Source organism: Ruegeria lacuscaerulensis, assembly GCF_013031245.1.
GTDB classification, from domain to species: Bacteria; Pseudomonadota; Alphaproteobacteria; order Rhodobacterales; family Rhodobacteraceae; genus Ruegeria; species Ruegeria lacuscaerulensis_C.
In genome coordinates this window covers 1-56,077 of the sequence record NZ_WPZL01000006.1, presented here as the reverse complement: position 1 = coordinate 56,077, position 56,077 = coordinate 1, and the positions used below count along the sequence as shown (strand labels likewise).

The following is a 56,077-nucleotide window of genomic DNA, read 5'->3' as shown; positions in this document are numbered from 1 at the left end:
CACAGCGCGAAGGTTTGCTCTAAGACCTTACTCGTCCAGCTTTGGATGACACTATTTGACGACCCCCGAGGCCACGCCCGGGGGTTTGTCGTTTTAAGGACCGGTCGCATTCCGCCGACATGCAGGCGCCACTGCGCGGCAAGCCGCCATTTCCGTCTTAGCAACATTTTGCCCGGCATTTTGCAGCGCAGCGAATCTCGCACTGGTAGCGCGGCACTGCCAGAATTCGCCTGAAGTTCAGACGCACCTATCAACCGGATCAACGCCCCCTGTAACTGGCCTCGTCTACTCAGACGACCAACCAAACGGAGGCATTATGTCCACTGCAAGTACATTCGAGCAAGAAATGCTGGCGCTTATCAATGCAGAGCGCACATCCCGGGGGCTGAACCCGCTGCAACTTGAAACCCGCCTGAACGACTCGTCCGAAGATCACAGCACATGGATGCTGAACACGGATACGTTCAGCCACACCGGGTCTGGCGGATCCAGTGCGACACAGCGGATGGAAGGTGCCGGCTTCGATTTCTCCGGCAACTGGCGATCCGGCGAGAACATCGCCTGGCAGTCTGAACGCGGCGCGGATGGCATCAGCGATGACGTCGCACAATTGCATCAGAGCCTGATGAACAGCCCCGGCCACCGCGCGAACATTCTGAACCCGGATTACGAATATATCGGGATCGGGATTGAAGAAGGGGATTACAATGGCTGGGACGCTGTGATGGTCACTCAGAACTTTGCCTCAACGGATGCAGCGGTTGTATTGGACAATGGCAATGTACCGACGCCGCCCACGGTAGTGGTGACAGAACCCGAAATGCCTGTGGCCGAAGCCCCGGACACGGATGTGCCGGGGGCGCCGGTCATTGACGCGGAGACACCCGTAACAGACGTCACCGAGACCGAAGATCCAGGTACGGAAACGCCTGAAACAGACGTCACCGAAACCGAAGAGCCGGGTGCGGAAACGCCTGAAACAGACGTCACCGAAACCGACGAGCCGGGTACGGATACGCCTGAAACAGATGTCACCGAAACCGATGAGCCGGGTACGGATACGCCTGAAACAGATGTCACCGAAACCGATGAGCCGGGTACGGATGCGCCTGAAACAGATGTCACCGAAACTGAAGAGCCGGGTGCGGAAACACCTGAAACAGATGTCACCGAAACTGAAGAGCCGGGTGCGGAAACACCTGAAACAGATGTCACCGAAACCGATGACACAGAGACGCCCGAAACTGAGGTGACGGAGACTGACGAAACAGAAACGCCGGAAACCGGTACCGCTGATGCGGACGCAAATACCGGCGACTGTTTCGACGTTGCCGCGTTCCTTGCGGCGATTGAAGAGTTCGTGAATGATCTTCGGCTCCTTGCCGACGATTTCAAGCTGAACGACACTGCAGAGACAGGAAATGAACCGGTTGAAGATGATTTCATGCTGACCGGTGACGTTTGTGACGACACCCCGGTCTCAGACGAAGCGGCTTTGGACACGGGCCTTGACCCGCTCGAAACCGACTTCAGCCTGATACCCGTCGATGGCGGATGCATGATGGACTTTGTTTAAGCTCATATGCGGCAGGTGGGGCACCGTTCAGGTGCCCCACAACAGTCCTTCTGAGCAGCCTTGCGCAGTTTTTCGCACAAATCAGGTGAATCCGGTGGTGACAATTCGCCTAACCGGCCGGGAAGTCCAGATTGCGACTATAACCCGCCAAACTCTCGCCATTAATGTCACCTCAAAATAACGCATTCAATTGGAGGCAGAATCATGTCCACGGCCAGTAATCTTGAACGAGAGATGCTTGCTTTGATCAATGCAGAACGCACGAGCCGGGGATTGAACCCCCTGAAACTTGAAAAACGCTTGAATGACTCGGCCGAAGATCACAGCGACTGGATGCTGCAGAGTAACAATTTCAGTCACACCGGTTCGGGTGGTTCCAGCGCGACGCAGCGAATGAAAGCTGCGGGGTTCGACTTCTCAGGCAACTGGCGATCGGGTGAAAACATCGCCTGGCAATCCGAGCGCGGAGCTGCTGGTGCGAGTGATGATGTCGCGCAATTGCACCAGAGCCTGATGAACAGTCCCGGCCACCGGGCCAACATCCTGAACCCGGACTTCGAATACATCGGAATCGGAATCGAAACCGGGAACTTCAACGGCTGGAATGCCGTTATGGTAACGCAGAACTTTGCAAAGACCTCGGCGCCGGTTCAACTGGACACAGGTGGTACCGGCAATCCCGGTCCGTCTCCCACACCGCCAACTCCGTCAACACCGGTTGAGGTAATCGTGGCGGCCGGTACAACCGGCGATAACGGTGACAACTGGTTCACGCTCAGATCTGATCAGGCAGGAGTTCTGGATGGGCGCGGAGGCGATGACCGACTGGTCGGCCAAAGCGGAAATGACACCTTATTCGGTCGCGCCGACGATGACGAGTTGTACGGAAAAAACGGTCACGACGTACTGAAGGGTGGCTACGGTAATGATGCGCTGTACGCTGGATATGGCAATGACATCCTGAAGGGTGGACGCGACAAAGACACCATGTTCGGCGGGGAAGGACAAGATATCCTGAAAGGCGGCGACCATGCAGACAGCCTGTTTGGCGGAGCTGGAGGGGACAAGTTGGCCGGTGGCACCGGAAACGACAACCTGACCGGAGGTTCCGGTGCAGACAGCTTTGTCTTTACCAGCGGAACTGACCGCGTGAAAGATTTTGAGGACATCGATCAGATCGTTCTGCGAAACGTAAGTACGATCAATGACTTTAATGATCTGGCCAACAATCACATGACACAATCCGGCAGCAATGTCGTGATTAACGACGGGCTAGGAAATTCTCTGATTCTCGAAAACACCCTGTTGGCAGATCTGGACAGCGGTCATTTCCTGTTCTGAGGCCAAGGCTTTACAAAACAAACGCCCCCGAATTCGGGGGCGTTTTTCATCTGTTCAGTAGATTTTCGGAACGTGCAACTCATCCGGAAGCACGCGGCGCTCATATTCCGGATTATACCTGCGATCCGGAAGTTCGACCTTTTCCTGTGGCACATCGGTATAGGGAATCTTGGTCAGCAGATGCTCGATGCAATTCAGGCGTTCGCGTTTTTTGTCGTTGCCTTCGACAATGTACCAGGGCGCTTCGGGGATGTTGGTACGAAAAAGCATATCCTCCTTGGCCTTGGTGTAGGCTTCCCAGCGGATGCGCGACTCCAGATCCATCGGGGACAGTTTCCACTGTTTCATCGGGTCGTGAATACGCATCAGGAATCGCAGCTGCTGTTCCTCATCGGTGATCGAAAACCAGTATTTCAGCAAGATGATCCCGGACCGCACCAGCATGCGTTCGAATTCGGGAACGTCCTGAAAGAACTGGCCCACCTGATCTTCCGAGGCAAATCCCATCACCCTTTCAACCCCGGCGCGGTTGTACCACGACCGGTCGAACAGAACGATTTCACCAGCCGCAGGCAGATGTGGGACGTAGCGCTGGAAATACCACTGGCTCTGCTCCCGTCGGCTGGGCGCAGGCAGGGCGACCACACGGGCAACACGCGGATTCAGACGCTGAGTGATCCTTTTGATCACCCCTCCTTTGCCGGCACTGTCGCGGCCTTCGAAAAGGATGCAGACCTTAGCCCCGGTGTGCTGCACCCAATCCTGAACCTTGATCAGCTCGGCCTGCAGGCGCAGCAGATTGCGGAAATAGACCTTGCGGTCCAGCATGTCGGGATGCTGATCCCTGTAGATCTTGCGGACTTCCATCGAGAGCATGGGCTCGCTGAACTCGATCTCGAAATCTTCGTCCAGCGTGTCTTCCAACTCGGCTTCCAGCCAGTCTTTGGGGGCGTCGTCGTTTTCGTAAGCCAAGGTCTTTTCCTTATCGTCTACCGGGTTCGGACCGTACAAGGCGCGTGTAACCGCCTGATGTCACCGGAATAATTGATGACATCTCACTCCACGGCGCATGTGCTTGCGGCGGCAAGGTCAAGGCGATGCAGTGAATAGTTCGGTCTTGCTTCATATTTGGACCTGTCAGCCAGGGGATACAAGCCTCAGAATTGCCGCATTGCCAACAGGTTGGCGCTAACCCGCTACTTGTTTCCTTGCCAACGGGCACATTCTGGAGACATCTATAGCCATGTCCAATCCATGAGATGACTATGGCGCATTTCCTTTCCCTTCTGCCAGTCATCTGGCCCTGGTTCATTTTGATCGCCGCTCAGATCTGTGCGGTCTCTGACAGACAGGTTCTGAGTCTGACCTTTCTCATGGTGTTTGGTGCTACAACGCTGACGCTTGGTCTGGTTACGCCGCTGGCTGTTGGGATCGCGGGTTTGGGTCTTCTCGGTGCCGCTTCGCTGCATCGGCTGTCCGGGTCTGCATTTGTCGCTGGGCACGTCGCACTCATCCTGTGGTGCGTGGCGCTGGCTTCGCACCTGGTTCCGGGGTTTCACAATCTATTGATTCTGGACCGGGTGCAGTCCGGACCAGACAGTTCCGCTTTTACTATGTATCTGAACCTGGACAAACCGATGGTATTGTTCGCGGTTCTTTTGGTGTGGCCCGGTATGCTTCATAGTGTTGTCCCAACCAGGAAAGCGCCACTGGCAATCGGGCTCGTGACACTGCCAGTGTTGTTCTTGCTGGGAGTCGTGACAGGCGCCATTCGCCCGGAAATCAATATGCCTGCTTGGTGGCTGATCTTCGCGTTGTCGAACCTGTTCCTGACCTGCCTGACCGAAGAAGCCTTTTTTCGCGGGTATTTACAGTCGGCCATTGTGTCCAAACTCGGAGTTCTCCTTGGAGTAACTGCAGCCAGTGTATTGTTCGGACTAGCCCATTTTGCAGGCGGCCCGGCGCTGGTCGTGTTCGCCTCCATCCTCGGGGCGGCATGTGGTCTGGGATATTACGCAACCGGGCGGCTGTGGGTGTCGGTTCTGATGCATTTCGGGTTTAACGCCCTGCATCTGGCCTTGTTCACCTACCCCGGCCCTGCCTGAAAGCTACACTGGCAAAGCCGTCGTCTTGAACACCGTACGCAACGCAAACGAGCTTTGCATCTGCGCCACGCCCGGCAACCGAGACAGGTATTGGCGGTGGATGCGGGCGAAATCCTCAGTGTTTTCGGCCACGACCTTCAGGATGTAATCGGCTGTTCCCGCCATCAGGTGGCATTCCAGCACATCCGGAATACGCGCCACTGCCTTCTCAAAAGCATCCAGAACCTCTTCGGCCTGCCCCTGTAAGGTAATCTCGACAAACACGGTCGTTGGCACGTTCATCTTGCGTGCATCCAACAGTGCCACATAGTTTCGGATGTACCCTTCAGCCTCAAGCCGCTGCACGCGTCGGTGACAGGCCGAGGGCGACAGATTCACCTGTTCGGACAGTTCCGCGTTGGACATCCTTCCGTTGCGCTGCAGGGCGGCCAAAATCTTTCTATCCGTCGTATCGAGGCTCATGTGCGCAAATCCATTGCAAGTTTTTCCAACTATATCGAAGATTGTCCCGAAAAAAAGTCCAATCGCGGGCAGAGTTTCACAGAAATTGCGCCTTGGAATGCCCATAATTTAGGCAGTTTATGAATGGAGAGCCCAAATGAAAATCGGATGCCCCAAGGAAATCAAACCTCAGGAATTCCGCGTCGGCATGACACCGAACGCCGCGCAGGAGGCCGTCGCACGCGGTCACGAGGTCATCATCGAAACCAATGCCGGAATTGGAGCCGGATTCGAGAATGACGATTACGTCGCTGCTGGTGCCCGCATCGTGGACACAGCAGAAGAAGTATTTGCCACCGCGGACATGATCGTAAAGGTCAAGGAACCCCAGGCCATCGAGCGCAAGATGCTGCGCGAAGGTCAGTTGCTGTTTACCTATCTGCACCTGGCACCCGATCCAGACCAGACCCACGATCTGCTGGAATCGGGCTGCACGGCCATCGCCTATGAAACTGTTACGGACGCAAGCGGCGGGCTGCCGCTGCTGGCACCCATGTCCGAGGTTGCGGGTCGTCTGGCACCCCAGGTCGGATCGTGGACACTGCAAAAGGCCAATGGTGGCCGCGGCGTTCTGATGGGCGGCGTACCCGGCGTCGGCCCCGCGAAGGTTGTGGTCATCGGTGGTGGTGTTGTGGGGACACATGCCGCGAAGATCGCCGCTGGAATGGGCGCGGACGTGACCGTTCTGGACCGGTCGCTGCCCCGCCTGCGCTATCTGGATGATGTGTTCGGTGGCACTTTCAAGAACCAGTATTCAACCGCTGGTGCGACTGCCGAGTTGATCCAGACCGCAGACATGGTGATCGGCGCGGTACTGATCCCCGGCGCGGCGGCCCCCAAACTGGTAACGCGCGCGCAACTGTCCACCATGAAGCCGGGTGCGGTTCTGGTCGACGTGGCCATCGACCAGGGCGGGTGCTTTGAAACGTCCAAGGCAACGACCCATGCCGAGCCGATTTACGAGGTGGACGGCATCATGCACTACTGCGTCGCCAACATGCCGGGCGCTGTCGCACGCACCTCGACTATCGCTTTGGGGAACGCGACAATGCCGTTCATGCTGGCGCTGGCAGACAAAGGCTGGAGACAGGCGTGTTCGGACGATCCACACCTGATGGCCGGACTGAACGTACATGCCGGGCAGTTGACCTACTACGCGGTTGGCAAAGCCCTGGGGATCGACGTGGTTTCGCCTAACGTTGTGATCAAGTCCTGACGGCTCCCGCCCCTGAAAACGCCCTCTGACGAGGGCGCTTTCCAGCGTTGGGCCCAGCGCCCGCACCTTTGGCGCGACGCGGTAGCGCTTCGTCCCAACGTTCCCACAAATGCAACAGCGCCGCGCAAACAGCGCGGCGCCGGGCCCAACCGGAGGAGGGCATTTCAATGCCCGATCGACGGGCGGGAGAATTCAGCTCTGCTTTTGAATCTCCACCGAATGAGGATATGGAATCGAAACGCCTTTCGCGTCGAACGCCTCTTTCACTGCTTTGGTGATTTCAAACTTCAGATCCCAGTAGTCCGCAGCATTACACCATAGGCGTGCGGTCAGATCGACCGAGCTGTCGCCCAGATTTGTCACGCGAACCCAGGGCTCCGGGTCGCTGTGAATACGCTCATCCGCATTGGCGACGTCCAGAATGATCTGCATCGCCTCATCTGCGCTGTCACCGTAATCAATGCCGAACACCAGATCGACACGCCTTGTGTCGTGGGCCGAGTAATTCGTAATAATGGATCCCCAGGACTGCCCGTTCGGCACAATGATCTGCACGTTGTCCGGCGTTACCAACTCAGTGGTGAAAAGGTTCAGGTCCTTCACCGTTCCCGCGGTTCCACCGATATCCACATACTGGCCCAGCTTGTAGGGGCGGAAGACGACCAGCATCACACCGGCCGCCAGATCGCTGAGCGTACCCTGCAGCGCCAGACCGATGGCCAGAGAGGCAGCACCCAGAATGGCGACAATGCTCGTTGCCTGAATCCCGAATATGCCCAACACGGCAACCAGCACCATTGCCAGGATTACCCATTTGACCAGACTGGCGACAAAATTCCCAAGCGTCTGGTCAATATGCGGCGTTGCATTGATCCTGCGACGGACCATACCGCCGATTGCCCCGGCCACGATCCACCCCAGAACCAATACGATCAGCGCCTTGACCGCGCTCATGATCAGCGGGGCGAAGGCACCCACCTGCGTTACAACCTCGTCCACGCACATCTCCTTTCGATTCACGACAAACCCGCGCCAATGGCGCGGGATTCGCGAGATTGTGAGTGAAAACCGACCTGCGGTCTAGGTGCGAGATTCGCGGGTTTTCCCCGTTGTTCCCAGATACACAGCCCCTGACAAGGAATGCACATCATCAGGACTGGCGGAGCGGCATGACAGTACTTACCTTTGACCGGCAGCCCAATAAGGAGCGTCTCATGCTGGACACCGCATCCCACCCGATTACGGCCCGCTGGCCGGCGAAACACCCGGAAAAGATCCAACTCTATTCCTATCCGACTCAAAACGGTGTCAAAGCCTCGATCATGCTGGAAGAATCCGGCCTGCCGTACGAGCCCCATCTGGTCACTTTGTCGGATTCGGATGTCAAAAGTCCCGAATTTCTGTCGCTGAACCCAAACAACAAGATTCCGGCGATCATCGACCCCGACGGCCCGGACGGGGAACCGCTGAGCCTGTTCGAAAGCGGTGCGATCCTGCTGTATCTGGCGGAAAAAAGCGGCAGGTTTCTGGGCCAGACCAAGGCCGACAAGCACCGGATCACCCAATGGGTGATGTTCCAGATGGGTGGTGTTGGCCCGATGTTCGGACAGTTGGGCTTTTTCCACAAATTCGCGGGCAGCGAGATCGAAGACCCCCGCCCCCGCGAACGTTACATCAACGAAGCCAAACGGCTGCTGAACGTGCTGAACCAGCAGCTTGAAGGTCAGGACTGGATCGCCGGAGACTACTCGATCGCCGATATCGCCATTGTCCCCTGGCTGCGCGGGTTAGACTATTACGACGTCAAAGAAATTGTAGGCTGGGATGGGTTTGCGAACCTCCAGCCCTATGTCGACCGGTTCCTTGACCGGCCTGCCGTTCAGCGTGGGCTGCTTATCCCGTCCAAGGAGTAAAACACTCGGGGTGAGGCCCAATTTGCCTCACCCCAGTGATTTATCCAGGCAATTTCCCGGTCAGAACGTAGCGCAGCACCTCAGCCACCTGAGAGGGGTGCTCGGCCACTGCCAGCGCGGCGGCATCGACCTCTTTCAGAGCATGCTGATGATCGGGCCCATGCAACACGATCAGCGACTTGCCCAGTGCTGCCGCGTATCCGGCATCAAAAGCCGCGTTCCATTGTTTGTATTTCTCGCCGAACCGGACGACGACCACATCCGCATCCGCGATACCCTTGCGCGTGCGGATCGCGTTGACCATCGCGCCCTTGTGGTCGTGCCAGTACTTATTCGGCTCTTCGCCCAGGATGGCCACACCACAATCGTCGCTGGCGTCATGATCGGTGACGGGGCTGTTGAACGTGATGTCCAACCCTTGCGCGCCGTCAATGATTTGCTCGCGCCAGTCGGTGTGAATTTCTCCGGACAGGTAAACGTTCAGGCCCATGGCTAACTCCGCATTGGTTTCAGTGCCTACTTAAGGTGTAATTGAGGTCAGCCCAATGCGGAATACGCGGAAAACAGCTTCGCGTTTTTTAAACCTTGCGCGCGACCAGGAATCGCCGTGCATTGCGCGTGGGGAAGCTGTCACGCTCAACAATTTCGAACCCGGCCCGTTCAACCGCAGCATCCAGTTCGTCCTCGGACATAAACCGTACGAATGGTGCTTTGCCAAACAACTGCATGATCGGCAGCGCCAGCCGAATGGCCCGAAAGCGCAAAGTCGCGCCCCTTGAAGGGGGGCAGAACGTCTTGGAAATGAAAAACCCACCCGGTTTCAGCACCGAATGCACCTGCGCCAGAGTCTCCTCCAAGTCCTCTACCAGATGCAGCAGATTGAACGCCAGCGCGACGTCATAGGACCAGTTTGGGGGCTGGCTTGCATCTGCTTCGACAAAAGCGACGTTTTCGATCTTTTGCTCTAACGCAAGTTTACGGCCTACAGCCAGCATGCCGGGGGAAACATCGCTGGCCGTAATCGTGTCCGCATATCCTGATAGCCACAAAGCGGTCATGCCGGTGCCGCAACCCAGTTCCAGCACATCATCGGATGTCTTCAGGTAAGAGGCCGTCCGCTCGAGCGTATGTTCGTACGAGGCCATGTCCTTGATGGGGGATCGGGCATATTTCTCTGCCACTCCGTCCCAGAATTTCGCAGCGGTGGTCATAGGGGGTCTCCTTTGCGGGCAAATTAACCCATACGCAGATCGAATATTAATTGTCGAAATTTGTAGAGCTCTTATACATATTTGTATGAATGATCTAAACGATTTCGACTGGAACCATATCCGAGCCTTTCTGGCGACGGCAGAGACCGGATCGTTTTCGGCTGCCGCCCGGCAGTTGGGGCAGACGCAACCAACCCTCAGCCGCCAGATCGCCGCGCTAGAAGGTGATCTGGGCGTAATGCTGTTCGAACGTGTCGGTCGGACGCTGGAAATCACGCAAGCCGGAATGGAACTGCTGGACCACACCCGCACGATGGGCGAGGCCGCCAACCGCATCGCGTTTGCCGCGAGCGGGCAAGTGCAATCGATTGAGGGGACGGTCCGCATTACCGCCAGCGACGTGATGTCAGCCTATATCCTGCCCGACCTGTTGCGCGAGGTCCGGGTGCAGGCCCCGCGTCTGAGGATCGATGTGATCGCCTCAAACGACATTCGGGACCTGATGCGGCGCGAGGCGGATATCGCGATCCGCCATGTCCGCCCGGATCAACCTGAACTGATCGCCAGACTGGTGCAAGAAGCGTCGGGGCATTTTTATGCCACCACTGGTTATCTCAACCGGGCCGGACGCCCCAAATCCAAGAACGACCTGTCGCAGCATGAGTTCATCAGCTTTGGCAACACCAACCAGATGATCGCCTATCTGAAGCCGCTTGGCATTCACCTAACCAGCGAGAACTTCCGGCTGGGCTCCCAGAACGGGATCGTGGCCTGGGAATATGCCAAACAGGGCTTTGGCATCGCGCCAATGTCTCAGGTGGTCGGCGATGCGACATCCGGCATGGAACGCGTGCTGCCCGGAATGGAGGCCATCACATTCCCGATCTGGCTGACCACTCATCGCGAATTACACACCAGCCGCCGCATCCGGTTGGTCTTTGATCTGCTGGCTGAGTACCTGTCCAAATGAAAAACGCGCCCGATGGCGCGTTTCCTAAACCATTGACGAAAACCTTAACCGCGCAGAACGCCGCCGGTCGCTTTCGAGACCTTGGCGATGATCTTCTCGGCCACCGCTTCGATATCTTTTTCCTTCAAAGTCGCATCCGTCGGTTGCAGGCGCACGGTGATGGCCAAGGACTTCTTGCCCTCACCCAGACTTCCACCGATGAATTCGTCAAATACGCGGACATCCTCGATCAGCGCCTTGTCGGCACCGGCCGCGGCATTCACCAGCGTCAGCGCCTCGACACCCTCGTCGACGACAAAGGCAAAGTCGCGCTCGACCGCCTGCAGGTCGCGCAGCTCCAACGCGGCGCGGGTCGCGCCAGATTTCCGGGGCAGCGGCACCTCGTCCGGCCAGATCGTAAAGGCCATTGCCGGGCCTTTAATGTCCATAGCCTGCAGCACGCGCGGGTGCAGTTCGCCAAACACGCCCAGCACCTTTTTCGGCCCCAGGCAGATCTTGCCGTGACGACCCGGATGCCACCAGGCATCGCCATCGCGCAGAATCTGTACCTTGGCAGGGGCACCGATGGCCGCCAGAACGGCCTCGGCATCCGCCTTGGCATCAAACACATCGACCGGGCGCGAGGCACCATGCACGTCCTTGGGACCATTGCGTCCGACCAGCAGGCCAGTGATCTGGGTTTTCTGATCGCCAGGTTCCCCGTCGTGGAACACCGGGCCAACTTCGAACAGGGCGACATCCGCATAACCACGCGCCTGATTGCGGGCGGCGGCCTGCAAAAGGCCGGGCAGCAGATCGGGGCGCATATGGCTCATCTCGGACGAGATCGGATTTTCCAGCTGAGTCGCTTCGTCCCCACCGCCGAACAGCGCCGCCGAGGTCTGATCGATGAACGTGTAGCTGACGCATTCGTTGTAACCCAGCGCCGCGCAGGTGCGCCGCGCCATCGACTGACGGCGTTGGGTCGGCGTCATCACCGGCTTGGGAATGCCATCGGTGACACGCGGCAGAGGCTTGCCCTTCAATTTGGTCAGGGATGCAATCCGCGCCACCTCTTCCACCAGATCGGCCTCGCCCATGACATCGGGGCGCCAGCTGGGGACATGGGCCATTTCGCCTTCCAGACGGAAACCCAGTCGGGTCAGGGTCTGGCGTTGTTCGCTTTCGGGAATATTCATGCCGACCAGAGATTGCACACGCTCGGCGTCCAGCTTGTAGGCCCGCGCATGGTTCGGCGCTTTGCCCGCCTCGACCACTTTGGAAACCTCGCCACCACAGATATCCAGAACCATCTGGGTCGCCTGCTCCAGACCTTCCAGCGTGTATTCCGGATCGACGCCACGTTCGAACCGATAGCGCGCATCGGAATTGATCTTCAGTGCACGGCCGGTCAGAGCGATCTGCACGTGATCCCAGAACGCGCTTTCAAGGAACACGTTCACGGTTTCCTCGGTACAGCCGGTTTCCGCACCACCCATGATACCTGCGATGGACTCGGGACCCTTGTCGTCCGAGATTACCATCATGCCGGGCTGCAGGGTGTATTCTTTCTCGTCCAGCGCCACCAGCGTTTCGCCACCTTTGGCGCGATGCACCCGCAGATCGCCCTGCACCTTGTCGGCATCGAACACGTGCAGCGGGCGGTTTTGGTCGAAGGTCATGTAGTTGGTGATATCCACCAGCGCCGAGATCGGACGCAGGCCGATGGCCTTTAGCTGATCCTGCAGCCACTGTGGGCTGGGGCCATTCCTGACGCCTTTGATCAAACGCCCGGTGAAATGCGGCGCGCCGTCCAGCGTATCCTCATCGATCGTCACCTTGATCGGGCTGTCGAAATCACCCGGCACCGGCACGTAGTCGCGTTCCTTCAGCGTGCCGACCCCACGTGCCGCCAGATCGCGAGCAATCCCGGCCACGCCCAGTGCATCGGGACGGTTCGGGGTGATCGCGATCTCGATCACCGGGTCGACCTTGGACGGGTCATTCTCCGCCAGCCAGTCGACGAACTTGTCGCCGACCTCGCCCGAGGGCAGCTCGATAATGCCGTCATGTTCTTCCGACAGCTCCAGCTCACGTTCCGAGGCCATCATACCAAAGCTTTCAACACCGCGGATCTTGCCGACGCTGATCGTCAGGTCCAGACCGGGGATATACATGCCCGGTTTGCAGACCACGACGGTGATGCCTTCGCGTGCGTTGGGGGCACCACAGATGATCTGCAGCTCACCCTCATCAGTGTCCACCTTGCAGACGCGCAGCTTGTCGGCGTCGGGGTGTTTCTCGGCGTGTTTGACATAGCCCAGCGTAAAATCCGCCAGCCGGTCCGCCGGGTTCACGATCTCTTCGACCTCAAGGCCCAGATCAGTCAGCGCGTCGGCAATCTCGTCCACCGAAGCGTCAGAGTCGAGGTGGTCTTTCAGCCAGGAAAGAGTGAATTTCATCGGTCGGTTTCCGCCAGTAAATCTCGGGTCAGACCGCGTTTACCGGATAATGCGCAGAGGGGAAAGAGGGCGCGTAGGGCGGCCACCTCTACTCCTGGCTCACTGTGTTGGAAACGCTGTCCGATCCGGCAAACACCGCCAGAATCCGCGCGATCCCGTCACCGGTATTCTCGCCTGCATGGGGTGAGCGAAAGGCCTCGACCAGCGCGTCACCTTCCTTGTAGACCCGACTGCCCGCATCGCCGTAATCGACGGTAATCTCACCTTCGAGGATATAGGCCGCCAGCGGTGCATCATGGCGGTGCAGGCCGGTTTTCTGACCCGGCTGCATGGTGACGACGGCCATGGTGATCTGCGGGGTGCCGTCCGGATATTCCAGCGCCTCACCAATGACCGAGGTTCCGGTCTGCAACAGCACATCGACCGGCGGATAGGTGTCGCGGGCCAAAGCGGGCGCGGCCGCAAGGATCAGGGCGAAGGGCAAAAGCAGCTTCATGGGTACAGAGACTCCGGTGTCAGATCGTTGCGCCTAACAGGAGGGGGGCCGCACGGAGATGTCAAACGGTTCAGGGATAACTTGGGGCGCGGCCTAGCAGTTCATCCAACTGCCGCCCGATCCAGCCATGGGGGATAAAATGCCCGCCCGGATGCGTGTCCAGCACCACCTGCCCCTGTGCGCAATCGGTCCATTCCACCCGAGTGAGTGTCAGGAATGGCTCAACGCTCCAATCGCCGCGCGGGTGGCACCATTGCAGCGGTATTTCTCGCGCCACAAGTCCACCGGATAAGTCGTATCCCCACCCGGACCAAATGGGAAATCCATCACCGTGTCATCCGTACCATGCACATGGCGCACCTCGCGTGGGGCCTGCGGGCAGTCCTCGGTCTGGCGGATAGACCCGGCGATGGCCAGCAGCGCCGCCGTGTCATTACCCGACTGGCAGACATAGCGCCACGCCATCGCACCGCCAAAGGAATAGCCCGAGACATAGATACGGTCCGGGTCGATTGGATAGCGTCTGGTCACGTCCTCTAACACCCGGTCGGCGAAGGGAACGTCGCCAGTGTCCGACGACCAGAAATCCCAGCTCTTGCCCAACCCGTTAGGGGCCACCAGCAGCACACCCCGCAGTTTCGTTGCCCCTGCTATACGTTTGTGGTTCACCACAACAGTCCCCTGCCGCGCCCAGCCGTGGAAATGCAGCAGCACAGGCAGAGGCGTTTCGCCGTCCCAGCCATCCGGCTCCAGCACGTGGTATGAGCGGTCGCCGAGGTCACAGGCGGTATCGCCGTGGCAGGTATCCATGGCGGCGGCTTGGGTTGCAATCAGCAGAAAGAGGCAGAGCAGTCGGTAAATCATCTGCCGAACCCTAGCGAGCCTGCGCCCGCTGTCACGTCACAACCCCGTGGGAGATTGTGACAAGCCGCGCTGTCGCCAGATCGCGGGGTGGCGGTCTTCGGGCTGTAGTGGGCAATTCATGCTGACCAAGTCCGTGTATCGTTCAAACGGAGCGCCTGCGGAGACAAATCGCCAGCCCGTGCCGGCGGTCTGGCGATAGCGCGGCGGCCTATCGGCCGTTGCTCCGCGCTAATAGTAGTGAGCTTTATCGACGAATATACCTAAACTGCCTAGGCAAAGCGTCTTCTCGCATCTTTTGGAGAACTTCATCGAAAAGTTGCTGAGCATGCGGATCAAAATAGTCTTCTACTATTCCATCCAAGTTCTGCCCTTCTTTATCGCGAAGTAACGCAACCAACTCGCGATGCTTCGCTAAAATCTCTGGGGTAGCAACTACAACAAGCTTAGAACCAATCACATTTAGCGCGTCGCGTCGCTCATAGTGATGGGACGAATTAATGTCGATTTTCTTAAACATATGCCGCGCCATAGCATCAGCATACTCAAGATACAGCCCGCGTCTCTCGGCTAAGATTTGGTGAGCCCGATCGAATTCTTTCTGTCGAAAGTACACAAAAAGGCCTAGCAGAGCCGCCACCACAGCCCCGAAAGAACTTAGCCAATTCACCGAGACAAACCACCATGCAGGTTCGGCATGTCCAGCGCCGCGAACCCGTAGTGGCGCAGCCAGCGCAGGTCGGAATCAAAGAACGCCCGCAGATCGGGGATGCCGTATTTCAGCATCGCCAGACGGTCGATGCCGATACCGAAGGCAAAGCCCTGATAGACCTCGGGGTCGATGCCACCGGCAGCGATCACCTTGGGGTGGACCATGCCGGAACCCAGAATCTCCATCCAGTCGTCGCCCTCGCCGATCTTCAGCTGACCGTTATCCCAGGAACAGCGGATATCGACCTCGGCCGAGGGCTCGGTGAAGGGGAAGTGCGAGGCGCGGAAGCGCAGTTCGACGTCGTCGACCTCAAAGAACGCTTTCACGAACTCTTCCAGAACCCATTTCAGGTTCGCCATCGAGATGTCCTTGTCGAGGGCCAGCCCTTCGACCTGATGGAACATCGGCGTGTGGGTCTGGTCATAATCGGCGCGATAGACGCCGCCCGGGCAGATCACGCGGATCGGTGCGCCCTGTTTCTCCATCGAACGGATCTGCACCGGAGACGTGTGCGTTCGCAACACATGCGGCGGGCGATTGTCGCCCTCGGCGCGGTGCATATAGAACGTGTCCATCTCGGCCCGCGCGGGGTGGTGGCCGGGGATGTTCAGCGCGTCGAAATTGTGCCAGTCGGTCTCGATCCGCGGCCCTTCGGCCACCGAGAATCCCAGTTCGGCAAAGATCGCAGTCAGCTCCTCGGTCGCTTGGCTGACCGGGTGGATCGAGCCCTGACGGCGGGCGCGTGTCGGCAGGGTGACGTCCAGCCATTCGGTGCGCAGACGCTCATCCAGCGCGGCATCTGCCAGCGCTGCCTTTTTGGCGGACAGGGCCGAGTTGATTTCGTCCTTCAGGGCGTTCAGCGCGGGGCCTGCCATCTGACGCTCCTCGGGCGTCATCTTGCCCAGCTCGCGCATTTTCAGCGCCACTTCGCCCTTTTTGCCAACGGCGGCGACACGGATCGCTTCAAGCGCGTTTTCGTCGCCCGCATCGGCGATCTGCCCAAGATATTTTGCCTTTAGATCGTCCATGACGGTCCCCTGAATTCTGTCGCAGACCTGCTATCACAGCAGTCCGCGAAAGCAAGAGGGGGCAGGTTCGCAATCAGGCAGAGCGCAACAATGCCACGGTTTTGTCCTGACGGACGGGCCGGGCGGCAGCGCCATACGCCTGCGGGCAGTGACGCAGGTCCGGAAACAGCGCGAACAGTTCTGCGGCCGTTTCGGTCGCGAACCCGGCAAGCGCCTCCTGTCCCGGAAAGAAGCTTTCGGAAACCAGACCAGAGGTTGTGACCAGCTGATGCCGGTCGAATAGCAGGTGGACATAGGTAACGATATCGCAGGGCATTTCGGTCACGGTTGTTCCGTTTACCAGCGATTTGGCGGGAACCAGAATCTCGTCCTCGCCAAACATCAATTCTGCCTGCCAGCCGGAAATCAGAAGTCGGTGCTGCGGGGATACCAGAATATCTACCTCGGCCCCCAGTGCACCCGCGCTGATCCGGATCGGGGCAAAGCGGTCACGCCCTGCAACAGTGGTACCGCCGACCCAGCGTATCGGGATCGGCCCGTCGTCAACGGTATTCACAAGATCACCGGGACGAAGGGTTTCCACGCAGCGCGGTCCATCAGGTGTGTCCACCAGCGTTCCAGCTGTAAAACAAGCCGCCCCGCTGTCCCCCGGATTCACGGTTGCATGGACAAGCGTATCAGGATCGGGCTGGTTGAATTGCAGCGTCGTCGTGGTTTGGTTCGGTCCGACAATAACTGGCAGGTTGACCGAAGTTTGACCTGCAGCCAGACCGTTCTGCGCCACGATATTCTGCGTACCACCGCCGATGTCGTAGAAATCTATGACCTCACCAGTACCGGTATTCGTCAACGCGTAGGCTTCGTAGTTATTGGCCCCTCCGCCATCCGGGTCAGTGAGCAGGATCGGGAAATCACCTGCCGAGATAACAAAGACCTGCTCATTGTTGTCCGGGTCGATCGAGACCTGAACGTTCGGGTGGTCCAGTGGAATCTCAATCCCCACCTGACCATTCGCCTGATAGAAGGACACCGTGAAATCAGCTGGGTCTTCGGTGGAACCCAGCGATACCTCCAGAAACTCGTTCACTCCCGAGTTCGCCGCATAGGCGTTGGAATAGTGCAATTCGCTAATACGGGCCATCGGTCATTCCCAAAAAAGTGCCTGCTACTATCCCTTAGCCCGATTGGGATTCAATCCAAGATGCAGGCTAAGGCAAACGATGCGTTAAGCCCGGTCAAGTCTCAGTAGCTGTAGTCCGGGAAAATCCGGGTCAGGTCACCGTTCCAGTCGCCGTTGTAGTGTTCCAGCAACTCGTCCGCCGGAACATTGCCGCTTTCGATGCTGTCCTTGAGCGCATTGAGAAAGTGGGTCTCATCCGGCACCAGCCCCCCGGCACCGGGGAAGGCGCGGGATTTCAGACCAGCCTCGGAGATCGCAACCACCTCACGCGCCAGATCATGCATGTTGAGGTCGCCGACCCGAGCCTGAAGCCCGTCTTTGGCCGCCTCAACCCGCAGCGCCTCACGCGTCTCAGTATCCCAGCCCTTGACCAGATCCCAGGCCGCATCCAGCGCGCCCTGATCGTAAGTCAGACCAACCCAGAACGCGGGCAAGGCGCACAGACGCCGCCACGGGCCGCCATCGGCACCGCGCATTTCCATGAATTTCTTGATCCGCGCCTCGGGGAAGGCGGTGGTCAGATGGTCTGCCCAATCGGACAACGTCGGCGTCTCACCTGGCAGCGCGGGCAGTTTGCCCTGCAGGAAGTCGCGGAAGGACATGCCCAGCGCATCAATGTATTTTCCGTCGCGGTAAACGAAATACATCGGCACATCCAAAGCGTATTGCACGTAACGTTCAAAGCCAAAGCCCTCTTCGAACACGAAGGGCAGCATGCCGGTGCGCGCATCGTCCAGATGCCGCCAGATATAGCTGCGCCAGCTTTTCTGACCGTTGACCTTGCCTTCGAAGAACGGCGAATTGGCGAACAACGCCGTCGCCACCGGCTGCAACGCCAGCGCCACGCGCAGTTTCTGCACCATGTCGGCCTCGGACCCGAAGTCGATATTGACCTGAACCGTGCAGGTCCGGCGCATCATGGCGCGCCCCATGGTGCCGACTTTTTCCATATAGTCGTTCATCAGCCGATAGCGGCCCTTGGGCATCAGCGGCATTTCTTCATGGGTCCAGATCGGGGCCGCGCCAAGACCGATGAAACCCACGCCGATCTCGTCGGCAATATCCTTAACCTCGCGCAGGTGAATGTTCACCTCATCGCAGGTTTCATGGATGGTCTCCAGCGGGGCGCCTGACAGTTCCAGCGCACCGCCCGGTTCCAGACTGACATTGGCGCCATCCTTTTCCAGCCCGATCAGGTGCCCCGCTTCGCGCACCTCGGCCCAGCCGTGCCGATCACGCAATCCTTCAAGGACAGCAACGATGGACCTTGTGCCCTCGAACGGCAGCGGTTTTAGTGTGTCTTTGCAATAACCGAACTTTTCATGCTCGGTCCCGATGCGCCAATCCTGCTTGGGCTTGCAGCCCGATTCCAGATATTCGGCCAATTGCTCATGGCGTTCGATCGGTCCGCCGCCGGACTGAGGGATGGACATGAATCGCGCTCCGATCCTGGTGTGTCTGTATGGAAGGTCAGTCGTGGTCGGAAACTGCGTCGGTGTCAATGCAGCCGAGCATGCGGAGGCCGCATCGGCTGACGTTCCCAGATCACCACGGGATGCGCTGCGCCGCCGTTCAGTTCCGCAAGCATCTGTTCGGTTTTCAGCCCCGGAAGGGCCGAGAACACGTCGAACAGCGCTTCGGCCCCCTCGGCATTCACCGGAATGTGAAGCGTCGGCTGGCCCGGTTGATCCAGCACCCAATGCGCCGGGTTCGAGGTTGGATCCAGTGCCAGCCGCTCGATTTCGCGCGTGGCGACAATGCCGCCATCCAGCGGCCCGAGATAGGTGATTTGACCTTCGTCGATTGTCACAACGCCGGGGCCACCAACACCTGTACGAAACCGGGCACGCTGTATGCCGATAACGGCCAGCGCCACCGATACGGCGACAAGAACCCAGCCCAGCCAGCCCAGCAATCCGCCGGGGCCGCCAATCCAGCTAAGGCCTACAAGCAGGACGACACCGGCCACCAGTACTTCACGCCAGCGCCACAGGGTCAGTTTCGCTTCGGGTCGGATGAAACTCATGCCGCTTCCTCGGGGTTTGTGAACAGAATCAGTGAGTAAAGGCCGGCTGGCCTGAATCCGATGGCAATATAGGTTCGCGCCGCAGCCTCTGACGCCGCAAACAGGACCGCACGGGACGCACCGTTTTTTCGCGCCTCACGCAAGTGCAATGCCAATGCCATCCGGGCATATCCGCGACCTCTCAGTTGAGGCGGGGTATAAACGCCGCCGACCTGAACGACCTCGGACAGGCGAGCATTGAAACCGGTCATACCGGCGGGCTGGCCGTCGATCAGCAATGCCCGGTGGGAATCGCGCTCCGCATAAGCCGCGATGTCCTTTGTCGCCTGCTTCTGCGCCCGTGTGCGGTCAAAATCCATCGCCTCGATCAGGTAGGTCTGACGCCATCCTTCGGCAATGGTTCGGTCGAATTCACCCAAGGGTATCAACTCTGCGCCTGTAGTGTCCGGCATTACCAACTGGCTCAGGTCCAGCGAAAACCCCGGCTCATCACTGTTCAGGGTCGCTGGCCGTTCCTCCCATCCTGCCAACCGCATGATACGGCGAGCCTGACTGGCCTCGGCAGCCAGACCAAAAAGTGCGCGGCCCCGGATCAGACGAATCGCATCCTCGATTTCCTCATCGGAGCACCCGGGGCATTGCGGCAGGACCATACCTTCATTCGTGATGGCAAAGACAGCACGGGGACCATCCCCCAACAGCCAGATATTCACCGCACGCGGATCCGCGCCACGCAAACCAAAGTCGCGCAGGTTCGCCAGCGGGAACATTGATGTCTGAATGTGACGCGACAGAAAGTCGTCGATCTTTGGCACATCCGCTTCCTGCGCCAATCGCCACGTCACGACCAGTCTCCCAGCGCCTGTTGCCACATGGTCAGCGCGGCAACGGCCGCCGTGTCCGCGCGCAGGATGCGCGGGCCAAGGCTGACGACATGGGCGTAAGACAACCCAATTAGCCGCGCCCGTTCGCGTTCGGAAAACCCGCCTTCGGGACCGATGAGAATTGCCCAAGGCTGGTCTTTTTCATTGGCGGCCAGGCGCAGGGCCGATCCGACCTCGGCCTCGTTGCAAAACATCAACTGGCGACCCTCGGGCCAAGCGTCCAGAACGCGATCAAGGCGCTGCAGATCCCGGACCTCAGGCACAAATGTACCGCCGCATTGTTCGGCGGCCTCGATCGCGTGGGCCTGCAACCGGTCCTGACGGATGCGCTCGGAATTGGTGAATTCGGTCTGCACCGGCATGATCCGGGCCGCGCCCATTTCTGCCGCCTTTTCAACGATGAAATCGGTGCGCGCCTTTTTGATCGGCGCGAACAGGAACCACAGATCGGGCGGCAGTTGCAGCGGTCTGGTCTGTTCGACACAGACCAGCGTGCCGCTCTTCTTGCCCGCCTCGGCCACCTCGGCCAGCCATTCGCCGTCTTGCCCGTTGAACAGGGCAACCCGCCCGCCAACGGCCAGACGCATGACGCCGAACAGGTAATGCGCCTGCTCGCGCGTCAAAGGAACCGATTGCCCCTGACCCAGAGGGTGCTCTACATACAGTCTGATCTTCGCACTCATGAGACCTTACATATGCAAGGCAATGCCCCAACACCAGATGGTCAAGTCGCTGATGCTGTAACCGGTAATTGGGTCGACACCCATGCCCCGGCTTTTGCGCGCCCCTATTTGCGCCTGAGCCGTGCAGACCGGCCCATCGGCACGTGGTTGCTGCTTATTCCCTGCTGGTGGGGTCTGGCGCTGGCGATCCTCAGCGATGGCAGCCCGCGGTGGGAGGATCTGTGGATTGCCCTCGGCTGCGCGTTCGGAGCGTTTCTGATGCGCGGCGCAGGCTGTACGTGGAACGACATCACGGATCGGAAATTCGACGGTCAGGTCGAACGCACCCGGTCGCGCCCGATTCCGTCCGGTCAGGTAAGCGTTCGTCAGGCCGCTGTCTGGATGGGCCTGCAATGCCTTCTGGCACTGGGGATTCTGCTGACGTTCAATCAAGCCGCCGTCGCCATGGGCGTGCTGTCTTTGCTACCCGTCGCGATCTATCCCTATGCCAAGCGGTTCACCTGGTGGCCGCAGGTGTTTCTGGGGCTGGCGTTCAACTGGGGCATCCTGCTGGCCTGGGCGGCGCATACCGGAACGGTGGGCGCTCCGGCGGTCATTCTGTATCTCGCTGGCATCGCATGGACGCTGTTCTACGACACGATCTACGCCCATCAGGACGCCGAAGATGACGAGTTGATCGGGATCAAATCCACCGCCCGGCTGTTCGGCACCGATACCGCACGCTGGCTGAAATATTTCCTTGTTGCCACCGTGGCTCTTATGGGGCTTGCTATCATTGACGCCGCGACAACGCAGGCCTCGGTCATCGCACTGGTCGTCGCATTGGGCGGACCCTGGGCAATGGGCTGGCACATGGCGTGGCAGTTGCGTGGGCTGGACATCGACGACAACGCGAAACTGCTGCAACTGTTTCGCGCGAACCGGGATACAGGCCTTATTCCGCTGATCTTCCTTTGCGTCGCCCTGCTGCTCTGATTGCACCTCGGCGCGGGGCTCTGTAAGAGTTCGCACAATCGCTTGAGGAGTCGATAGTCCGCACATGCGTCTGCCCTATTTCTTCGCCGTTGCCCTGATTTTCCTCGTTTCGGCGAGCCTTTGCCTGCTGGCGGCCAGTTACGCGGTGACAAAGGTCGAAGAATCGTCCGAATTCGCGGTGCGGCGTGCACTGGACCTCAAAGGGCATGACTGGGCCGAGGTGCAATCCGACGGGCTGCGTGTGGTCCTGACGGGAACCGCCACTGACGAAGCCACCCGTTTCAACGCGCTGACGGCGGCAGGAACCGAAGTCGATACATCGCGCGTGATTGACGAAATGGAAGTTGCTCCGACGAGCCAGCTCAGCGCACCCCGGTTTTCTGCCGAAATTCTCCGCAACGACAGCGGGATTTCCATAATCGGCCTGATCCCGGCAAGTGAAGACCGCGAGGCGTTGATGGACCGGCTGAATGATCTGGATAGCGGCGGCCCTGTGTCCGATCTGATGGAGACTGCCGATTACCCCAAACCCAAGGGATGGGACGACGCGATCAGCTATGCGGTTGAAACTCTGAACCGCCTGCAGCGCGCCAAAATCTCGGCCAGCCCCGGGCTGGTCAAGATCACCGCGATTGCCGACAGCCAGCAGGAAAAGGAACAGCTGGAACAGAGCCTGACCCGCGCCGCGCCGCCCAGCCTGCGGATCGGCCTTTCGATCTCGGCCCCGCGCCCGGTCATCACACCTTTTACCCTGCGCTATCTGATCGACGAAGAGGGCGGGAATTTCGATGCCTGTTCCGCGCAAGACGAAGAAGCCAGGGAAACCATCGTGGCGGCGGCGCAGGACGCCAGCCTGACGGAACCCTATTCCTGTACAATCGGTCTGGGGGTTCCATCACCCCGCTGGCCCGAAGCTGCCGCGCTGAGTATACGTGCTTTGGCTGAAATCGGTCAGGGGTCTGTCACGATTTCGGACGCCGACATCACTTTGGCAGCGGCCGCGGGAACAGAGGCCGGGGTCTTCGACCGCGTGATCGGCGAACTTGAAAACGCCCTGCCAGAGGTCTTTGCCTTGCATGCCATCCTGCCGGAACCTGAAACCGAAACGCAGACCGGCCCGCCCGAGTTTTCCGTGACACGCAGCCCCGAAGGCCTGGTGCAGATGCGCGGACGTCTGGGCGACGAAACCCTACGCGACATGGTCGACAGCTATGCCCGCGCAGCTTTCGGGTCCGAGCAGGTCCACACCGCTGCCAGAATCGCCCCGGACCTGCCCGCCGACTGGCCTGTTCGCGTCCTGACAGGGCTTGAGGCTTTGTCACAACTGCACAACGGGGCGCTGACGGTCACGCCCGACGATTTGGTGCTCAGCGGTGTCACCCATGACCCCAAGACCCGCGCATACATTGCCGGTCTTCTGTCGGAGAAACTGGGCGACGCGCAGGAGTATACCCTGTCGATCACCTTTCAGGAGCCGCCCGAACCGGAAGACAAATTGCCTGACCCCGAGGTTTGCGAGGAACGTATCGCCGAGGTTCAGGCCAGCTCAAAGATTGCCTTCGAACCGGGGTCAGCCACAGTCGCTGCCGACTCGCGAGATACTGTAAACCAGATTGCCGATATCCTGCGGGAATGCGGGCCGATCCGGCTCGAGATTCAGGGCCATACCGACAGCCAGGGCCGCGAGGAAATGAACCAGCAGCTCAGCCAGTCGCGGGCGCAATCCATCCTGAACGAACTGCGCGGACGACGCGTTCCGACCGCCAGCTATACCGCCGTCGGCTATGGTGAGACACAGCCGATCGCCGACAATGACACCGAAGAAGGCCGCGAGGAAAACCGACGCATCGAATTCCGGCTGATCCGGCCGGAACCCGTCGCCAATTCCGAAACCGGGCTGGAGGCGATGGAAGCGGAAACAGAGACGTCAGAAGACGCACCAACAGATGCCGACGCCTCAAACGCGGACGCAGGGGACCAGTAAGTTGAACCGAATCGAATTCATCATCGCCACCGCCATCATCCTGTTCGCGGCCTTCTGCATGGGCTGGTTCGCCAACTGGCTGGCCCATCGCCTGTCGCGCGTGCGCCAAAGCGACGTGGCCGATCTGGACCGCATGAGCCAGGAGCTGCACGAAGCCGAAGAAACCCGCGATCAGGCGATTACATATCTGCAACAGCGCGAGGCCGAGCTGACCAATCAGCTGACTCAGGCCGAGGCCGAACTGGCCGCCGCAATGGACGGCTTGCGTGCTGCCCGGCAAGAGGCCGAAGAATTGCGCGGACGCATCAACAACGCCGACTAAGCGCGCGCCGCGTTACCACCGGGTCAGCGCGTCTTCGTCCTCATCCCTGGCAGCGACCCATTCTTCACCCGATGAGGTGATTTCTTTCTTCCAGAACGGCGCGCGGGATTTCAGGTAGTCCATCAGGTATTCCGCCGCTTCGAACGCATCCTTGCGATGCCGCGCAGCCGTTGCCACCATCATGATCCGGTCCCCCGGCGCCAGTCGTCCGTGGCGGTGGATAACCAGCACATCGCCCAGAGACCAGCGCTCCTGCGCCTCCTGTGCGATCTTGGTCAGGGCGCGTTCTGTCATGCCCGGATAATGCTCGATCTCCATCACATCCAGATTGCCCGAGGCCAGATCACGTACTACGCCGGTAAAGGTCACGATGGCCCCGTTGATCGCGTTGCCTGCGGCGAAGGCGTTGGCTTCGGCGCCCAGATCGAACTCTTTTTCCTGAACAGCGATGCGCATTGGTTTAACCACCGGTCATGGGCGGAAAAAAGGCAACTTCGCGTACACCGGTCAGCGAGGCATCGAAATCCGACAGTTCCTGATCCAGCGCGACGCGCAGCGCCGACAGATCGGCAAAGGCCGCGGCATAGCGATCCTCGCGCGCGCTGAGTTCGGCAACCAGGTCGGATACGGTGGCGGCATCGGTCTCGACCCGTTCCTTCGGCAGGCCGATCCGCTCGCGCACCCAGGCAAAATACAGAACGTCCATCCCTTAGCTCTCCTTCAGATGGGGCATGGCTTTACGTAGGTAGTCGTAGCCGGTGATCAATGTCAGGGTGGCAGCAATCCACAACAGCCACAGACCGATCCGGCCGGACCAGAACATCCCTTCGAGGTGCCAGCGCAGCCCACCGATATCCTCGATTTGGCCTGTCAGGACCTGATCAAGTGTCTCGGCATCCATCCCGAAGGAACCCATCACAAAATGATGCTCGAAAATCCCCTGCGAAAACAGAATGGCGATCGCCACCATCTGCGCGGTGGTTTTCCATTTGGCCAGCTTCGTCACTTTCAGCGTCCCGGCCACATCGCCCAGATATTCGCGCAGCCCCGAAACAAAGACCTCGCGGAACAGGATAACCGTGGCAGGCAAGACCAGCCATGGCGTCCAGTGTTCGGCTGAATAGCCCACAAGGATCATCAGCGCGATCACCACCATCGCCTTGTCTGCAATAGGGTCCAACATGGCCCCGATCTTGGTTTCCTGTTTCCACGCGCGCGCCAGATAACCATCGAACCAATCGGTGATCGCGGCCGTCAGGAACAGGATCAGGGCAAACCAATCCGCATAGGGGCGGGTGAAATACAGAAACATCACGGCAAGACCAGGTGCAGCCAACAGGCGCAGGACGGTCAGAATATTGGGCAGGTTCCACTTCATGAGGCGACACTACATCGCCGGTTCGGGACAGAAAAGACAGCGGGGCAAAAAACTGACCCGATCACAGGCAGTTGCAACGCCGATGGTCAAAGGGTCGCAACTGGAAGCTCTCAGCCAGATACATCTTGGCGCGCGACCGCTTTGCGGTCAGATTGGCGGGCGGCCCCGCCCGAGAGTGACTGCGCAAGATGACATCACATATTCAAACCGACCCAAGGTCAAACCTGATCGGCAGCGCCTGGATGATCGCCGCCATGGCCTTGTTCGCGCTTGAGGATGCCCTGCTGAAAAGCGCGGCTGCAACCCTGCCGATCTGGCAGGTTCTGGTGTTGTTTGGCGCAGGCGGGGCGGCGATCTTTGCGGCAGTGGCCCTATTGCGTGAGACACAGTTGTTTCAACCAGACGTGCTGTCGCGCCCAATGCAGGTCCGGGTGGTGTTCGAAATCCTCGGGCGGCTGTTCTATGTGCTGGCCATCGCACTGACGCCCTTGTCTTCGGCCACGGTGATCCTGCAGGCCACACCACTTGTCGTGGTTGCTGGCGCGGCCCTGTTCTTTGGCGAGACCGTCGGCTGGCGGCGGTGGAGTGCCATTCTGGTCGGCCTGATCGGCGTCGTGGTCATCATTCAACCGACCGGAGACAGTTTCTCGGTCCTGTCCATCCTGGCCGTGCTGGGAATGCTGGGCTTTGCCGGTCGAGATCTGGCCAGCCGCGCGGCTCCTGCGACGCTAGGCACCGAAGTGCTGGGCTTCTATGGCTTTCTCTGCATCGTGGTCGCTGGGCTGGCTTACCGGTTTTGGGAAGGGGTGCCCCTTGCGCCACTGACTTCGCTTACCAGCCTGCACATGGCCGGAGCTATCCTCATGGGCACCATCGCCTATGCCTCATTGATGAAAGCAATGCGGACGGGCGAGGTTTCTGCCGTCACTCCGTTCCGGTATTCGCGCCTGCTGTTCGGTATCGGGCTGGGTGTGGTTCTGTTTGGCGAGAGGCTTGACCAGACAATGTGGATCGGCAGCGCGTTGATCGTCGCCTCGGGTCTTTATATCCTGTGGCGCGGGCGGCGGGCCTAGCCCTTGTCGTGGAAGAAGTCATAAACCTTCTGCGCCAGCCCGGCGGAAATTCCATCGACCGCTTTCAGATCAGCCAGATTGGCCCGGCTGACCGCCTTGGCGCTGCCGAAATGCGTCAGCAAAGCGCGTTTGCGCGCGGCCCCAACTCCGGGGATTTCGTCCAGTGGCGTTGCGCCAACCGCCTTGGCCCGTTTCGCGCGGTGGGTGCCGATGGCAAAGCGGTGCGCCTCGTCCCGTAGACGCTGGATAAAATACAGAACCGGATCGTTGCGTTTCAGGGCAAAGGGGCGCTGGCCGATACGGTGGAATTCTTCCTTACCGTGGTCGCGGTCGACGCCCTTGGCGACGCCGACCATCGGGATATCCTCGACCCCATGCACCTGCATGATCTCATGTACTGCACTGACCTGCCCCGCGCCGCCGTCAATCAGTAACAGGTCGGGCCATAGCCCCTTTTCCCGGTCCGGATCTTCCTTTTGCAGGCGAGTAAAGCGTCGGGTCAGCACCTCTTTCATCATGCCGAAATCATCACCGGGGGTAAGGTCATCGCCACGGATGTTGAATTTTCGATAGGCGTTCTTCATGAAGCCTTCGGGGCCAGCCACGATCATGCCACCCACCGCATTGGTGCCCTGAATATGAGAGTTGTCGTAGACCTCGATCCGGCCCGGCGGGCCGTCGAGATCAAATGCATCCGCCACACCGCGCAGCAGCTTGGCCTGCGTGGCACTTTCCGACATGCGCCGCGCCAGTGATTCACGCGCGTTGCGTAGGGCTCCGGCGATCAATTCCTGCTTTTCTCCGCGCTGAGGCACCAGGATTTCCACCTTGCGGCCCGCCTTTTCAGTCAGCGCGTCCTGCATCAAATCGGCGTTTTCGATAGCATCCGACAGGATCAGCTGACGGGGCGGTTCCTTGTTGTCGTAGAACTGGCCGAGGAACGCCTCCATCACTTCGGCGGCCGACACGTCCGGGCCTACACGCGGGTAGAAATCCTTATTGCCCCAGTTCTGATTGGCACGGATGAAGAACACCTGAACACAGGCCTGCCCACTGTCCATATACAGACCGATCACGTCCGCCTCGGCGACGCCGCGCGGGTTGATGCCTTGCGAGGTCTGCACCTGCGTCAGCGCCCGGATTCGGTCACGCAGGCCGGCAGCGCGTTCGAATTCCATCGCCTCGGACGCGGCCATCATCTGTTCGGCCAGCTCTTCCTGTACCTTGGTCGAACGGCCCGAAAGGAACCGCTCCGCATCCCGGACGCTTTCGCGATAGTCGGCCTCGGAGATCAATCCGACGCACGGCCCCGAACAACGCTTGATCTGGTACAGCAGACAAGGCCGCGTCCGGCTGTCGAACATGGAATCCGAACAGTTGCGCAACAGGAAGGCCTTTTGGAGCTGGTTCAGCGTCCGGTTCACCGCGCCTGCACTGGCAAACGGACCAAAGTAAGCCCCCTTCTCTTTCTTGGCTCCGCGGTGTTTTTTGATCTGAGGGAATGCGTGATCCTTGGCGACCAGAATATTGGGAAAACTCTTATCGTCGCGCAGAAGCACGTTGTATTTCGGCTTGAGCTGCTTGATCAGGTTCTGCTCGAGCAGCAGAGCCTCAGTCTCGGTCCGTGTGGTCAGAAACATCATCGAGGCCGTTGCGGCGATCATCCGCTCGATCCGACCCGAGTGACCCGGACGCGCATAGTTCGATACCCGCGCTTTCAGGTTCCGCGCCTTGCCGACATACAGAACCCGGCTGTCGCTATCCAGCATCCGATACACACCGGGCGAGCTGTCCAGCGTCTTCACATAGCGCTGAATACAGGCATATCCCGCGGGCTGTGTGTCCGAAGTCGATTCGTTGTGGGCGGTCATGGGCCAGAGATATGATTCTCTGACCTTGGCTGCAATCTTGTGCGCCTCAGATCAAGAGAAAACAAATCCACGGTTTCTGTGGATAACTGTGCAGATAAGTTTCTGAACATGGCGAAATCCCCTTAATTCATTAAGGATTCTATGATTTGCACAAAAATTAGGCAGTACATTAGTGCGTTGATTTTAAACAATATTTTTTCATACACAAGACAAGTATATGAAAAAAAAGACAATTTTGTAACGCGCAGGTAACGGAATTGAGAGCGGTGCAAAACTTGCACCGGTTTTACCTATTCTACGCCCTGAACGTCAGGTGTCTGCCAGCCCAGATGCTGCCCCCCGTCCACGCATAAAAGCTGTCCTGTGACGGCATGTGCGTCCAGAAAATAACCCAAAGCGGCAGTGATATCCGAAGGGTTCGCCCCGCGCTCCAACACGGTATTCGCGCGTTGAGCCTTAAAGTGCGCCTCACTTTGTCGGTGGCCTTGAATTGTCGGTCCGGGGCCGATTGCATTGACGCGGATCGCAGGTGTCAACGCCTGTGCTGTGGTGCGTGTCAGCGCCCACAAGCCCATTTTGGCGATGGTGTAAGACATGAACTCGGGCGTCAGCTTGCGTACCCGCATATCGACCATATTGACGATCAAGCCGGTGGCCACTGGTTCGCCTGCCTCGTCGGTCTCCGGCTCCAACCCCTGCACAGCCATGGCCTGTGTCAGCACGAATGGCGCGCGCAGATTGCTGTCCAGATGACGATCCCAGCTTTGCCGGGTGGCCGTGTGGATGTTGTCATATTCAAAAACCGAGGCATTGTTCACCAGGCAGGTTATCGGGCCGCCCAGTGCTTCGGCTGCGCGGGGCAGCAAGCTTTCCACTTCAGCCTCATCCAGAAGATCGGCCTGCAACGCGACCGCGTTGGGCCCCAGATCCTGAACCTTGGCCACGGTGTCCAGTGCCGGTTGCCGCGACGTGGCATAGTGAACCGCAACGTCATAGCCGCGACCCGCCAGATAAAGAGCCATAGCCCGGCCAAGGCGAATTCCGGCACCGGTCACTAATGCTCGGGTCATCAAACCTCTCCCTCAGTCAATTCACGCCAGCAATGAGATGACGTAGACTGCATACAGAAGTGTCAACAGCAAGCCCCAGCCGCGTGTGATATCCCTTTTGAAGAACACAAACGGGATCAGCAGCAGAGACGCGCCCAGCATGACCCACAGGTCGAAGTGCAGAAACTCCGGATCAACGGGAATGCTGCCAAACAGCGTTGCAATACCGACAATGGCCAGCAAGTTGAACATGTTCGACCCGATCACGTTGCCCAGCGCCACATCCGCCTGCCGGCGCAGTGCCGCCATCACGGTCGTTGCCAGTTCCGGCAGAGACGTCCCAACCGCGATCAGGGTCAAGCCAATCACCGTTTCGCTGACGCCATAAGTGCGCGCGATGATCGTTGCGTTATCGACCAGAAGGTGCGCGCCCATCGGCAGGCCAATCAGCCCGAGAACCAGATAGATCGAGACTTTCCAGTAGGGCATGTCCGGATCGGCCTCTTCCAGGCCGTCCAGTTCGTCGTCATCCACGCAGGCCGCACCACAGGCTTTGCGATGAGCACGGGCCTCGCGGAAAGCGTTCCACAGGACAAGGCTCAGCGCGGCCAGCAAAATGGCACCGCTGAACAGGTTGAAAACACCGCAGAAAGCCAACCCGATAAACAGAACCGAGGCCAGCAGCATGAAGATGTAGTTCTTTCGGCTGTTGCATTCGCTGGTGTGCAGTGTCGCCAGCAAAGCCGGCAAGCCCAGAACCAGCAGGATATTCGCGGTGTTCGACCCGACCACGTTTCCCAGGGCAATACCCGGCGCGTTTTCCTTGATCGCGCTGATCGCGATCAGCAGCTCGGGCGCAGAGGTACCAAAGGCCACAATCGTCAAACTGACGATCAGTGCAGGTACACCCAGACGCAGACTCAGGTTCACCGCGCCGCGCACCAACGCATCGCCTGCCAGCAACAAGATCAGCAATCCAAGGCCGGATAACAGCCATGCCGTCATGTGCGGCCTCCTTTTTCGCAGGCACAGGGACCTTTACCGATCCTGAAGCGCCCGCAGCGTGGACATCTTGATGACTGCAACCGTTTCTGCCCCGGAAAGCGCAGCTTGCCGAACATCGCCAGGACCCCCATGGCGATCAGAAACAGGGTAACGATCTTGATAATCACGTCACAAACCGAAACGCGCATAGGCTGCGCGCTCCTCGAACCCGGCTATCGCGTCCTGCGCCAGCGACGTACCAAACCGCGACCAGAGGGGTTTTCGCAGGCCATAACGGCGGAATTTGACCTTTTCGCCGAAACGCTCCTGCATTTTCGGTTTCAGATGCGCAATGCCGTCGATCAGGCCCAGCTCCTGAGCACGCCTGGCCAGCCAGATCTCACCGGTGAACAAATCCTGGCTTTCGTCCAGCTTTGATCCGCGCCGGGTTTTGACATGAGTGATGAAATTCTCGTGGATATCGGCCAGCAGGCGTTCCAGCCGCTCGACATCCTCTTTCTTTTCCGGCGCGAACGGGTCCAGCATGGATTTAGATTGCCCCGCCGTGTGCACGCGCCGTTCGATCCCCTGCCGTTTCAGCAGGACGTGGGCGCCGAAACCCGATGAGATCACGCCAATCGACCCAAGAACCGAGCTGTCATCGGCAAAAATCTCGTCCGCTGCCGCAGCCAGCCAATAGCCGCCCGAAGCCGCCACATCCTCGACAAATGCAATAACCGGGACATTGTGTTCTTCCGATAACCGCCGGATGCGGGCCCCGATCAGGGAACTTTGCACAGGCGATCCGCCGGGCGAGTTGATTTCGAGCGCGATGGCGGCCGGTTTGCCCTTGCGAAAGGCTTTCTCCAGCACGGGGGCAAGGGCAATGTCGGACATCGACGCACGCCCCGCCATTCCGATGGCACCGGACAGGCGCACAACGGCCACACAAGGTTGCTTGCTAAGAAACGGCAGGCTGAGTTTCATGGGTGCCGATGTAGAGTGCAGCCAACCAGTAAACAAGGGACCGCTTGACCCTTAGTTGCGACGTGAACACATTTCCTGAGGGCGATGGGCAAAAATGCAACGCCCGCCAGACACCTAGCTTCGGATGCGCCAACCGGTTTTGAAGATCCAACCGATGATACCCAGGCACAGGCCTGTAAAAGCCAGAATGGCCAGCAGGCTAAAGACAATCGGTACGTCCGCCAGCCCGTAAAACGACCACCGGAAACCCGAGATCAGATAGACCACCGGGTTGAACAGCGTGATGGTCTGCCAGACTGGCGGCAACATCGAAATGGAATAAAACGTGCCGCCCAGAAAGATCAGCGGCGTCACCACCAGCTGCGGTATCAGCGACATCTGTTCGAAATTGCTGGCCCAGATGCCGATAATGAACCCCAGCAAGGAAAAACTGAGACAGGTCAAAACCAGAAAGGCCATCATCGCTAGAGGGTGTTCGATCCGTAATTCCACAAAGAAACTGGCCGTGATCAGGATCACAATACCCACGAACAAAGCCTTTGTGGCCGCAGCGCCCACATAGCCGATCACAATTTCGATAAAGTTCACCGGAGCGGACAGCAATTCGTAAATCGTGCCCAGAAACTTGGGGAAATAGATGCCGAAAGACGCGTTCGAGATCGCCAGCATCACCACCGACAACATGATCAGGCCCGGCACGATGAACGCCCCGTAGGAAACACCTTCGATCTCTTGGATTCGGCTGCCGATGGCTGTGCCGAACACCACGAAATACAGGGACGTGGACAAGACCGGCGAAAGGAAACTCTGCGCAAGGGTGCGAAAAAACCGGGCCATTTCGAACCGGTATATGGCGGCGATGGCGGACCAGTTCATGCTGGCTCTCCGGACACGAGATTGACAAAAATTTCCTCAAGGCTCGACTGCCGGGTCTGGACGTCGCGCAACACAAGCCCCGCCTGCGCAACATCGTTCAGCAACGTAGTGATCCCGGTGCGCTCGGCATGAGTGTCGTAGGTGTAAACCAGCGCATCCCCGTTTCCGTTCAAAGACAGGTTATGCTCAGAAAGGCATGGGGGGATGGCCGAGATCGGCTCGGTCAGCATAACCTCAATCTGCTTTTTACCCATCTGCGCCATCAGGATATCTTTGTCCTGAACTAGCAGCAGCTCGCCCTTGTCGATAACACCGACGCGGTCAGCGATGGCTTCGGCCTCTTCAATGTAATGGGTGGTCAGGATGATGGTGACACCGGCCTGTTTCAGCTCGGCGACGATCTCCCACATGTCCTTGCGCAATTCGACATCAACACCAGCGGTTGGTTCGTCCAGAAACAGCACCCGCGGCTCATGCGCCAGCGCCTTGGCGATCAACACCCGGCGCTTCATGCCGCCGGACAGTTCCTTGATTGCGTTCTTGCGTTTGTCCCACAGGGACAGCTTGCGCAGAATCTCTTCGATCCTGGCGTTGTCGCGGCCCAATCCGAACAGCCCGCGCGACAGGCGAACCGTGTTCCAGACCTTTTCAAACGGTTCCAGCGCAATTTCCTGCGGCACCAGACCGATCATCCGGCGCGCGGCGCGGAAATCGGTCTGAATATCGTGGCCACCGACCGTCACCTTGCCCGAAGTTGGTGTTGTGATGCCGCAAACCGTCGAAATCAGCGTCGTCTTTCCTGCACCGTTCGGCCCCAGCAGCGCCAGGATTTCCCCTTGCTCGATTTCCAGCGACACGCCTTTTAGCGCCTCGAACCCATCGGCATAAGATTTGCGCAGATCCTTGATAGAGAGAATGGTCGTCATGCAATTTCCCTGTTCTGCCGGCGACCCTACCCCGCACAACCGGCGCAGAACAGGTCATTTCCGCACATTCCCCTGCGCTTTTTTGTGGAGAGAAACCAGAGGACGTCTGACCTTGGTGACGCGTACTTCCTCTCGTTCGCTGTTCTCATCAGGTCGCCAGGAACCGCATCAGTTTCTTGCCAGCGGCCTAAATCCGCTCTTGCAATTCATCGGCCACCCCGAAAACCTGCACCAAAAAGCGGAGGGGCAAAATGCTGAACGGCATACGGGTTATCGAAGTCGAAGGATTGGGGCCCGGTCCCTTCGCGGCCATGTTGTTGGCGGATTTGGGGGCGGATGTCATCACCATCCATCGCAAAGGTCAGGCTGCAGTGCCCGGCATGCCGGAACAGTCCGTTCTGGATCGTGGCAAGCGGTCGATTGACCTGAACCTGAAAAATGCTGCCGATCTGGGCATCGCCAGACGACTGGTCGCCTCGGCCGATGCACTGATCGAAGGGTTCCGCCCCGGCGTGATGGAGAAACTGGGCCTTGGCCCCGACATCTGTCACGACCTGAATCCGAAACTGGTCTACGGCCGCATGACCGGCTGGGGGCAGGACAGCCCGCTGTCCGATACCGCCGGGCATGACCTGAATTACATCGCCTTGTCCGGGGCGCTTTGGTACGCATCCACCCCGGATCAGGCTCCACAAACCCCGGCTACGCTGGTGGGCGATATCGGCGGCGGTGCCATGTATCTGGTCGCGGGCATTCTTGCCGGTCTTCTCAACGCGCAAAAATCCGGCAGGGGTATTGTCGTGGATGCGGCCATTTATGACGGCTCGGCCCACATGATGAACCTGCTCATGAGCATGCGCCAAACCGGCAACCTGTCGGATATGCGTGGCCAAAGCCTGCTGGATGGCCCTCATTGGAGCCGCACCTACACCTGCGCCGATGGGGGGTTCGTGACGGTGCAATGCCTCGAGCCCAAATTCTACGCACGGTTTCTGCAGAAACTGGGGTTGTCAGACGATCCCGAATTCCAAAAGCAATACGACCGTGCCGTCTGGCCCGCCCTCACACAACGCCTGACGGATATCTTTGCCAGCAAGTCCCGCGACCACTGGGCGGACCTGTTCCAAGGATCCGACGGCTGCGTTGCGCCCGTACTGAGCCCCTCAGAGGCGCATAAACACGCGATGAACACGGCGCGTCAGACCTGGGTCAACCTTGATGGTACGCTTCAGGCCGCCGCCGCGCCGCGCTTCTCAAACCAGATCTGGCAGCCCAAACCAAGCCCGCACCGCGGTGAGCACACGCAGGACATTTTGAATGAGCTTGATGCGCAATCCCAAACCTAGCGGTTGCGCACCGTGTCGATCATCAGCTGAACGTTTTCGGGGTCCGCATCCGGAGTGATCCCGTGACCGAGATTGAAAATATGCGGCCCTTTGGAGAACGCGTCCACAATCCGGCGCGTCTCGTCCACCAGAGCCTGTCCACCCGTCACCATATGCGACGAAGCCAGATTGCCCTGAACGCAACCGTCCGCCTGCACATGCTCGGCCGCCCATTCCGGTGAAACCGAATTGTCCAGCGCCACGCAATCCACGCCGGTGGCTTTGGCAAAACCGATATAGCCATCCCCTGCTTCGCGCGGGAAGCCAATCACGGGGATGCCAGGATGGCGCTCCTTGATCGCCTGCGTGATCACACGGCACGGCTCGAGCGCGTATTTCCGGAACGCCTCGCCTTTCAGCGACCCGGCCCAGCTGTCGAAGATCTTGACCACTTCGGCGCCGGCCTCGATCTGGGCCGAGAGGTATTCGATCGTCGCCAGCGTGATCCGATCCAGCAGAGACTCAAACAGAGCCACATTCCCTTCGCGCAGTGCATGGGCTGGTCCTTGATCCGGTGTGCCGCGTCCGGCGATCATATAGGTGGCAACTGTCCACGGTGCGCCTGCGAACCCGATCAGCGTGGTCTCGGACGGCAATTCCCGAGACAGGATGCGCACTGTTTCATAGACCGGCGACAGGGTCTCGTGGATGTCCTCGACCGGCTTCAGCGCGTCGAATTCGGATTGCTGCGTGATGGTCGACAGGCGCGGGCCTTCGCCGGTGACGAACCACAAATCCGCGCCAAGCGCCTGTGGCACCAGCAGGATATCGGCGAACAGGATCGCCGCGTCGAACCCATAGCGACGGATCGGTTGCAAGGTCACTTCGGCGGCGAGTTCCGGGTTATAGCACAAGGACAGAAAATCACCTGCCTGCGCCCGCGTTGCCCGGTATTCCGGCAGATACCGCCCGGCCTGACGCATCATCCAGATCGGCGGCACATCCTGTACCTCACCCGCCAGCGCCCGCAGCAGTTTCTTTGTCTCGGCCATATTTGCCCCCAATCGTCTGGTTTGTCGCAACGGGTCTGCCTTCGGCGGCAATTTGTCAAGCCATGCCCCCATTGTCAGGGCAATGTGACGCGACTAAAGCTGTGCGCATGACACTGACCCTGCCCACACCCGCCTCACCGCTGAAGATCGGCACCCGTGGTTCGCCTCTGGCGCTGGCGCAAGCCTATGAAACCCGCCAACGGCTGGGCGCCGCCTTTGATCTGCCCGAAGACGCGTTCGAGATCGTTGTGATCAAGACCACCGGCGACAACCGCGCCATGATCGACGCGGACCGCCCGCTGAAAGAGATCGGCAACAAGGGTCTGTTCACCAAGGAAATCGAAGAGGCGATGCTGCGTGGCGAAATCGATATCGCCGTGCATTCGACCAAGGACATGCCGGTGGAACAGCCCGAGGGTCTGGTGCTGGACACGTTCCTGCCGCGCGAGGACGTGCGCGATGCTTTCATCTCACCCAGCCTGAAATCAATCCACGATCTGCCGCAGGGAGCGGTGGTGGGGACGTCATCGCTGCGCCGCAGGGCGCAGTTGCTGAACCGCCGTCCGGACCTGAAAGTTGTCGAGTTCCGCGGCAATGTGCAGACACGCCTGAAGAAACTGGCCGATGGCGTGGCGGATTGCACCTTCCTGGCCATGGCGGGCATCCGACGCCTGAACATGCAGGATGTACCGGCAACTGCGATTCCCGTGGAAGACGTATTGCCCGCCATCGCACAGGGCACCATCGGCATCGAACGCCGCAGCAGTGATTCCCGTGCTGCGGGAATGCTCGAGGCGATCCACCATGCTGAAACAGGTCGGCGGCTGACTGCCGAGCGAGCGCTGCTGGCTGCGTTGGATGGCTCGTGCGAAACCCCTATTGCCGGGCTGGCCGAAATTCAGGCCGGGCAGCTGCGCCTGCGCGGTGAAGTGCTGCGCCCAGACGGATCCGAGTCGATCGCCGAGGACGTCACCGGCGCGATCGCCGACGGGGCTGAAATGGGCCGCGCAATGGCTGAAACGCTGTTGCAAAAAGCCGGCCCCGGTTTCTTCGATTGGAGAAATTGAAAAAATTTGTGTAATGTGAACTGCTTCACTGTCGAGCGGGCTCAGATCAGGCATTAAAGAGGCATACCGATTGAGACGTCGGGTTGGTCTCGAAAATGTCGAAGGTTTTTTTGTCTGTTCGTTCTTGTAAGTGGTATTCGAGGGGGCGAGACTTAACCAGGAACTCCAATCGGTAAGGGCCGCTGTCAGGGTTTGACAGCGGCCCGATTGTTTTTTCTTCTTCAGTTTAACTCAGGCCGCGCTGATCACACGAACAGCCTTTTCGACTGCGTCCCGGGTTTGATCGAGGTCCGAATCCGTGATCGCCAGAGACGGGTAGAGTTTGCCGGGGGCTTTGAAGATTCCTTCGGAGCGCAACGTACCGTTGTAAACCTCACCACGTTTCGGGTCATCGTGTCTGGCGCTTCGGTAGTCGCGGCAGGGTGCGTCCGTGAAATAGATGTCGAACAGTGTTTCGTCCCCACAGATCTGATGCGGAATACCGGCTTTGGACAGCGCTTCCGTCTGCATCTGCTGCAATGCCGCCCCCGTCGCACGGAGCTGATTGTAGACCCCGTCACGCCGCAAAACCTCCATGGTTTTCAAACCCGCAACCGAGGCCACAGGATTGCCCGACAACGTGCCCAATTGCATCAGCCAGCCTTCCTCGCCGACCTGCGCCTTGTCGAAGTGTTTCATGATCTCGGCACTTGCGCCTGTCGCAGCCAGAGGGAAGCCGCCGCCGATAATTTTACCCAGAGTGCAGATATCAGGCGTGACGCCGTATTTTTCCTGCGCGCCGCCATAGGCGAGGCGGAACCCGGTAACGATCTCATCAAAGATCAGCAGAACATTATGATTGTCGCACAGGTCGCGCAGGCCAAGCAGGTATCCGGGCCGGGGCGGAACGATACGCTGCAACGGTTCGACCATGATTGCCGCAATGTCATCATGTTCGGCCAGCAGGTTCTCGACCGCCTCCAGATCATTGAACGGCGCGATCAGCATCTGCTCGGCCACGCTTTCGGGGATACCGGCGCTGTCCGGCACCGCCTGCGGGAAATTGACCTGACGGCTGGGGGCAAGGCTCATCTGCGCCTCGGCGCTCATCCCGTGATAGCCGCCTTCGAATTTCAGGATCTTGTTGCGCCCGGTATAGGCGCGGGCCAGACGGATCGCGTACATATCGGCCTCGCCACCCGAGGCGACGAAGCGCACCTGCTCGCAACAGGGTACGGCGTCCACAATGGCCTCGGCCAGTTCTATGCCTTTGCTGTTATTTGCAAAAAACGTCATGCCCTTTGGCAGTTGCTCCAGCACAGCCTCCATCACCTCGGGATGGCCATGACCCAGCAACATGGGGCCGGACCCGATCAGGTAATCGACATATTCGTTGCCGTCTTCATCCCAGACCCTGCTTCCTTCGCCACGGGCAATGATGATGCCGGGATCGAAATTGCCAAACCCTCCGGCGGGCAGAACCTCGTTCGCGCGGGCGATCCATTCGGATTGAGTCTTGATTTTCAGCATCTCAAACGATCTCCAATATTGGGGAGCCCAGAACCTCCGGGTCCGGGTCAACACCTAAACCCGGACCTTCGGGCGGGGCAATCCGGCCATTTTCACGGTTTTGTGCGTCCGGGCAGACGCGCGGAGACACATAAGACGACAGATCACAGGTGTTCAGCAGTGACCCATGCGGGGTCGAGGCCGCGAAATGCAAAGAGGCGGCGGTGACGATATCTGACCCCCAAGTGCATTCGGCACAAATTTCGGCCCCCAGATGCACGGTCAGATCCCGCGCCCGGCGCATGGCGGACAACCCGCCAAACTTCGACAGTTTCAGCGCCACAGCATCCATGCAACCCAGAGCGTGCGCTTGCATCAGCGAAGCCAGATCAAAGGCGTTTTCGTCGATCTTCATCGGTAACCCGGTCGCCTGCCTGACGGCGGCGCAGTCTTCGATTGTTTTACAAGGCTGTTCCAGCATGACATCCAGATGCGCCACGGCCCGCCCGGTGCGCGTGGCCTGCAACCGCGAAGCGCCGCAATTCCAGTCGCCATAGACCAAAGGCCCCGGCCCAACGGCCTCACGCACTTTGATAAGTCGTTCCGCATCGGCCTGCCAGTCGCCTTCGACGCCCAGTTTGACCTGAAACTGACGAATGCCGGTCTGGTAAGCGGTCTTGGCAATCCGGGCCATGTCTTCGGGCGCGATACAGGTGATCGAATGATAAAGCGGCATGTCCTTCCGCGTGCGCCCACCCAACAGCGCATAGACCGGCAGGCCAGAGGCCCGCCCGAACAGATCCCACAGCGCTATATCGACGATGGATTTTGCATAAGGGTGGCCCTGCAGAAAGCCGTCGAGCTTGCGCATCGGCGCATCGACACCGAACGGCGACATGCCAAGAACCTCCGGCCCCATCTCGGCCACTGCCGCGGGCACACCGTCGGCAAAGGCAGGCAGGTAATGAGGAATCGGACAGACCTCGCCCCATCCTTTCAGGCCTTTGTCCGTCTCAAGACACAGGATATGAGATGTCACGGTCGCGCAGGTCTTGCCTTCGGCCATGTGATAGGTCTCATGGCTGGTCAGGTCGACAGACCACAGCATTATCCTGTTGATCTTCATCCGTAAACTCCAACCGGATCGCCCAGAGTGTCTTCGTCCGGTTGCACACCAAGACCCGGTGTTTCCGGCAGGTGCAGATGCCCGTCGATGTTGCGCGGCCCGCGACCGCCGGCGATATCGACGGTGATCATGTCCTGACAGGCCCAGACGGCGTGGCAATTGTCATCCGGGATGGTCGCGGCCAGATGCAGCGCCTCAGTATCGGCCAGAACCGAGCCGCCCGTGGCCATCACGAACATATCTATCCCGTGCGCCAGTGCGATATCCCGCATCCGCGCTGCCTTGGTCAGACCGCCGACGCGGTTCAATTTGATCCCAAACACTTCGGCCAGCCCGTCGCGGGCAATCCGAGCGGCGTCCTGCAATGTCACAAGGCTTTCATCCACAGAAACGGGGGAAGCGTGCCGGTCGGAAATCGCGGCGATGTCATCCAGCGTCTCGCCCGGTTGCTCGAACATGACGTTGAGGTCCTCACAGGCGCTCATCACCCGCAGAGCCTGCTGTCGGGTCCAGCCGCGATTTACGTCATAAAGGACAATCTCACCGGGTCGCCGGGTGCTTTCGACATCCCGCACGCGGGCAATGTCGCGTTCCACGTCGCCGCCGATCTTCACTGAATGCGCGACATAGCCGCGGCTGCGATACCGCTCCATCACATCGCGGGTTTCTTCCACGGTCTTGGCACCGACCGAGGATGCAATCGGTCGCGGCGTCCGCGATCCGCCCCCCATCAGGTCGGCGATCGGCAAGCCCGCCGCCTGACCAGCAATATCCCAGCACGCCATATCGACGGGGCTTTTGGCATAAAGATGCCCCGGCAAAGCGATATCCATCGCACGTTCGACATCCAAGACCCGGCGCGGATCAAGGCCAAGGATGAACGGTGCCATCGTCTGAATGCCCGCCCGAATACCCGGCCCATGCGCGGGGACGTAAGTGTGCCCCCAGGGGGTGCCCTCTCCCCAGCCGACCAGACCCGTATCGGTTTCGATCTTCACAATTGTCGCGTCGAGGGTCTCAAATTTCAACCGTCCACCGGACAGCCAATAGGGATGCTCCAGCGGCAGGTCGACTTGGTGAACTGTGATGGTTTTGATCTTCATAATGCATACTCCGCCACCGGCGCACCGAGACTTTCGAAATCAGGGGTCACACCTAATCCAGGCAAGTCGGACGCATAAAGCTTGCCATCCTGCGACATCGGCCCGCCGATTCCAGTTGAGCAGGTGTTGTAATTCATCAGATCGGTCGTGCCCTGCAGGTATTCCGACGGCGTAGACGCGGCGAAATGCGCGACGGCCGAAGTGGTTATTTCTCCGCCCCACGTATCTTCGCTGACGACGGGAATGCGGTTTTCGACCAGATAGTCCCGCACCCGCCGTGCCTTGCTGAGACCGCCGAGATTGGAGATTTTCAGACAGCAGATTTCGGCCCCCCGATCCGCAACGATCCGTTGAGCCACGTGCATACCGGTTACACATTCATCCAGCTTCATCGGTTGTTCGGCCACGCGACGCACCTGTTGGCATTCCTCATAGGTGCGGCAGGGCTGTTCCAGAATGAAATCCAGATCCCGCGTCGCCCGGGCCACCCGGATTGCATTGTCCACACGCCAGCCCTGATTTGCGTCCGCCATCGCTTTCTCACCCGTATTCAGCAGCGGCACAGTGGTGCGTATCCGGTCAATGTCGCTGGCCCAATCGCTACCGACCTTGATCTGGAACTGGCGATAGCCCTGATCCCGATAGCGGTTCATCTCGGCGATGGTCTCATCGGTCGCCTTTTGCGGCGCGACCCGGTACATCGGCGCGCCATCGGTCAGCTTGCCGCCCAGCAGCATCCAGACCGGCTGAGCGCAGGCCTGCCCGAAAATGTCCCAGCACGCCGCATCGAACGGTGCCTTGGCATAGCCATGCCCCTGAACCAGATGGTCCATCAACTGTTCGATCCGACCCACCTGTAGCGGGTCTTCGCCCAGCAGCGATGGTGCCACCAGACGCGCCAGCGCGGGCACACCTTCGGAATGGGCCATCATGTAGTTTTCACCGCAGGGCGTGAATTCGCCACATCCCTGCAAGCCTGCGTCGGTGTCGATCACGACTACCGACGCAATCGCCGTTTCAATCGCATTGCCCGCACCCCAGACATAAGCGCCGCCAACATAGGGCAGACCGGCCTGGTATATTCGGATCCGGGTAATCTTCATGCGGCATCCATTCTGGGCAAATCACCCATGCCCTCGCCCCGCCACAATACGAACGTCAGGATCGGCTGATCCGTCGTGACCATCGCGTGGCTCTGCCAGCTTTTGTGCATACGTGTCTGATCGGTACCCACGTAGGTCACGTCGCCTTCAACCTTGAACAACGCACCACCTGCAAGGGTCAGATACATCTCTTCTGCCTGATGGCTGTGCCAGTCATAATTCAGAGCAGCCCCCCAATAACCCACATAGCCACGCAGCTGGGTCGAATGGAAATGTCCAGTCGGGCCGAACAGCTCGTAATACCCATAGCGGTTGAGGAAATCCGCGCCGACCTCTTCTTCCGTATAGGTGTGTTTCCAATGGGCCAGATGCGCGGTTGCCTTGATCGCCTGGGTCAGCGCATCGGTTCGGTTACTGCCTTCAACGTCGAATTCCTGCACGAGATCTGTTGCGGGAGTCGGGCTTGGCTGCAGCCCCGTCGACGTCAGATCCGAAGGCCACGCGCCAAAGCCTGAAAGATCGGGATGGCCAAGATGAAGTTGCCGCGCGGCCTCCAATACGTCGTCCATTGTCATGGGGTCACCACGATGTTTCCGGTGTGCTTTTTGGCGATGAATGCCGCCTGCGCCTCGCGCAGCTTCTCAAGTGGGTAAGTCGCGGCAAGGGCGGGTTTGATCTCACCTGCTTCGATGTATTTCACGAGGTTTTGCATCACCTGCGGGTCGATCACCGTTGATCCGGTGAATGTCAGGTCGCGCAGGTAAAAGGTCCGCAGGTCGAACTCGACCATCGGCCCGGCAATCGCGCCCGAGCAGGTATAGCGCCCGCCCCGTTCCAGTATGTCGATCAGGTTCGGCCAATAGGGGCCGCCGACCACGTCCGCGACCACGGTGATCTGTTCAGGGCCCAGCGCCGCACGCAGGTTCTCGGGCGCGCGGGGCAGAATCATGTCGGGGCCAAGCTCGGCCACATCGGCGTGCTTCGCCTCGGACGCCAGTGCAATCACGCGAGCGCCCCGGCGCTTTGCCAATTGCACCAGCGCACCGCCAACGCCACCAGAGGCACCGGGGACCAAAACCGTGTCCTTGTCAGTCACAGCGGCACGGGTCAGCATCCCCTCGGCGGTGGAATACGAACAGGAAAACGTCGCCAGTTCCGCATCCGACAAGCCCGAGTTGATCGGTACGGCATTTACGGCCAGCGTTGTGGCGTATTCCGCGAACCCGCCATCCCGTTCCGAGCCGAAATAGCCGGTCTTGTCCTTGTTGTCCGGATCGCTGGGGTCGCGCAGCCAGCCGTCGGTGATGACGCGTTCTCCGATACGAACTCTATCCACGCCTTCGCCCACGGCCACGATGTGCCCGCAGATGTCGGCCCCTTGAATACGCGGGAAAGTGATCGGCGCGCCGCCCCAGGTTGGGTCCTCGTCACCGACTTCCTCGAACGCTCCGCCGGTCGTCGCGTCGGTCACGGTTTTCGAGTACCAGCCCGACCGCGTATTGACGTCGGTGTTGTTCAGACCACAGGCGGCAACCTTGATCAGAACCTCTCCGGCGGCGGGTTCAGGGCGCGGCCAGTTCTTGTGCAGCACCATCTGTTCCAAGCCGCCATGGCCCATCGTGACCATGGCTTTCATCGTGTCGGGCAGGCTCATACCGCGGTCTCCAAAATGGCGTCGGTGCGGGGCCGCAGGCTTTCGGGGTCATAGGCCGGTTCGCCCAGAACACGGGCCGCGCGGGGTTTGCCGTGGATCACGACCTCCAACTCGGTTCCGGCTTCGGAGGCCTCGGGATTGATGTAGGCAAAGGCCAGGATCTTGCCGACCGTGTGGCTAAAGGCCACCGAGGCAGTCGAGCCCACGACACAGCAGTCCAGCAGGACCGCCTCGCCGCCATGGCCATCGACCTCGCCATCCGGTTCGATTTCCAGATAGGCGCAGATCCAGGGCAGATCAGAATTCAAGGTCTTGTCCTTGCCCAGATACTCCTTGTCTGTACGGGCAAAGCGCAGCACATCAGCCTCGGCCAGAGTGACCTCGTTGGTCAACTCACCCGCACCTTTGAAGCCCTTCTCCATCCGCATCACGTTCATGGCAAAGCTGCCATAGTCGGTGATCCCATGCGACTGACCCGCAGCCCAAAGCGCGTTGTAGACGTCAAGACAGGCGCCGTTGGGCATGTGCAGCTCCCAGCCGAGTTCCCCGGCATAGGACATGCGGAAGGCCCAGACCTTGTGCCCCGCGATGGTGATTTCCTGCGCCGACAGCCAGCGGAAACCGGCATTGCTCAAATCCGCATCGGTGCAGCGGGACAAGACGTCGCGCGATCGGGGGCCATTCAGCGACAGGGCCGACCAGTCGGCGGACAGCGCGGTGATCTGCACATCCTCATCAGCGCACTGGTGTGCCAGATGATCCAGTAGGCGCTGTTCAAAGAAAGCTGCACAGACCAGATAGAAGCGGTCCTCGGCCATGCGGACAATCGTCGTCTCCAATTCGATCCGCCCGCGTCGGTTCAGCATATGCGTCAGTGTGATCGAGCCCACCTTTTGCGGCATCCGGTTGGCGGTCAACCGGTCCAGCAGGGCATAGGCGTCCGGGCCAGAGACCTCGACCTTGGTGAAAGCGGTGACATCCATGATACCGACGCGTTCGCGGACCGCTTTGACCTCAGCTGCGACGATGTCGTCTGCCGGTGTGCGACGGAAGGAATAGTGATCGCGCTGTTCGACCCCGTCCCGTGCGAACCAGCGGGGGCGCTCAAAACCATACACCTCCTCATGCACCGCGCCTTTGGAGTTCAGCAGTTCATACAGCGGCGACGACTTGATCGGACGGCCTTCCAGGCGATTGAAATGCGGAAAGGGGATTTCGTGACGCAGGCAGTAGTCTTCCTCAGCCTTGATCACCTGCCAGTCCTTGTTGGCATACGCCCCAAACCGGCGCGGGTCGAATTCGCGCATCGAAATATCCGCCGCCCCATGCACCATCCAGCGCGCCAGCTCACGGGTCAGACCTGGCCCCCAGCCGATGCCGATCTGCGTTCCGCAACAGCACCAATAGTTCCGAACACCCGGCGCAGGGCCGATCAACGGGTTGCCATCGGGGGGATGCGAAATCGCGCCATGTACGTCGCGTTGAATGCCCAGTTCAGCAAAGATCGGCATCCGGTTCAGGCTTTCTTCAAGCCACGGCATCACCCGGTCGTAGTCCGCATCGAACAACCAGTTTTCGTATTCCCAGGGGCAATGATCATGCCAGACCGAGTTCGGGTTCTCTTTTTCGTAAATCCCGATTAGTCCGCGCTGCTGCTCCATCCGGATATAGCCCGAGACTTTGCGGTCATCGCGGATCACCGGCAGTTCGGTGTCCAGGTACTGGAACTCCGGCACCGGCTCGGTCACGAAGTAATGGTGGGTCATCGAAGTCATGGGCAGTTGTAGCCCCGACCATTCGCCCATCTGACGGGCATAGGTGCCGCCCGCGTTCACCACATGCTCACAAGTTATGGTGCCCTGTTCGGTCTCTACTACCCATTCGCCATTGCCGACCTGCGTAATGTTGGTGGCCCGGCAGTTGCGGAAGATGCGCACACCCTTTTGACGCGCGCCAGTTGCCATCGCCATGGTGACGTTGGTCGGGTCCACATGGCCATCGTCGGGCGTATGCAGCGCGCCCAACACGCCGTCGAGATTGTAGAACGGGTGCAGCTCCGCCACCTTTTCGGGGCCGACTAATTCGATATTGAACCCAAGCGAGCGACCAACGGACAGGGTGTGGCGCAACCAGTCCATCTCATCCTCAATATAGGCCAGTCGGAACGATCCGCAGCCATGCCATGTCACCGGCTGGCCGGTCTCTGCCTCAAGCGCACCTGAATACAAACCAATGTTGTAGTCCACACATTTGCCCAGCCCAAAGCTCGATGTTGAATGTGTGATCTGCCCTGCCGCATGCCAGGTGCTGCCGCTGGTCAGTTCAGCCTTTTCCAGCAGGACAGTATCCTCGCCCCACCCTTCATGCGCCAGATGATAGGCCAGACCGACCCCCATGACACCTCCGCCCACGATCACCACGCGGGCATGTGACGGCAGTTCGTTCCCGGACATGATTTTTCCTCTTCCCGAGTCGCGTTTCTGCTCGACAGGCTAATTCCACAATTGTACCATCGTCAATCATGAATGACACAAATGTATCATCAACGGTTCTGGATCGCCTGTCCGAGGAATGGGACGCCCTGACGCCCGAGGCGCAGAAGGCCGCGCGTTACGTATTGGAAAACCCAACGGATGTTGGGGTTTCGACGGTGCGCGAAATTGCCGAGGCCGCCAGGGTCAAACCCAACACCTTCGTCCGCATGGCGCGACAGGTAGGTTTCGAAGGGTACGAGGATTTCCGCGCACCGTTCCGCGAAGCGATTCGCCAGGGCAAGGTGTCGTTTCCTGACCGTGCCCGCTGGTTGCAGGAAATCGGCAAGTCCGGAGAGTTAGGCGGGCTTTACGCCGACATGATCGGCGCCGCGATCCGCAATATCGAGGACACCTTTGGTGGGATTGACCCTGAACGCTTGAAGACCGCCGCCGAGGATATCTGGAACTGCCGCCAGATTTTCACGCTGGGCGTGGGCGTTAACAACTCGAACGCGCGCAACTTCACCTATCTGGCGTCCACGGGGATGAAGCAGTTCCACGCCATCCCTCGGCCCGGCTCGACACCGGTCGACGATCTGGCCTGGGCCGATGAGCAGGATGTGCTGATTGCGATCACTTGCCGCCCCTACCGAACCGAGGTGATCGACGCAATCAAGCTGGCGCGGCAACAGGGCCTGACGGTTATTGGTCTTTCGGACAGCCCGGCCAGCCCAGTGATCCTGAACGCACACCACGGTTTTGTCGTTGCCGCCGACACACCGCAATTCTTTCCGTCATCCGTCTCGACCATCGCTTTGCTGGAAACGCTGCTGTCTTTCGTGATCGCGGTTTCCAGTGATGAGATAGTCGAACGGGTGGAACAGTTTCATCGTCGCCGCCACCAACTTGGCCTCTACGCGGAGGAGCCGGAATGAACGCACCGCTGACCCACTCATTGGACGCGCGTTATTACACCGACCCTGCGGTTTTCGCGGTCGAGATGCAGGGCCTATTGTCCAGAACGTGGCAGTTCGCGGGCCATGTCGCGCAGGTACGGGAAACCGGCGACTATTTCGCCTTTGAAATCGCCGGGCAGAACCTATTTTGCATTCGCGGCCGTGACGGCGAAATCCGCACCTTCTACAATGTCTGTCAGCACCGCGCGCATGAGATGGTTTCCGGCGCCGGGAATACCCGCGTCGTTGTCTGCCCTTACCACGCCTGGACCTATGAACTGTCGGGCCAATTGCGCGCCGGGCCGAACATCAAATCCGTTCCTGGCTTTGACCGCAGCACAATCTGCCTGACTTCGGTCCGCACGGAAATCTTCAACGGCTTCATCTTCGTCAATCTGGACGACAACGCCGCCCCGATGGACGAATGGTATCCCGGCGTGCGCGAAGAAATCCACGCCTTTGTCCCTCAGATCGACGATCTGGAGCCACTGGAATGGGTCGAGATTGCGGAAAACTGCAACTGGAAGGTCAGTGTCGAGAACTACTCGGAATGCTACCATTGCCCGACCAACCACCCGACCTTTGCCGAAGGAGTGGTCAAGCCCGAGACCTATGACATCCAACCGGATGTCGGCGGCGGTTACGTCCTGCGTCACATGACAGAGTGTCAGAGCCTCGACAAGATGACCTATCCTATCGACATGTCCGTCCCCCATGCGGGCGACTATCAGTCTTGGTTTCTGTGGCCGATGTTCTCGTTCCAGTGCTACCCGGGCAATGTGCTGAACACCTACCACTGGCGCGCAAATGATGCCGACCACTGCACCGTCTGGCGTGGTTGGTACACCGAGGGCGGATCGGAAAGCGCGGTAATCCGGCAACTGGCCGTGCAGGATCGCGAAACCACGGTCGAAGAAGATATTCGTCTGGTTGAATCCGTTCACCGCGGTCTGAAATCCCGCGGTTACCGCCCCGGCCCGCTGGTACTGGATCCGGGGTGTGGCGTGATGTCGGAACACTCGATTGCACGGCTGCAGCAATGGATGCGTGAGGCTGTTGATCCGTGAAAGGAACATTAATCACATGATGATGCCCGAAGACTGGCGCCCGGAACACAAACTGTTTCCGCATCAGGTCGGCTTTACATGCCCACCTTTCGACTTTGACGCCGCCCCGTCGGATTTCCTGCGCATGTGCCCGGAAACGGTCGGCGTGCATGGCTGGATGCTGCATGTGCCGGACTATGTGCACGGGCTGGACCAGCGGAAACAAAACTTCGGGATGCTCGAGGATTTCGTGCATTGCATGTCCCGAAACGGGATCGATGTCTGCGGGCAGGTCGGCTCGAACTGGGTACACGCCTGCGGGCTGGGAGTCGAAGGCGTTCAGCAGCACTGCGCGGACCTTTCGGACAAATATGGCATACAGTTTCACATGGCGGGATACGCCATGGTCGAAGCCCTGCGTGAAATGAATGTCGAAAAGGTCGCCCTAAACGCTGCATACCATTGGCCCGAATGGTGGCAAGGCACGGTCGGGTTTCTGCAAGAGGCCGGGTTCGATGTGCTCTACGCGGGCAACTTCCACGATCAGGGCTGGTTCGGCAGTCAGGAAGAGGTCAATTCCTTCCGCTGGGTTTTCGCTGGCGACCTGGCCCTGAAGAGTTTCGAATACGTCGCCGACAAAGCCCCGCAGGCGGATGCCATCCTGATCAACGGCATGTGCAACTTTCGCACCGGCGCGGACGGCTTGCCGCAGCGTCCCCTGCATTTGGCCGAACAACTGGAAGACGCGTTGGGCAAACCGGTGATCGGCCACGACATCGCCCTTTACTGGCGCATCTTCAAATCACTCGGGCTGTCGCCCGCAATGCAGCACGGGCAGTTGCTGAAACGGCTATAGACTTTCACCTCTGGAGTATCCGCGACATGCACAAAATCCTCGCGCTTTGGGCGGTGCCCCGATCCACCTCGACCGCCTTTGAGTGGATGATGCGGCAGCGCGGCGATCTGGATTGTCTGCACGAACCCTTCGGCGAGGCCTGGTATCAGGGCGAAGACCCGCTCTGGCATCGGTTTCAGCCCGGAGACGTGACAACGCCGGGCCTGACGCTGGACAGCGTGTGGGCCGACATTCAGGAACGGGCGGAAAAAGGCCCGGTCTTTCTCAAGGATTTCCCGCATTACATCAATCACATGTGGGATGCGGAATTCCTGTCCCACTTCAACCACGCCTTCCTGATCCGCGACCCGGCAAAAACGATCACCTCGATGTACAAGCAATGGCCCGATTTTGCCGAGGGCGAAGTGGGTTTCCCCGAGCAACGCGCCCTGTTCGATCTGATAACGGCTTTGAACGGCACACCTCCGCCGGTGATCGACAGTGATGACCTGCTGGAAGACCCGCACGCGATGACCCGGAAATTCTGCGAGGCAGTGGGCATTCCCTTCCTCGAAGACGCCTTAACCTGGGAACCCGGCGGTGACCCCTCTGCCCACAGTTGGTGGGACGGAGGGTCGTTTCACGGCAACCTCGCCAAATCGACCGGGATTGCCCCTCAGCCGCGTAAATACATCTCGATCGACGACGCACCAAAGCGGGTAAAACAGGTGCATCGTCGTATGGTGCCGCACTATGATCACCTGTACAAACACCGCCTGACACCCTGAAGAACCGGAGACCATAATGGCTGACATTTTCGACGAAGATCTTTTCCTCAAAGGGCTGGAACAACGAAAAAGCACGCTCGGCGCGGAGTATGTAGAAAAGAACCTGGCGGCTGCAGATGACTTCACACGACCTTTTCAGGAGGCAATGACCGCCTGGTGCTGGGGCTTTGGTTGGGGCGACGATGTGATCGACGCCAAAACCCGATCAATGATGAACCTGTCGATGATCGGTGCATTGGGCAAAATGCATGAATGGGAGCTTCACTGCAAAGGCGCGATCAACAACGGTGTCACCCCCGACGAGATCCGGGCCATCATCCATGTGGTCGGTATTTACTGCGGCGTGCCCCAGGCACTCGAGTGCTTTCGCGCCGCCCGCAAAGTCCTGGAAGCTGAATGACGCCAAGGCCGGGGTCACCACCCAAAATGCTGTCTGGGAAGGAGTGACGTTCAATAACCTGCCTGCACGCGCGGCGTATCATGACCCAAACAATGCAAGAGGCTTTGATCGAGAGACAAGCGTTGAACAGACTGAGGTCAAATTTCAATAACGCCTCAATTCCCAGATTGGTATTCACGGCCGCTCACGTTCAAGACAGCCATGCTAACAAGGCCTCGACAGGGGCAAGAGGCCTTACTGCAAAACTGATTATCTGTAAGGCGCGGCGTCTGATACCGGATCGCCTCAGACCAAGGTCGGTGGTCCGCTTGGCGTTTGTAGTTCATATTCGGTTTCGTAATGGGTGTAAGAATAACTGATCTGACGATTGGCAACTGGTCATTGTCGAGGGTCTTCCTCGCGGCCAGTATTGTAGTCATGGGATCTGCTACCGCGATAGTCGGGATTTGGGTGTCAAATCGGATCGAGAACGCCGTTGTACAGAACTCCGCCAATTCTGCGGCTCTCTATATGGAAAGCATCGTGTCTCCGCTCAGCCAGGAACTGGCCCACGGCGACCACCTTTCCGTACAAGCGAGCAGAGCGCTGGAAGAGATATTCCAGACGCAGCCGATGCGTGATCGCATTGTCTCTTACAAGTTTTGGAAACAGGGCGGATTGATTGCGCATGCCTCGGACCCAGCCATTATTGGCAGCAGCTTTCAGCCAACTGACGATCTGAGGAAAGCGTGGGCGGGGGAAATCTCCGGATCATTCGAGGAACTCGATCACGCGGAAAGCGCCGCAGAGGCGGAACTTGGTATCCCGTTACTTGAAGTCTACAGCCCCATTCGGGAGATTTGGTCCGGTGAAATAATTGCGGTTGCCGAGTTTTACGAACGATCCGATCAGCTGGAACAGGACATGGCCCGCGCCCGCAGAACAAGCTGGCTGGTTGTCGCCTCAGCATTTGTGGCAAGTTCGATTGTCCTGCTTTCCATTGTTGCGATAGGTGACAACACCATTCGACGGCAAGGGCAGCTTCTGAACAAGCGGCTTTCCGAAAGCGAAAAGATGGCCAGGCAAAATGCCGTGCTTCGGTCACGGGTGATAGAGGCATCGGAACGCTACGCCGCTCAAACAGACCGGTTCCTCAGGAATCTCGGTTCCGAGTTGCATGATGGGCCTGCGCAATACTTGTCGCTTGCGGCCCTTCGATTGGAGGCAGCCTTTCCTGTCGGGTCCGAGATGCCCAGGGAGGCCGAAGAAATCCAGCAATCCATACAGAAATCTCTGGCAGAAATTCGGGCTTTATCGCGGGGCCTTTCTGCTCCGGACCTAGAAAACCTGACCCTTGCGGATGTCGTGAAGCGAGCCGTCGAAGATCACGCGGAACACAGCCCCTTGCGGCCGGAAATCTCATACCGGGGCAGCCAGCCGCCTGAATTGTCGTTCTCAGACAAACTCTGCGTTTTTCGGTTCCTGCAGGAAACGCTTTCTAATGCAGCGAGATATGCACCCTCGGCGCAGTGCAATGTCCGTTGCCAGGTAGAAAGCGATAGCATCGCAATCAGCGTCAGCGACGACGGTCCCGGATTTGACCCTGCAGACGAAACTATACTGCGTAACGACGGAGGTCAGGGACTGATGGGATTGCGAGACCGCGTGGAAAGCATCGGCGGCAGGTTTGAGGTGGCGTCCCGTCCGGGCAACGGCACCAGCATTACGATGACATTATTCCCCAGACACATGAGTGTATCATGACCACAACTGTCGTATTAGCAGACGACCATCCGATTTTCAGGGATGGATTGCACCGAACACTGGACGAGGCTGAAGGGTTCAAGGTTCTCGCTGCCGGAGCAAGCGCAGAAGAAGCCATTGCGCTTGTAGGCACTCATCAACCCGACATTGCGATCCTTGACCTTTCGATGCCCGGCGGTGGCTTGCAGGCTACACGCCAAATCGCCGCGATGGCAAACCCGCCTTTCATCGCAATCCTGACAGTCTCAGAGAACAGCAGCGACGTTGCAGATACTCTGGAGGCGGGTGCGACAGGGTATATAGTGAAAGGTGTAACGGGTAGTGAATTGATTTCATCTCTGCGAAGCATCGCAGCCGGAGAAGGATTTGTTTCACCCGGTTTGGCTTCACGCGTACTGCGCGCGATGAGCAATGACAGTGGCACATCAAAAGACAGCGAAGCACTTCAGGACCTCACTCATCGCGAAGAGGAAATCCTTCGGCGCGTTGCCAAGGGGATGAGTAACCGGGAAATAGCCGAAGAGCTAAACCTCCAGGAAAAAACCGTTAAGCACTATATGACGGCAATCTTGTCCAAGCTGCACGCACGAAACCGGGTTGAGGCCGCTCTCATTGCCCACGATGCCTGGAGCAAACAGGAGTGACTGTGCCTCTCTACAGACCAAGGCGGCTTCTCATCAACAGAAACCGCCTTCGTTTTTTTGCGGAGCTTAGCTCAGTTGGCTAACGACTGTAATCTCCGACGATCAGACGCCGTTGCGTTTCTTTCGACAACCGTTCGATTGAAAGGATCTTTGAGTTCGTATCGGCCAAACTCGATTTCTTCTTTCCAACCGTTTGTGTAATTTACTTCGATGTTGTTGCCCTGCCGCTCAATTTTCGCAGGACGGCTTCCTGTAACACCTCCCTGTCCGGAAGAACGCACGTTGTTGATTGAGATACCATTCGCCAGGGACCGAAGCCTTGAAACGTCCGCGCCAGTTGCTGGCCGCTCTTCCACGGTTCGGTTCTGAGCATTCTTTCTTTCGTACCGGCCGTTTTCGATCTCTTCCTTGGTTCCGTCGGAATAACGCACTTCGATACCGTTAGCGTTTGTTTCGACTTTTGTTATCCCGGCTGTGCCCGTTGTCCTGCCCCCAGCCTGAGATCGGTCCTTCTTACCGCTACCTCGGTTAGAACGTTTGGAATCATCATCATCATCGTCGTCATCATCATCGTCGCGACTGCTTTTTCCAGATCCTGAATTGTCGTCCCTGTCGTCATCCCGGTCGTCGTCGCGATCATCATCGCGATCATCATCCCGGTCACCGCCATGCCCGCTGTTGCCTGACCCAGAGTTATCGTCTCTATCATCGTCGCGGTCGTCACCCCGGTCGTCGTCGTCGCCATCCCCATCTTTACCCTTGCCGCTTTTGGCAAATGCGTAAGCTGGTTCAATTTGCAGGCGGCCGTCATCACCAAACTTGGGCACGTACGGTGTCACCGTAATGAACGAGGCCAATGCTGCCGTACTCAGAAGTTGGCCGAGCTTTCTTTGAATCTTCATTTTCGCCTCCGTTGCAAATTGGCGCATTACGCCGCTTGGAAGCCAAATTACTTTCCGTACCGCTTTAACGCATCGGCCTTAGGTCTGACGAATTGAATGTCCAAAGGCCTTAGTCGGCCTGATCTCAGGAAAATATAAAACACGTACCGCTGACCGGATTCACTCCGAGCCAACTTCACTTGCCCGCATGGGAACAACTTTGAGATAGGCCGCAATTGCCAAACGATCATCGTCGCTTAACTGTGATGTGTTTTCAATTACTTCGACCATCTCACCGCCAGCACTGTCGTAATCCGGCGTGAACCCGGATCTCAGATACTCCGCAATGTCGGTCTCGGACCAATCGAGTTGTGCGGCCGTGAGGCCGGGGATGCGCCCTTTTCCACTGGGATTTGGCGCGCCGGTCAACCAAAGATCACGTTTCAATCCGCCTAGTTTGTTTCGCGGCGTATGGCACTCGGTGCAGTGACCCAAAGCTTCTACCAGATATCGACCTCGCAATTGTTGGTCAGTCAACTCGCCATCAACAACCCAACCCGGCTCCATGAAAAGCAGTTTCCATCCTCCCAAACTGCGCCGGATATTGAACGGAAAGCCAACGTCATGGGCCTCACTTTCGGTCACGACCGCCGGCAGGGTGTTCAGAAACGCATGGAGTGACACAATGTCTTCCATTGTCATGTTGGCGTAAGATGTATACGGAAAGGCCGGGTAATAATGTTGTCCATTGGGTCCGGTCCCATGGACGAGGGCATTCGCCAAGCCCTCAGCTGACCAAGCACCGATTCCAACGTCTGGATCACTGGAGATGTTGGGTGCAACGAATGTGCCGAAGTCGGTTTTGAACCTCCGCCCGCCGGCAAGCATGAGCTTTTCCTCTCCGCTGGCGCCGGGGGCAGAGTGGCACGACGCGCATCCGCCAGCATAGAAAACCTCCTCGCCTCTTCCGAGGTCAGGGGTGAGACCGCTGACTTGTGCCTGATCGACTCTTTGAGGTCGGGTCATTGCCAAAGCAACCAGCCCGACCAACGCTGCAACTACAGCGGCGGAAATGATCCAACGCCGCACGTCTTAAACCTCATTTGTCTTCTGGCGCTCTGTAAGCTTTGTGACATGCTGAGCAAGCTCCGCCCAGCGGTCCCATTGCTGCCTTCAGAGAATCGACATCCTGTCCTGCCGCAGCCTGCATGGCGACTGCAGCGTCGGCAAGGGCCTGTGCTTTTGTGCCGACATCCGGGAAATTTTCCCAAATATCAGGCAATGCTCGGGTCGAGGGGTCGGATACGTTGTCGGAACCGGCTGGCCACATCTCGGACTGATCGATCTGTAAAACGGCGACTATATTGTTCGCGGCACGTGTTGCTGCCTCGGCGTCATATTCCGTCTCACCCTTGGCCATGCCACCAAGAGTGGCAATATTGAATGAATACAGTTTCATGATCGAAGTACGGGCTTTGATGGCCGGGTTTTCGGTTTCCTGGGCGATAGCTGTTCCAATGACGGCAACAGAAACAAGACCTGCTGCAAGAATTGAATACTTCTTCATCATGACGTGGCTCCCTGTCTAATGTGTTGGATGATAGTTTGAACATTTTTCCTTGCAATTGTTTGTTGTTCGGCTTCACTTGTTAAAATATGAACAAGGAAAACTGGGACGATATTCGCTACTCGCTTGCTGTAAGTCGTTATGGATCGTTGAATGCGGCCGCATCAGCGTTGGGCGTCACACATGCAACAGTGTTGCGCAGAGTCGCGGCATTCGAAGAACGCAATAGTTGCTTGGTTTTTCAAAAAAGCTCTTCAGGATATGCCGTCCTCTCCGGAGCCGGAGCCATCATTTCAGCCATGGAGAATGTGGAAGATGCAATCCTGTCACTAGAGCGGACGATAGTGGGCGCAAATCGATCCCCTGCAGGTCAGGTGCGTATCGCGTCCACCGACAGCCTTTCCCAGCTCGTTCTGCCTCAAATATTGAACGCGATTTCCTCCCAATACCCGAGTTTGGAACTGACCTTGTTAAGCAGTAACAGCCATCATGATCTGACCAGATTGACAGCGGATATCGCTGTGCGGCCATCTATAAAGCTTGGAGAGGGCCTCGTTGGAGAGCGCGCAGGGGAGCTGACATTCGGGATTTATAGTGACGGAGTTTCAAACCGCAAATGGCTGAAACTTGATGGGGCGCTAAGCTCCTCGCTTCCAGCCCAATGGTTGGCTGATCACGTCAAAACCGACGAAATGACCAACGGCGCAGATAGTTTCCTAGTGCTTCAGCAGATGGCTGCATCCGGAATAGGCAAGACCTTTTTACCGTCATTTGTAGGCGACAGGGACTCACGGCTGCACAGGTTGACTATAGGTGACCCCAAAATTGCAGTACCACTGTGGGTCGCGACACTCGAAGAAATAGCACAAACGCCGAGGTTTGCTCTTGTCCAACGAGCCTTAGCTGAGCGGATAAAGCAGGCATTGGCGTCGTGAAACTTTTGCCATTTTGAAACTAACAGTACTTTCCAACCTGCGGCCGAGGAATTTGCCCCGTCAATGGTCAGCGCCGGGATGACAACGGACGTCGTTTTCCATTTAGCGTTCGACAGGTTTGTCCGCAAAACACATGCGTAGTAACGATGTTCGGATACACGATGTTTCCCGCCCCGTTTGCTTCCACAGTGCTTCCAGCGGGGAAGCACAAATAGAAACACCGCCCGAAGGCGGCTTGTAAGTATTTGATTTAATGTTGTTATATTTGGTTGCGGGAGCAGGATTTGAACCTGCGACCTTCAGGTTATGAGCCTGACGAGC

At 58.7% G+C, this 56,077-nt stretch carries 57 protein-coding genes (1 of these 57 cut by a window edge); 21 read left to right on the top strand and 36 right to left on the bottom strand.

Features of this window, described 5'->3' with window-relative positions:
• From rpsU to GOX66_RS09910, 3 genes are all read left to right on the top strand, one after another.
• A protein-coding gene (gene rpsU / locus GOX66_RS09920; RefSeq protein ID WP_005614280.1) for a 30S ribosomal protein S21 crosses the window boundary here: on the top strand, window positions 1-23 show its 3' portion. Its footprint begins 184 nt before the window's first position; only the last 23 of its 207 coding nucleotides appear in the window; the start codon falls outside the window, past its left edge; the stop codon is at window positions 21-23.
• Between the two features lie 293 nt (window positions 24-316).
• Window positions 317-1,576 (top strand): CAP domain-containing protein, encoded by a 1,260-nt coding sequence (locus tag GOX66_RS09915; RefSeq protein ID WP_170762127.1) that lies wholly within the window; start codon window positions 317-319, stop codon window positions 1,574-1,576.
• A gap of 204 nt (window positions 1,577-1,780) precedes the next feature.
• Window positions 1,781-2,917, top strand: coding sequence for a CAP domain-containing protein (locus GOX66_RS09910; protein ID WP_170762125.1), 1,137 nt, complete (start codon window positions 1,781-1,783; stop codon window positions 2,915-2,917).
• A 54-nt stretch (window positions 2,918-2,971) separates the two neighbouring features.
• On the opposite strand, the gene ppk2 is transcribed toward GOX66_RS09910, so the two are convergent.
• Window positions 2,972-3,889 (bottom strand): polyphosphate kinase 2, encoded by a 918-nt coding sequence (gene ppk2, locus GOX66_RS09905; protein WP_170762123.1) that lies wholly within the window; start codon window positions 3,887-3,889, stop codon window positions 2,972-2,974.
• Window positions 3,890-4,182: 293 nt separating this feature from the next.
• Here ppk2 and GOX66_RS09900 point away from each other — a divergent pair, with 293 nt between their 5' ends.
• Window positions 4,183-5,022 (top strand): CPBP family intramembrane glutamic endopeptidase, encoded by an 840-nt coding sequence (locus GOX66_RS09900; protein WP_170762120.1) that lies wholly within the window; start codon window positions 4,183-4,185, stop codon window positions 5,020-5,022.
• 3 nt (window positions 5,023-5,025) lie between these two features.
• Here GOX66_RS09900 and GOX66_RS09895 read toward each other — a convergent pair whose 3' ends face one another.
• Window positions 5,026-5,484 carry an Lrp/AsnC family transcriptional regulator gene (locus tag GOX66_RS09895; protein WP_170741927.1) on the bottom strand — a complete coding sequence of 153 codons (459 nt, stop codon included), beginning with the start codon at window positions 5,482-5,484 and terminating at the stop codon, window positions 5,026-5,028.
• Between the two features lie 136 nt (window positions 5,485-5,620).
• On the opposite strand from GOX66_RS09895, the gene ald reads away from it, so the two are divergent.
• Window positions 5,621-6,739: an alanine dehydrogenase gene (gene ald / locus GOX66_RS09890; RefSeq protein WP_170762118.1), complete on the top strand. Its 1,119-nt coding sequence runs from the start codon at window positions 5,621-5,623 to the stop codon at window positions 6,737-6,739.
• Between the two features lie 192 nt (window positions 6,740-6,931).
• On the opposite strand, the gene GOX66_RS09885 is transcribed toward ald, so the two are convergent.
• The gene (locus GOX66_RS09885) at window positions 6,932-7,744 is read right to left on the bottom strand and encodes a mechanosensitive ion channel family protein (RefSeq protein WP_174822711.1); all 813 of its coding nucleotides are present in this window, start codon (window positions 7,742-7,744) and stop codon (window positions 6,932-6,934) included.
• A 209-nt stretch (window positions 7,745-7,953) separates the two neighbouring features.
• On the opposite strand from GOX66_RS09885, the gene GOX66_RS09880 reads away from it, so the two are divergent.
• Entirely contained in the window at window positions 7,954-8,652 is a 699-nt protein-coding gene (locus tag GOX66_RS09880; protein WP_170762114.1) for a glutathione S-transferase family protein, read from the top strand.
• A 40-nt stretch (window positions 8,653-8,692) separates the two neighbouring features.
• On the opposite strand, the gene GOX66_RS09875 is transcribed toward GOX66_RS09880, so the two are convergent.
• Window positions 8,693-9,142, bottom strand: coding sequence for a YtoQ family protein (locus GOX66_RS09875; RefSeq protein ID WP_170762111.1), 450 nt, complete (start codon window positions 9,140-9,142; stop codon window positions 8,693-8,695).
• A gap of 88 nt (window positions 9,143-9,230) precedes the next feature.
• Complete coding sequence (locus GOX66_RS09870) at window positions 9,231-9,863, bottom strand: class I SAM-dependent methyltransferase (RefSeq protein WP_170762109.1); 633 nt, start codon at window positions 9,861-9,863, stop codon at window positions 9,231-9,233.
• A gap of 85 nt (window positions 9,864-9,948) precedes the next feature.
• Here GOX66_RS09870 and GOX66_RS09865 point away from each other — a divergent pair, with 85 nt between their 5' ends.
• On the top strand, window positions 9,949-10,833 hold the full coding sequence (locus GOX66_RS09865; RefSeq protein WP_170762107.1) for a LysR family transcriptional regulator: 885 nt from the start codon (window positions 9,949-9,951) through the stop codon (window positions 10,831-10,833).
• 44 nt (window positions 10,834-10,877) lie between these two features.
• On the opposite strand, the gene pheT is transcribed toward GOX66_RS09865, so the two are convergent.
• From pheT to GOX66_RS09815, 10 genes are all read right to left on the bottom strand, one after another.
• Window positions 10,878-13,274: a phenylalanine--tRNA ligase subunit beta gene (pheT, locus tag GOX66_RS09860; protein WP_170762105.1), complete on the bottom strand. Its 2,397-nt coding sequence runs from the start codon at window positions 13,272-13,274 to the stop codon at window positions 10,878-10,880.
• Window positions 13,275-13,362: 88 nt separating this feature from the next.
• Complete coding sequence (locus tag GOX66_RS09855) at window positions 13,363-13,770, bottom strand: cupin domain-containing protein (protein WP_170762103.1); 408 nt, start codon at window positions 13,768-13,770, stop codon at window positions 13,363-13,365.
• A 210-nt stretch (window positions 13,771-13,980) separates the two neighbouring features.
• Complete coding sequence (locus GOX66_RS09850; protein ID WP_237212558.1) at window positions 13,981-14,634, bottom strand: CE1 family esterase; 654 nt, start codon at window positions 14,632-14,634, stop codon at window positions 13,981-13,983.
• A gap of 244 nt (window positions 14,635-14,878) precedes the next feature.
• Window positions 14,879-15,151, bottom strand: coding sequence for a hypothetical protein (locus tag GOX66_RS09845; RefSeq protein WP_170762101.1), 273 nt, complete (start codon window positions 15,149-15,151; stop codon window positions 14,879-14,881).
• 146 nt (window positions 15,152-15,297) lie between these two features.
• Window positions 15,298-16,371, bottom strand: coding sequence for a phenylalanine--tRNA ligase subunit alpha (gene pheS / locus GOX66_RS09840; RefSeq protein ID WP_170762099.1), 1,074 nt, complete (start codon window positions 16,369-16,371; stop codon window positions 15,298-15,300).
• Between the two features lie 73 nt (window positions 16,372-16,444).
• The gene (locus tag GOX66_RS09835; RefSeq protein WP_170762097.1) at window positions 16,445-17,512 is read right to left on the bottom strand and encodes a Hint domain-containing protein; all 1,068 of its coding nucleotides are present in this window, start codon (window positions 17,510-17,512) and stop codon (window positions 16,445-16,447) included.
• 101 nt (window positions 17,513-17,613) lie between these two features.
• The gene (locus GOX66_RS09830) at window positions 17,614-18,984 is read right to left on the bottom strand and encodes a glutamate--cysteine ligase (RefSeq protein ID WP_170762095.1); all 1,371 of its coding nucleotides are present in this window, start codon (window positions 18,982-18,984) and stop codon (window positions 17,614-17,616) included.
• 65 nt (window positions 18,985-19,049) lie between these two features.
• Window positions 19,050-19,577 carry a hypothetical protein gene (locus tag GOX66_RS09825; RefSeq protein ID WP_170762093.1) on the bottom strand — a complete coding sequence of 176 codons (528 nt, stop codon included), beginning with the start codon at window positions 19,575-19,577 and terminating at the stop codon, window positions 19,050-19,052.
• The gene (locus tag GOX66_RS09820; RefSeq protein ID WP_336509464.1) at window positions 19,574-20,422 is read right to left on the bottom strand and encodes a GNAT family N-acetyltransferase; all 849 of its coding nucleotides are present in this window, start codon (window positions 20,420-20,422) and stop codon (window positions 19,574-19,576) included. Before GOX66_RS09820 ends, GOX66_RS09825 begins: the two co-directional genes overlap by 4 nt.
• Entirely contained in the window at window positions 20,419-21,144 is a 726-nt protein-coding gene (locus GOX66_RS09815; RefSeq protein ID WP_170762091.1) for a 16S rRNA (uracil(1498)-N(3))-methyltransferase, read from the bottom strand. Before GOX66_RS09815 ends, GOX66_RS09820 begins: the two co-directional genes overlap by 4 nt.
• Window positions 21,145-21,156: 12 nt before the next feature.
• Here GOX66_RS09815 and ubiA point away from each other — a divergent pair, with 12 nt between their 5' ends.
• From ubiA to GOX66_RS09800, 3 genes are all read left to right on the top strand, one after another.
• Window positions 21,157-22,119, top strand: coding sequence for a 4-hydroxybenzoate octaprenyltransferase (ubiA, locus tag GOX66_RS09810; protein WP_170762090.1), 963 nt, complete (start codon window positions 21,157-21,159; stop codon window positions 22,117-22,119).
• 64 nt (window positions 22,120-22,183) lie between these two features.
• A complete protein-coding gene (locus GOX66_RS09805; RefSeq protein WP_170762088.1) occupies window positions 22,184-24,103 on the top strand; it encodes an OmpA family protein in 1,920 nt (639 codons plus the stop codon).
• Between the two features lies 1 nt (window position 24,104).
• On the top strand, window positions 24,105-24,425 hold the full coding sequence (locus tag GOX66_RS09800) for a hypothetical protein (RefSeq protein WP_170327275.1): 321 nt from the start codon (window positions 24,105-24,107) through the stop codon (window positions 24,423-24,425).
• A gap of 12 nt (window positions 24,426-24,437) precedes the next feature.
• Here the strand turns inward: GOX66_RS09800 and GOX66_RS09795 are convergent, their stop codons facing one another.
• The 3 genes from GOX66_RS09795 to pgsA are packed head-to-tail and all read right to left on the bottom strand — an operon-like array spanning window position 24,438 to window position 25,803.
• Window positions 24,438-24,881: a molybdenum cofactor biosynthesis protein MoaE gene (locus GOX66_RS09795; protein ID WP_170762086.1), complete on the bottom strand. Its 444-nt coding sequence runs from the start codon at window positions 24,879-24,881 to the stop codon at window positions 24,438-24,440.
• 4 nt (window positions 24,882-24,885) lie between these two features.
• A complete protein-coding gene (gene moaD, locus GOX66_RS09790) occupies window positions 24,886-25,131 on the bottom strand; it encodes a molybdopterin converting factor subunit 1 (protein ID WP_170350738.1) in 246 nt (81 codons plus the stop codon).
• Window positions 25,132-25,134: 3 nt separating this feature from the next.
• On the bottom strand, window positions 25,135-25,803 hold the full coding sequence (gene pgsA / locus GOX66_RS09785; protein ID WP_170762084.1) for a CDP-diacylglycerol--glycerol-3-phosphate 3-phosphatidyltransferase: 669 nt from the start codon (window positions 25,801-25,803) through the stop codon (window positions 25,135-25,137).
• 188 nt (window positions 25,804-25,991) lie between these two features.
• On the opposite strand from pgsA, the gene GOX66_RS09780 reads away from it, so the two are divergent.
• Entirely contained in the window at window positions 25,992-26,876 is an 885-nt protein-coding gene (locus tag GOX66_RS09780; RefSeq protein WP_170762081.1) for a DMT family transporter, read from the top strand.
• Here the strand turns inward: GOX66_RS09780 and uvrC are convergent.
• The 6 genes from uvrC to GOX66_RS09750 all read right to left on the bottom strand — a co-directional run bounded on the left by uvrC (window position 26,873) and on the right by GOX66_RS09750 (window position 33,569).
• Window positions 26,873-28,747: an excinuclease ABC subunit UvrC gene (gene uvrC / locus GOX66_RS09775; RefSeq protein ID WP_170762079.1), complete on the bottom strand. Its 1,875-nt coding sequence runs from the start codon at window positions 28,745-28,747 to the stop codon at window positions 26,873-26,875. The two genes, GOX66_RS09780 and uvrC, sit on opposite strands and share 4 nt — an antisense overlap.
• Before the next feature lie 290 nt (window positions 28,748-29,037).
• Window positions 29,038-29,817 carry an SDR family oxidoreductase gene (locus tag GOX66_RS09770; protein ID WP_170762077.1) on the bottom strand — a complete coding sequence of 260 codons (780 nt, stop codon included), beginning with the start codon at window positions 29,815-29,817 and terminating at the stop codon, window positions 29,038-29,040.
• A gap of 21 nt (window positions 29,818-29,838) precedes the next feature.
• Entirely contained in the window at window positions 29,839-30,801 is a 963-nt protein-coding gene (locus tag GOX66_RS09765) for a calcium/sodium antiporter (protein ID WP_170762075.1), read from the bottom strand.
• Between the two features lie 168 nt (window positions 30,802-30,969).
• Window positions 30,970-31,767: a S49 family peptidase gene (locus GOX66_RS09760; RefSeq protein ID WP_170762074.1), complete on the bottom strand. Its 798-nt coding sequence runs from the start codon at window positions 31,765-31,767 to the stop codon at window positions 30,970-30,972.
• A gap of 114 nt (window positions 31,768-31,881) precedes the next feature.
• A complete protein-coding gene (locus GOX66_RS09755) occupies window positions 31,882-32,643 on the bottom strand; it encodes an ABC transporter permease (RefSeq protein WP_170762071.1) in 762 nt (253 codons plus the stop codon).
• On the bottom strand, window positions 32,640-33,569 hold the full coding sequence (locus GOX66_RS09750) for an ABC transporter ATP-binding protein (RefSeq protein WP_170762069.1): 930 nt from the start codon (window positions 33,567-33,569) through the stop codon (window positions 32,640-32,642). The genes GOX66_RS09755 and GOX66_RS09750 overlap by 4 nt, the downstream gene beginning before the upstream one ends.
• A gap of 251 nt (window positions 33,570-33,820) precedes the next feature.
• On the opposite strand from GOX66_RS09750, the gene GOX66_RS09745 reads away from it, so the two are divergent.
• The gene (locus tag GOX66_RS09745) at window positions 33,821-34,915 is read left to right on the top strand and encodes a CaiB/BaiF CoA transferase family protein (RefSeq protein WP_170762068.1); all 1,095 of its coding nucleotides are present in this window, start codon (window positions 33,821-33,823) and stop codon (window positions 34,913-34,915) included.
• Here GOX66_RS09745 and hemE read toward each other — a convergent pair.
• Window positions 34,912-35,946 carry a uroporphyrinogen decarboxylase gene (hemE, locus tag GOX66_RS09740; RefSeq protein WP_170762066.1) on the bottom strand — a complete coding sequence of 345 codons (1,035 nt, stop codon included), beginning with the start codon at window positions 35,944-35,946 and terminating at the stop codon, window positions 34,912-34,914. The genes GOX66_RS09745 and hemE overlap by 4 nt on opposite strands.
• Window positions 35,947-36,053: 107 nt before the next feature.
• On the opposite strand from hemE, the gene hemC reads away from it, so the two are divergent.
• Entirely contained in the window at window positions 36,054-37,013 is a 960-nt protein-coding gene (gene hemC / locus GOX66_RS09735; protein ID WP_170762064.1) for a hydroxymethylbilane synthase, read from the top strand.
• Between the two features lie 231 nt (window positions 37,014-37,244).
• Here the strand turns inward: hemC and GOX66_RS09730 are convergent, their stop codons facing one another.
• From GOX66_RS09730 to GOX66_RS09700, 7 genes are read right to left on the bottom strand one after another with little or no spacing between them, the layout of a single operon-like run.
• The gene (locus GOX66_RS09730; protein ID WP_170762062.1) at window positions 37,245-38,522 is read right to left on the bottom strand and encodes an aspartate aminotransferase family protein; all 1,278 of its coding nucleotides are present in this window, start codon (window positions 38,520-38,522) and stop codon (window positions 37,245-37,247) included.
• A gap of 1 nt (window position 38,523) precedes the next feature.
• Window positions 38,524-39,627, bottom strand: coding sequence for a mandelate racemase/muconate lactonizing enzyme family protein (locus GOX66_RS09725; RefSeq protein ID WP_170762060.1), 1,104 nt, complete (start codon window positions 39,625-39,627; stop codon window positions 38,524-38,526).
• Complete coding sequence (locus GOX66_RS09720; RefSeq protein WP_170762058.1) at window positions 39,624-40,730, bottom strand: mandelate racemase/muconate lactonizing enzyme family protein; 1,107 nt, start codon at window positions 40,728-40,730, stop codon at window positions 39,624-39,626. The genes GOX66_RS09725 and GOX66_RS09720 overlap by 4 nt, the downstream gene beginning before the upstream one ends.
• Complete coding sequence (locus GOX66_RS09715) at window positions 40,727-41,833, bottom strand: mandelate racemase/muconate lactonizing enzyme family protein (protein ID WP_170762056.1); 1,107 nt, start codon at window positions 41,831-41,833, stop codon at window positions 40,727-40,729. The genes GOX66_RS09720 and GOX66_RS09715 overlap by 4 nt, the downstream gene beginning before the upstream one ends.
• Complete coding sequence (locus GOX66_RS09710) at window positions 41,830-42,408, bottom strand: dimethylsulfonioproprionate lyase family protein (RefSeq protein WP_170762054.1); 579 nt, start codon at window positions 42,406-42,408, stop codon at window positions 41,830-41,832. The genes GOX66_RS09715 and GOX66_RS09710 overlap by 4 nt, the downstream gene beginning before the upstream one ends.
• The gene (locus GOX66_RS09705; protein ID WP_237212556.1) at window positions 42,405-43,487 is read right to left on the bottom strand and encodes an alcohol dehydrogenase family protein; all 1,083 of its coding nucleotides are present in this window, start codon (window positions 43,485-43,487) and stop codon (window positions 42,405-42,407) included. Before GOX66_RS09705 ends, GOX66_RS09710 begins: the two co-directional genes overlap by 4 nt.
• The gene (locus GOX66_RS09700) at window positions 43,484-45,940 is read right to left on the bottom strand and encodes an FAD-dependent oxidoreductase (RefSeq protein WP_170762052.1); all 2,457 of its coding nucleotides are present in this window, start codon (window positions 45,938-45,940) and stop codon (window positions 43,484-43,486) included. Before GOX66_RS09700 ends, GOX66_RS09705 begins: the two co-directional genes overlap by 4 nt.
• A 68-nt stretch (window positions 45,941-46,008) precedes the next feature.
• Here GOX66_RS09700 and GOX66_RS09695 point away from each other — a divergent pair, with 68 nt between their 5' ends.
• The 7 genes from GOX66_RS09695 (at window position 46,009) to GOX66_RS09665 (ending at window position 52,373) form a co-directional block, all read left to right on the top strand.
• On the top strand, window positions 46,009-46,896 hold the full coding sequence (locus GOX66_RS09695; RefSeq protein WP_170762050.1) for a MurR/RpiR family transcriptional regulator: 888 nt from the start codon (window positions 46,009-46,011) through the stop codon (window positions 46,894-46,896).
• The gene (locus tag GOX66_RS09690) at window positions 46,893-47,984 is read left to right on the top strand and encodes an aromatic ring-hydroxylating oxygenase subunit alpha (protein WP_170762048.1); all 1,092 of its coding nucleotides are present in this window, start codon (window positions 46,893-46,895) and stop codon (window positions 47,982-47,984) included. The genes GOX66_RS09695 and GOX66_RS09690 overlap by 4 nt, the downstream gene beginning before the upstream one ends.
• Before the next feature lie 16 nt (window positions 47,985-48,000).
• Window positions 48,001-48,819: an aspartate racemase/maleate isomerase family protein gene (locus tag GOX66_RS09685; protein WP_214652605.1), complete on the top strand. Its 819-nt coding sequence runs from the start codon at window positions 48,001-48,003 to the stop codon at window positions 48,817-48,819.
• 26 nt (window positions 48,820-48,845) lie between these two features.
• Window positions 48,846-49,586: a sulfotransferase-like domain-containing protein gene (locus GOX66_RS09680; protein WP_170762046.1), complete on the top strand. Its 741-nt coding sequence runs from the start codon at window positions 48,846-48,848 to the stop codon at window positions 49,584-49,586.
• 16 nt (window positions 49,587-49,602) lie between these two features.
• Complete coding sequence (locus tag GOX66_RS09675) at window positions 49,603-49,986, top strand: carboxymuconolactone decarboxylase family protein (protein ID WP_170762044.1); 384 nt, start codon at window positions 49,603-49,605, stop codon at window positions 49,984-49,986.
• A gap of 450 nt (window positions 49,987-50,436) precedes the next feature.
• Entirely contained in the window at window positions 50,437-51,729 is a 1,293-nt protein-coding gene (locus tag GOX66_RS26140; RefSeq protein WP_170762042.1) for an ATP-binding protein, read from the top strand.
• Complete coding sequence (locus tag GOX66_RS09665; protein WP_170762040.1) at window positions 51,726-52,373, top strand: response regulator; 648 nt, start codon at window positions 51,726-51,728, stop codon at window positions 52,371-52,373. Before GOX66_RS26140 ends, GOX66_RS09665 begins: the two co-directional genes overlap by 4 nt.
• A gap of 71 nt (window positions 52,374-52,444) precedes the next feature.
• Here the strand turns inward: GOX66_RS09665 and GOX66_RS25540 are convergent, their stop codons facing one another.
• The 3 genes from GOX66_RS25540 to GOX66_RS09650 form a co-directional block, all read right to left on the bottom strand.
• Complete coding sequence (locus GOX66_RS25540) at window positions 52,445-53,275, bottom strand: hypothetical protein (RefSeq protein WP_174822707.1); 831 nt, start codon at window positions 53,273-53,275, stop codon at window positions 52,445-52,447.
• Between the two features lie 159 nt (window positions 53,276-53,434).
• Window positions 53,435-54,343 (bottom strand): c-type cytochrome, encoded by a 909-nt coding sequence (locus GOX66_RS09655; RefSeq protein ID WP_419555557.1) that lies wholly within the window; start codon window positions 54,341-54,343, stop codon window positions 53,435-53,437.
• 10 nt (window positions 54,344-54,353) lie between these two features.
• Window positions 54,354-54,824 carry a c-type cytochrome gene (locus GOX66_RS09650; RefSeq protein WP_170762038.1) on the bottom strand — a complete coding sequence of 157 codons (471 nt, stop codon included), beginning with the start codon at window positions 54,822-54,824 and terminating at the stop codon, window positions 54,354-54,356.
• Between the two features lie 86 nt (window positions 54,825-54,910).
• On the opposite strand from GOX66_RS09650, the gene GOX66_RS09645 reads away from it, so the two are divergent.
• Complete coding sequence (locus GOX66_RS09645) at window positions 54,911-55,756, top strand: LysR family transcriptional regulator (protein WP_170762036.1); 846 nt, start codon at window positions 54,911-54,913, stop codon at window positions 55,754-55,756.
• A 102-nt stretch (window positions 55,757-55,858) separates the two neighbouring features.
• Here the strand turns inward: GOX66_RS09645 and GOX66_RS25590 are convergent.
• Window positions 55,859-56,077: hypothetical protein (locus GOX66_RS25590; RefSeq protein ID WP_214652603.1), on the bottom strand; the 219-nt coding region annotated here is incomplete at its 5' end.

Excerpts from the sequence above, each read along its gene's own strand:
- pgsA (WP_170762084.1), bottom strand. The coding sequence starts at position 25,803 with ATGAAGTGGAACCTGCCCAATATTCTGACCGTCCTGCGCCTGTTGGCT.
- GOX66_RS09805 (WP_170762088.1), top strand. The coding sequence starts at position 22,184 with ATGCGTCTGCCCTATTTCTTCGCCGTTGCCCTGATTTTCCTCGTTTCG.
- GOX66_RS09825 (WP_170762093.1), bottom strand. The coding sequence starts at position 19,577 with ATGAGTTTCATCCGACCCGAAGCGAAACTGACCCTGTGGCGCTGGCGT.
- GOX66_RS09895 (WP_170741927.1), bottom strand. The coding sequence starts at position 5,484 with ATGAGCCTCGATACGACGGATAGAAAGATTTTGGCCGCCCTGCAGCGC.
- GOX66_RS09665 (WP_170762040.1), top strand. The coding sequence starts at position 51,726 with ATGACCACAACTGTCGTATTAGCAGACGACCATCCGATTTTCAGGGAT.
- hemC (WP_170762064.1), top strand. The coding sequence starts at position 36,054 with ATGACACTGACCCTGCCCACACCCGCCTCACCGCTGAAGATCGGCACC.
- GOX66_RS09910 (WP_170762125.1), top strand. The coding sequence starts at position 1,781 with ATGTCCACGGCCAGTAATCTTGAACGAGAGATGCTTGCTTTGATCAAT.
- GOX66_RS09695 (WP_170762050.1), top strand. The coding sequence starts at position 46,009 with ATGAATGACACAAATGTATCATCAACGGTTCTGGATCGCCTGTCCGAG.
- GOX66_RS09755 (WP_170762071.1), bottom strand. The coding sequence starts at position 32,643 with ATGAACTGGTCCGCCATCGCCGCCATATACCGGTTCGAAATGGCCCGG.
- GOX66_RS09870 (WP_170762109.1), bottom strand. The coding sequence starts at position 9,863 with ATGACCACCGCTGCGAAATTCTGGGACGGAGTGGCAGAGAAATATGCC.
- GOX66_RS09845 (WP_170762101.1), bottom strand. The coding sequence starts at position 15,151 with ATGTTTAAGAAAATCGACATTAATTCGTCCCATCACTATGAGCGACGC.
- GOX66_RS09715 (WP_170762056.1), bottom strand. The coding sequence starts at position 41,833 with ATGAAGATTACCCGGATCCGAATATACCAGGCCGGTCTGCCCTATGTT.
- GOX66_RS09650 (WP_170762038.1), bottom strand. The coding sequence starts at position 54,824 with ATGATGAAGAAGTATTCAATTCTTGCAGCAGGTCTTGTTTCTGTTGCC.
- GOX66_RS09835 (WP_170762097.1), bottom strand. The coding sequence starts at position 17,512 with ATGGCCCGTATTAGCGAATTGCACTATTCCAACGCCTATGCGGCGAAC.
- GOX66_RS09855 (WP_170762103.1), bottom strand. The coding sequence starts at position 13,770 with ATGAAGCTGCTTTTGCCCTTCGCCCTGATCCTTGCGGCCGCGCCCGCT.
- GOX66_RS09900 (WP_170762120.1), top strand. The coding sequence starts at position 4,183 with ATGGCGCATTTCCTTTCCCTTCTGCCAGTCATCTGGCCCTGGTTCATT.
- GOX66_RS09700 (WP_170762052.1), bottom strand. The coding sequence starts at position 45,940 with ATGTCCGGGAACGAACTGCCGTCACATGCCCGCGTGGTGATCGTGGGC.
- GOX66_RS09675 (WP_170762044.1), top strand. The coding sequence starts at position 49,603 with ATGGCTGACATTTTCGACGAAGATCTTTTCCTCAAAGGGCTGGAACAA.
- GOX66_RS09915 (WP_170762127.1), top strand. The coding sequence starts at position 317 with ATGTCCACTGCAAGTACATTCGAGCAAGAAATGCTGGCGCTTATCAAT.
- hemE (WP_170762066.1), bottom strand. The coding sequence starts at position 35,946 with ATGGCCGAGACAAAGAAACTGCTGCGGGCGCTGGCGGGTGAGGTACAG.
- uvrC (WP_170762079.1), bottom strand. The coding sequence starts at position 28,747 with ATGACCGCCCACAACGAATCGACTTCGGACACACAGCCCGCGGGATAT.
- GOX66_RS09645 (WP_170762036.1), top strand. The coding sequence starts at position 54,911 with ATGAACAAGGAAAACTGGGACGATATTCGCTACTCGCTTGCTGTAAGT.
- GOX66_RS09690 (WP_170762048.1), top strand. The coding sequence starts at position 46,893 with ATGAACGCACCGCTGACCCACTCATTGGACGCGCGTTATTACACCGAC.
- GOX66_RS25540 (WP_174822707.1), bottom strand. The coding sequence starts at position 53,275 with ATGAAGATTCAAAGAAAGCTCGGCCAACTTCTGAGTACGGCAGCATTG.
- GOX66_RS09885 (WP_174822711.1), bottom strand. The coding sequence starts at position 7,744 with ATGTGCGTGGACGAGGTTGTAACGCAGGTGGGTGCCTTCGCCCCGCTG.
- GOX66_RS09765 (WP_170762075.1), bottom strand. The coding sequence starts at position 30,801 with ATGACGGCATGGCTGTTATCCGGCCTTGGATTGCTGATCTTGTTGCTG.
- GOX66_RS09705 (WP_237212556.1), bottom strand. The coding sequence starts at position 43,487 with ATGAGCCTGCCCGACACGATGAAAGCCATGGTCACGATGGGCCATGGC.
- GOX66_RS09865 (WP_170762107.1), top strand. The coding sequence starts at position 9,949 with ATGAATGATCTAAACGATTTCGACTGGAACCATATCCGAGCCTTTCTG.
- pheT (WP_170762105.1), bottom strand. The coding sequence starts at position 13,274 with ATGAAATTCACTCTTTCCTGGCTGAAAGACCACCTCGACTCTGACGCT.
- pheS (WP_170762099.1), bottom strand. The coding sequence starts at position 16,371 with ATGGACGATCTAAAGGCAAAATATCTTGGGCAGATCGCCGATGCGGGC.
- GOX66_RS09680 (WP_170762046.1), top strand. The coding sequence starts at position 48,846 with ATGCACAAAATCCTCGCGCTTTGGGCGGTGCCCCGATCCACCTCGACC.
- GOX66_RS09880 (WP_170762114.1), top strand. The coding sequence starts at position 7,954 with ATGCTGGACACCGCATCCCACCCGATTACGGCCCGCTGGCCGGCGAAA.
- GOX66_RS09725 (WP_170762060.1), bottom strand. The coding sequence starts at position 39,627 with ATGAAGATCAACAGGATAATGCTGTGGTCTGTCGACCTGACCAGCCAT.
- GOX66_RS09745 (WP_170762068.1), top strand. The coding sequence starts at position 33,821 with ATGCTGAACGGCATACGGGTTATCGAAGTCGAAGGATTGGGGCCCGGT.
- GOX66_RS09815 (WP_170762091.1), bottom strand. The coding sequence starts at position 21,144 with ATGAGTGCGAAGATCAGACTGTATGTAGAGCACCCTCTGGGTCAGGGG.
- GOX66_RS09760 (WP_170762074.1), bottom strand. The coding sequence starts at position 31,767 with ATGAAACTCAGCCTGCCGTTTCTTAGCAAGCAACCTTGTGTGGCCGTT.
- moaD (WP_170350738.1), bottom strand. The coding sequence starts at position 25,131 with ATGGACGTTCTGTATTTTGCCTGGGTGCGCGAGCGGATCGGCCTGCCG.
- ald (WP_170762118.1), top strand. The coding sequence starts at position 5,621 with ATGAAAATCGGATGCCCCAAGGAAATCAAACCTCAGGAATTCCGCGTC.
- GOX66_RS09710 (WP_170762054.1), bottom strand. The coding sequence starts at position 42,408 with ATGACAATGGACGACGTATTGGAGGCCGCGCGGCAACTTCATCTTGGC.
- GOX66_RS09850 (WP_237212558.1), bottom strand. The coding sequence starts at position 14,634 with ATGATTTACCGACTGCTCTGCCTCTTTCTGCTGATTGCAACCCAAGCC.
- GOX66_RS09770 (WP_170762077.1), bottom strand. The coding sequence starts at position 29,817 with ATGACCCGAGCATTAGTGACCGGTGCCGGAATTCGCCTTGGCCGGGCT.
- GOX66_RS09685 (WP_214652605.1), top strand. The coding sequence starts at position 48,001 with ATGATGATGCCCGAAGACTGGCGCCCGGAACACAAACTGTTTCCGCAT.
- GOX66_RS09875 (WP_170762111.1), bottom strand. The coding sequence starts at position 9,142 with ATGGGCCTGAACGTTTACCTGTCCGGAGAAATTCACACCGACTGGCGC.
- GOX66_RS09830 (WP_170762095.1), bottom strand. The coding sequence starts at position 18,984 with ATGTCCATCCCTCAGTCCGGCGGCGGACCGATCGAACGCCATGAGCAA.
- ubiA (WP_170762090.1), top strand. The coding sequence starts at position 21,157 with ATGCAAGGCAATGCCCCAACACCAGATGGTCAAGTCGCTGATGCTGTA.
- GOX66_RS09795 (WP_170762086.1), bottom strand. The coding sequence starts at position 24,881 with ATGCGCATCGCTGTTCAGGAAAAAGAGTTCGATCTGGGCGCCGAAGCC.
- GOX66_RS09780 (WP_170762081.1), top strand. The coding sequence starts at position 25,992 with ATGACATCACATATTCAAACCGACCCAAGGTCAAACCTGATCGGCAGC.
- GOX66_RS09720 (WP_170762058.1), bottom strand. The coding sequence starts at position 40,730 with ATGAAGATCAAAACCATCACAGTTCACCAAGTCGACCTGCCGCTGGAG.
- GOX66_RS09730 (WP_170762062.1), bottom strand. The coding sequence starts at position 38,522 with ATGCTGAAAATCAAGACTCAATCCGAATGGATCGCCCGCGCGAACGAG.
- GOX66_RS09750 (WP_170762069.1), bottom strand. The coding sequence starts at position 33,569 with ATGACGACCATTCTCTCTATCAAGGATCTGCGCAAATCTTATGCCGAT.